Annotated in this window: 57 protein-coding genes; 32 read left to right on the top strand and 25 right to left on the bottom strand. The window is 57.0% G+C overall.

Annotation, left to right across the window (positions count from 1 at the left end):
* Positions 1–940 (bottom strand): SulP family inorganic anion transporter (locus MSNKSG1_RS03165; RefSeq protein ID WP_008937794.1); only part of this gene is annotated, 940 nt, incomplete at its 3' end.
* A gap of 12 nt (positions 941–952) precedes the next feature.
* On the bottom strand, positions 953–2,521 hold the full coding sequence (gene pckA / locus MSNKSG1_RS03170; RefSeq protein WP_008937795.1) for a phosphoenolpyruvate carboxykinase (ATP): 1,569 nt from the start codon (positions 2,519–2,521) through the stop codon (positions 953–955).
* A 140-nt stretch (positions 2,522–2,661) separates the two neighbouring features.
* Here pckA and MSNKSG1_RS03175 point away from each other — a divergent pair, with 140 nt between their 5' ends.
* Positions 2,662–2,892 (top strand): hypothetical protein, encoded by a 231-nt coding sequence (locus MSNKSG1_RS03175; RefSeq protein ID WP_040886602.1) that lies wholly within the window; start codon positions 2,662–2,664, stop codon positions 2,890–2,892.
* Positions 2,893–2,955: 63 nt separating this feature from the next.
* Positions 2,956–3,744, top strand: a complete 789-nt coding sequence (locus tag MSNKSG1_RS03180; protein ID WP_227497941.1) for a spermidine synthase — start codon at positions 2,956–2,958, stop codon at positions 3,742–3,744.
* 22 nt (positions 3,745–3,766) lie between these two features.
* Here the strand turns inward: MSNKSG1_RS03180 and MSNKSG1_RS03185 are convergent, their stop codons facing one another.
* From MSNKSG1_RS03185 to MSNKSG1_RS03210, 6 genes are all read right to left on the bottom strand, one after another.
* A complete protein-coding gene (locus tag MSNKSG1_RS03185; protein ID WP_008937798.1) occupies positions 3,767–3,961 on the bottom strand; it encodes a CopG family transcriptional regulator in 195 nt (64 codons plus the stop codon).
* 128 nt (positions 3,962–4,089) lie between these two features.
* Positions 4,090–4,317 (bottom strand): DUF2970 domain-containing protein, encoded by a 228-nt coding sequence (locus tag MSNKSG1_RS03190; protein ID WP_008937799.1) that lies wholly within the window; start codon positions 4,315–4,317, stop codon positions 4,090–4,092.
* Positions 4,318–4,331: 14 nt separating this feature from the next.
* The gene (locus tag MSNKSG1_RS03195; RefSeq protein WP_008937800.1) at positions 4,332–5,576 is read right to left on the bottom strand and encodes a malic enzyme-like NAD(P)-binding protein; all 1,245 of its coding nucleotides are present in this window, start codon (positions 5,574–5,576) and stop codon (positions 4,332–4,334) included.
* A gap of 440 nt (positions 5,577–6,016) precedes the next feature.
* Positions 6,017–7,210 carry an organoarsenical effux MFS transporter ArsJ gene (gene arsJ, locus MSNKSG1_RS03200; protein WP_008937801.1) on the bottom strand — a complete coding sequence of 398 codons (1,194 nt, stop codon included), beginning with the start codon at positions 7,208–7,210 and terminating at the stop codon, positions 6,017–6,019.
* Position 7,211: 1 nt separating this feature from the next.
* Complete coding sequence (locus tag MSNKSG1_RS03205) at positions 7,212–8,216, bottom strand: ArsJ-associated glyceraldehyde-3-phosphate dehydrogenase (RefSeq protein WP_008937802.1); 1,005 nt, start codon at positions 8,214–8,216, stop codon at positions 7,212–7,214.
* A 45-nt stretch (positions 8,217–8,261) separates the two neighbouring features.
* The gene (locus tag MSNKSG1_RS03210; protein WP_008937803.1) at positions 8,262–9,026 is read right to left on the bottom strand and encodes a metalloregulator ArsR/SmtB family transcription factor; all 765 of its coding nucleotides are present in this window, start codon (positions 9,024–9,026) and stop codon (positions 8,262–8,264) included.
* A 202-nt stretch (positions 9,027–9,228) separates the two neighbouring features.
* On the opposite strand from MSNKSG1_RS03210, the gene arsH reads away from it, so the two are divergent.
* The 6 genes from arsH to MSNKSG1_RS03240 all read left to right on the top strand — a co-directional run bounded on the left by arsH (position 9,229) and on the right by MSNKSG1_RS03240 (position 15,823).
* Positions 9,229–9,945, top strand: coding sequence for an arsenical resistance protein ArsH (gene arsH / locus MSNKSG1_RS03215; protein WP_008937804.1), 717 nt, complete (start codon positions 9,229–9,231; stop codon positions 9,943–9,945).
* A 10-nt stretch (positions 9,946–9,955) separates the two neighbouring features.
* Positions 9,956–11,026 (top strand): ACR3 family arsenite efflux transporter, encoded by a 1,071-nt coding sequence (gene arsB, locus MSNKSG1_RS03220; RefSeq protein ID WP_008937805.1) that lies wholly within the window; start codon positions 9,956–9,958, stop codon positions 11,024–11,026.
* 33 nt (positions 11,027–11,059) lie between these two features.
* Entirely contained in the window at positions 11,060–11,905 is an 846-nt protein-coding gene (locus MSNKSG1_RS03225) for a universal stress protein (RefSeq protein ID WP_008937806.1), read from the top strand.
* A 33-nt stretch (positions 11,906–11,938) separates the two neighbouring features.
* Entirely contained in the window at positions 11,939–12,601 is a 663-nt protein-coding gene (locus tag MSNKSG1_RS03230) for an NADPH-dependent FMN reductase (RefSeq protein WP_008937807.1), read from the top strand.
* Positions 12,602–12,782: 181 nt separating this feature from the next.
* On the top strand, positions 12,783–13,316 hold the full coding sequence (locus tag MSNKSG1_RS03235; RefSeq protein WP_008937808.1) for an arsenate reductase (azurin) small subunit: 534 nt from the start codon (positions 12,783–12,785) through the stop codon (positions 13,314–13,316).
* Positions 13,317–13,330: 14 nt separating this feature from the next.
* Positions 13,331–15,823: an arsenate reductase (azurin) large subunit gene (locus MSNKSG1_RS03240; protein ID WP_008937809.1), complete on the top strand. Its 2,493-nt coding sequence runs from the start codon at positions 13,331–13,333 to the stop codon at positions 15,821–15,823.
* Positions 15,824–15,871: 48 nt separating this feature from the next.
* Here the strand turns inward: MSNKSG1_RS03240 and MSNKSG1_RS03245 are convergent, their stop codons facing one another.
* The 5 genes from MSNKSG1_RS03245 to MSNKSG1_RS03265 form a co-directional block, all read right to left on the bottom strand.
* Positions 15,872–16,777 (bottom strand): cation diffusion facilitator family transporter, encoded by a 906-nt coding sequence (locus tag MSNKSG1_RS03245; RefSeq protein WP_008937810.1) that lies wholly within the window; start codon positions 16,775–16,777, stop codon positions 15,872–15,874.
* Entirely contained in the window at positions 16,777–17,610 is an 834-nt protein-coding gene (locus MSNKSG1_RS03250) for a class II glutamine amidotransferase (RefSeq protein ID WP_008937811.1), read from the bottom strand. The genes MSNKSG1_RS03245 and MSNKSG1_RS03250 overlap by 1 nt, the downstream gene beginning before the upstream one ends.
* A 13-nt stretch (positions 17,611–17,623) precedes the next feature.
* A complete protein-coding gene (locus MSNKSG1_RS03255; RefSeq protein ID WP_008937812.1) occupies positions 17,624–18,169 on the bottom strand; it encodes a sigma-70 family RNA polymerase sigma factor in 546 nt (181 codons plus the stop codon).
* Positions 18,169–18,444, bottom strand: a complete 276-nt coding sequence (locus tag MSNKSG1_RS18865; RefSeq protein WP_227497942.1) for an OsmC family protein — start codon at positions 18,442–18,444, stop codon at positions 18,169–18,171. Before MSNKSG1_RS18865 ends, MSNKSG1_RS03255 begins: the two co-directional genes overlap by 1 nt.
* Before the next feature lie 810 nt (positions 18,445–19,254).
* Positions 19,255–19,860: a TetR/AcrR family transcriptional regulator gene (locus tag MSNKSG1_RS03265; RefSeq protein ID WP_008937814.1), complete on the bottom strand. Its 606-nt coding sequence runs from the start codon at positions 19,858–19,860 to the stop codon at positions 19,255–19,257.
* Between the two features lie 116 nt (positions 19,861–19,976).
* On the opposite strand from MSNKSG1_RS03265, the gene MSNKSG1_RS03270 reads away from it, so the two are divergent.
* Positions 19,977–20,531, top strand: coding sequence for a carboxymuconolactone decarboxylase family protein (locus MSNKSG1_RS03270; protein ID WP_008937815.1), 555 nt, complete (start codon positions 19,977–19,979; stop codon positions 20,529–20,531).
* 320 nt (positions 20,532–20,851) lie between these two features.
* Here the strand turns inward: MSNKSG1_RS03270 and MSNKSG1_RS19200 are convergent, their stop codons facing one another.
* Positions 20,852–20,989 carry a hypothetical protein gene (locus MSNKSG1_RS19200; protein ID WP_160164265.1) on the bottom strand — a complete coding sequence of 46 codons (138 nt, stop codon included), beginning with the start codon at positions 20,987–20,989 and terminating at the stop codon, positions 20,852–20,854.
* 324 nt (positions 20,990–21,313) lie between these two features.
* Here MSNKSG1_RS19200 and MSNKSG1_RS03275 point away from each other — a divergent pair, with 324 nt between their 5' ends.
* Positions 21,314–22,111 (top strand): DUF547 domain-containing protein, encoded by a 798-nt coding sequence (locus MSNKSG1_RS03275; protein ID WP_227497943.1) that lies wholly within the window; start codon positions 21,314–21,316, stop codon positions 22,109–22,111.
* Between the two features lie 56 nt (positions 22,112–22,167).
* Here the strand turns inward: MSNKSG1_RS03275 and MSNKSG1_RS03280 are convergent, their stop codons facing one another.
* Positions 22,168–22,368: a hypothetical protein gene (locus MSNKSG1_RS03280; protein ID WP_008937817.1), complete on the bottom strand. Its 201-nt coding sequence runs from the start codon at positions 22,366–22,368 to the stop codon at positions 22,168–22,170.
* A gap of 190 nt (positions 22,369–22,558) precedes the next feature.
* On the opposite strand from MSNKSG1_RS03280, the gene MSNKSG1_RS03285 reads away from it, so the two are divergent.
* From MSNKSG1_RS03285 to MSNKSG1_RS03315, 7 genes are all read left to right on the top strand, one after another.
* Positions 22,559–23,515 (top strand): sulfurtransferase, encoded by a 957-nt coding sequence (locus MSNKSG1_RS03285; RefSeq protein ID WP_008937818.1) that lies wholly within the window; start codon positions 22,559–22,561, stop codon positions 23,513–23,515.
* Positions 23,516–23,534: 19 nt separating this feature from the next.
* The gene (locus MSNKSG1_RS03290; protein ID WP_040886603.1) at positions 23,535–24,749 is read left to right on the top strand and encodes a YeeE/YedE family protein; all 1,215 of its coding nucleotides are present in this window, start codon (positions 23,535–23,537) and stop codon (positions 24,747–24,749) included.
* A 16-nt stretch (positions 24,750–24,765) separates the two neighbouring features.
* Positions 24,766–24,960 (top strand): hypothetical protein, encoded by a 195-nt coding sequence (locus tag MSNKSG1_RS03295; RefSeq protein ID WP_008937820.1) that lies wholly within the window; start codon positions 24,766–24,768, stop codon positions 24,958–24,960.
* Positions 24,961–25,027: 67 nt separating this feature from the next.
* Positions 25,028–25,726 (top strand): SDR family NAD(P)-dependent oxidoreductase, encoded by a 699-nt coding sequence (locus tag MSNKSG1_RS03300; RefSeq protein ID WP_008937821.1) that lies wholly within the window; start codon positions 25,028–25,030, stop codon positions 25,724–25,726.
* Between the two features lie 48 nt (positions 25,727–25,774).
* Positions 25,775–26,395, top strand: coding sequence for a hypothetical protein (locus MSNKSG1_RS03305; RefSeq protein WP_008937822.1), 621 nt, complete (start codon positions 25,775–25,777; stop codon positions 26,393–26,395).
* Positions 26,396–26,629: 234 nt separating this feature from the next.
* A complete protein-coding gene (locus MSNKSG1_RS03310) occupies positions 26,630–26,869 on the top strand; it encodes a hypothetical protein (RefSeq protein ID WP_008937823.1) in 240 nt (79 codons plus the stop codon).
* Positions 26,870–26,952: 83 nt separating this feature from the next.
* On the top strand, positions 26,953–27,648 hold the full coding sequence (locus MSNKSG1_RS03315) for a haloacid dehalogenase type II (protein ID WP_008937824.1): 696 nt from the start codon (positions 26,953–26,955) through the stop codon (positions 27,646–27,648).
* Between the two features lie 32 nt (positions 27,649–27,680).
* On the opposite strand, the gene MSNKSG1_RS03320 is transcribed toward MSNKSG1_RS03315, so the two are convergent.
* Positions 27,681–28,115 (bottom strand): MAPEG family protein, encoded by a 435-nt coding sequence (locus tag MSNKSG1_RS03320; RefSeq protein WP_008937825.1) that lies wholly within the window; start codon positions 28,113–28,115, stop codon positions 27,681–27,683.
* A 128-nt stretch (positions 28,116–28,243) separates the two neighbouring features.
* On the opposite strand from MSNKSG1_RS03320, the gene MSNKSG1_RS03325 reads away from it, so the two are divergent.
* Positions 28,244–28,810: a TetR/AcrR family transcriptional regulator gene (locus tag MSNKSG1_RS03325; protein WP_227497944.1), complete on the top strand. Its 567-nt coding sequence runs from the start codon at positions 28,244–28,246 to the stop codon at positions 28,808–28,810.
* 25 nt (positions 28,811–28,835) lie between these two features.
* Here MSNKSG1_RS03325 and MSNKSG1_RS03330 read toward each other — a convergent pair whose 3' ends face one another.
* Together MSNKSG1_RS03330 and merR are read right to left on the bottom strand one after the other, a co-directional pair.
* Positions 28,836–29,906 carry an ADP-ribosylglycohydrolase family protein gene (locus MSNKSG1_RS03330; protein ID WP_008937827.1) on the bottom strand — a complete coding sequence of 357 codons (1,071 nt, stop codon included), beginning with the start codon at positions 29,904–29,906 and terminating at the stop codon, positions 28,836–28,838.
* Positions 29,906–30,358, bottom strand: a complete 453-nt coding sequence (gene merR, locus MSNKSG1_RS03335; RefSeq protein WP_008937828.1) for an Hg(II)-responsive transcriptional regulator — start codon at positions 30,356–30,358, stop codon at positions 29,906–29,908. Before merR ends, MSNKSG1_RS03330 begins: the two co-directional genes overlap by 1 nt.
* 82 nt (positions 30,359–30,440) lie before the next feature.
* Here merR and merF point away from each other — a divergent pair, with 82 nt between their 5' ends.
* The 3 genes from merF (at position 30,441) to MSNKSG1_RS03350 (ending at position 33,081) form a co-directional block, all read left to right on the top strand.
* Positions 30,441–30,704: a mercury resistance system transport protein MerF gene (gene merF, locus MSNKSG1_RS03340; protein WP_008937829.1), complete on the top strand. Its 264-nt coding sequence runs from the start codon at positions 30,441–30,443 to the stop codon at positions 30,702–30,704.
* Complete coding sequence (merA, locus tag MSNKSG1_RS03345) at positions 30,697–32,100, top strand: mercury(II) reductase (protein WP_008937830.1); 1,404 nt, start codon at positions 30,697–30,699, stop codon at positions 32,098–32,100. Before merF ends, merA begins: the two co-directional genes overlap by 8 nt.
* Positions 32,101–32,166: 66 nt before the next feature.
* Complete coding sequence (locus MSNKSG1_RS03350; RefSeq protein ID WP_008937831.1) at positions 32,167–33,081, top strand: YeeE/YedE thiosulfate transporter family protein; 915 nt, start codon at positions 32,167–32,169, stop codon at positions 33,079–33,081.
* Positions 33,082–33,174: 93 nt separating this feature from the next.
* Here MSNKSG1_RS03350 and MSNKSG1_RS03355 read toward each other — a convergent pair whose 3' ends face one another.
* The 3 genes from MSNKSG1_RS03355 to MSNKSG1_RS03365 are packed head-to-tail and all read right to left on the bottom strand — an operon-like array spanning position 33,175 to position 36,838.
* On the bottom strand, positions 33,175–34,551 hold the full coding sequence (locus MSNKSG1_RS03355) for a DsbA family protein (RefSeq protein ID WP_008937832.1): 1,377 nt from the start codon (positions 34,549–34,551) through the stop codon (positions 33,175–33,177).
* Positions 34,552–34,566: 15 nt separating this feature from the next.
* Positions 34,567–35,238 (bottom strand): TVP38/TMEM64 family protein, encoded by a 672-nt coding sequence (locus tag MSNKSG1_RS03360; protein ID WP_040886605.1) that lies wholly within the window; start codon positions 35,236–35,238, stop codon positions 34,567–34,569.
* 13 nt (positions 35,239–35,251) lie between these two features.
* Positions 35,252–36,838, bottom strand: a complete 1,587-nt coding sequence (locus MSNKSG1_RS03365; protein WP_008937834.1) for an FMN-binding glutamate synthase family protein — start codon at positions 36,836–36,838, stop codon at positions 35,252–35,254.
* Positions 36,839–37,083: 245 nt separating this feature from the next.
* Here MSNKSG1_RS03365 and MSNKSG1_RS03370 point away from each other — a divergent pair, with 245 nt between their 5' ends.
* From MSNKSG1_RS03370 to MSNKSG1_RS18660, 6 genes are all read left to right on the top strand, one after another.
* A complete protein-coding gene (locus MSNKSG1_RS03370) occupies positions 37,084–39,462 on the top strand; it encodes a PqqD family peptide modification chaperone (protein WP_008937835.1) in 2,379 nt (792 codons plus the stop codon).
* Positions 39,463–39,545: 83 nt separating this feature from the next.
* On the top strand, positions 39,546–39,839 hold the full coding sequence (locus tag MSNKSG1_RS19205; RefSeq protein ID WP_008937836.1) for a hypothetical protein: 294 nt from the start codon (positions 39,546–39,548) through the stop codon (positions 39,837–39,839).
* A gap of 108 nt (positions 39,840–39,947) precedes the next feature.
* Entirely contained in the window at positions 39,948–40,511 is a 564-nt protein-coding gene (locus MSNKSG1_RS03380; RefSeq protein WP_008937837.1) for a DinB family protein, read from the top strand.
* Between the two features lie 4 nt (positions 40,512–40,515).
* Positions 40,516–41,439, top strand: a complete 924-nt coding sequence (locus MSNKSG1_RS19585) for an NRDE family protein (protein ID WP_264622953.1) — start codon at positions 40,516–40,518, stop codon at positions 41,437–41,439.
* On the top strand, positions 41,351–41,968 hold the full coding sequence (locus MSNKSG1_RS03390) for a hypothetical protein (RefSeq protein WP_264622954.1): 618 nt from the start codon (positions 41,351–41,353) through the stop codon (positions 41,966–41,968). Before MSNKSG1_RS19585 ends, MSNKSG1_RS03390 begins: the two co-directional genes overlap by 89 nt.
* Positions 41,969–42,100: 132 nt before the next feature.
* Entirely contained in the window at positions 42,101–44,236 is a 2,136-nt protein-coding gene (locus tag MSNKSG1_RS18660; protein ID WP_227497945.1) for a putative bifunctional diguanylate cyclase/phosphodiesterase, read from the top strand.
* Between the two features lie 9 nt (positions 44,237–44,245).
* On the opposite strand, the gene MSNKSG1_RS03400 is transcribed toward MSNKSG1_RS18660, so the two are convergent.
* Positions 44,246–44,995, bottom strand: coding sequence for a YiiX/YebB-like N1pC/P60 family cysteine hydrolase (locus tag MSNKSG1_RS03400; RefSeq protein ID WP_008937840.1), 750 nt, complete (start codon positions 44,993–44,995; stop codon positions 44,246–44,248).
* A gap of 82 nt (positions 44,996–45,077) precedes the next feature.
* A complete protein-coding gene (locus tag MSNKSG1_RS03405) occupies positions 45,078–45,488 on the bottom strand; it encodes a hypothetical protein (protein ID WP_008937841.1) in 411 nt (136 codons plus the stop codon).
* Between the two features lie 152 nt (positions 45,489–45,640).
* On the opposite strand from MSNKSG1_RS03405, the gene MSNKSG1_RS03410 reads away from it, so the two are divergent.
* The 4 genes from MSNKSG1_RS03410 to MSNKSG1_RS03425 all read left to right on the top strand — a co-directional run bounded on the left by MSNKSG1_RS03410 (position 45,641) and on the right by MSNKSG1_RS03425 (position 47,759).
* On the top strand, positions 45,641–46,036 hold the full coding sequence (locus MSNKSG1_RS03410; protein WP_008937842.1) for a hypothetical protein: 396 nt from the start codon (positions 45,641–45,643) through the stop codon (positions 46,034–46,036).
* 24 nt (positions 46,037–46,060) lie between these two features.
* Entirely contained in the window at positions 46,061–46,387 is a 327-nt protein-coding gene (gene nrtS, locus MSNKSG1_RS03415; protein WP_008937843.1) for a nitrate/nitrite transporter NrtS, read from the top strand.
* Between the two features lie 69 nt (positions 46,388–46,456).
* Positions 46,457–46,828, top strand: coding sequence for a glutaredoxin family protein (locus tag MSNKSG1_RS18665; protein WP_008937844.1), 372 nt, complete (start codon positions 46,457–46,459; stop codon positions 46,826–46,828).
* Positions 46,821–47,759, top strand: a complete 939-nt coding sequence (locus tag MSNKSG1_RS03425) for a DUF3179 domain-containing protein (protein WP_008937845.1) — start codon at positions 46,821–46,823, stop codon at positions 47,757–47,759. The genes MSNKSG1_RS18665 and MSNKSG1_RS03425 overlap by 8 nt, the downstream gene beginning before the upstream one ends.
* A 14-nt stretch (positions 47,760–47,773) precedes the next feature.
* On the opposite strand, the gene MSNKSG1_RS03430 is transcribed toward MSNKSG1_RS03425, so the two are convergent.
* Both MSNKSG1_RS03430 and MSNKSG1_RS03435 read right to left on the bottom strand, forming a co-directional pair.
* Complete coding sequence (locus MSNKSG1_RS03430; RefSeq protein WP_040886607.1) at positions 47,774–48,034, bottom strand: zf-HC2 domain-containing protein; 261 nt, start codon at positions 48,032–48,034, stop codon at positions 47,774–47,776.
* A complete protein-coding gene (locus tag MSNKSG1_RS03435; RefSeq protein ID WP_008937847.1) occupies positions 48,028–48,648 on the bottom strand; it encodes an RNA polymerase sigma factor in 621 nt (206 codons plus the stop codon). The genes MSNKSG1_RS03430 and MSNKSG1_RS03435 overlap by 7 nt, the downstream gene beginning before the upstream one ends.
* Positions 48,649–48,837: 189 nt before the next feature.
* On the opposite strand from MSNKSG1_RS03435, the gene MSNKSG1_RS03440 reads away from it, so the two are divergent.
* A partial coding sequence (locus MSNKSG1_RS03440; protein ID WP_008937848.1) for an FAD-dependent oxidoreductase occupies positions 48,838–50,782 on the top strand: 1,945 nt, incomplete at its 3' end.

The following is a 50,782-nucleotide window of genomic DNA, read 5'->3' on the forward strand; positions in this document are numbered from 1 at the left end:
CCAGACCATCTGCTACCACGGCGCAGAGCAGTGACTCTATGGCCCCAAGCATCGCGATCGCAAATGCCGGACCCAGGAGTTCACTGAACAGCACAAAGCTCAATGTCAGGGGTTCACCATCGGGACCTGGCAGCGACCACGGTGCCATGAACGTCGGCGGGATAGGTGGAATCCCGCTCCCTGTCTGACCGCCCACTTCCCAACTGAACCGCGAGGCTATCGTCTCCACAGCACCCGCAGATCCCGGATCGCCCGTCAGCGCATTTATGCCGTAGGCCGCAACGGCCCCCACAATAAGACCAACCAGAGGTGCCGGAATCGGTGACCGCAGCCTTGGCCAGAGCAGCATCACCACCAGGGCAAATGCACCAACCCCCAGCTCCAGCGGGTTAATGGTCGGCAACGAAGCCACAATCGTCGAGACATTTTCCACAAAGTGTTCGCCCAGCTTTCCGGTTTCCAGCCCAAGAAAGTCGGGAACCTGTAAGACAGCAATGACGACCGCAATCCCGGCCGTAAAGCCAAGCACCACGGGGTAAGGCACGAACTGGATCAGACGCCCCATCCGGGTGAGCCCCAAAGCCACAAGGATCATACCCGCCATCATTGATGCAATGAGCAATCCGCCCAGACCATACTGCTGGACGATGGGAAACAGGATAACCACAAAAGCGGCCGTCGGGCCTGACACATTGAAACGCGCACCGCCAGTCAATGCGATCAGCGCACCCGCCACGATGGCCGTGTAAAGACCGTGCTGCGGTGGCACACCTGTCGCTATGGCCAGTGCCATTGACAGGGGCACGGCCACGGTACCTATGGCCAGGCCGGCCATCACATCCTTGCGCAAGTCGGCGATCCCGTATCCGTCTTTCAGGGCGGAACGCAGCCCCGTTGCGATACCCGGCAAATTGCTCAGAAACTCTCGCATGGCGATCATTAATCCCTTTTCTTAGTCCAGTATCTGCTGACGAACCCTTGGCCCCGCCCATAAAATCTGCTCAGGAACACCATGGTGGCGGATGTTGTCATCAAATAACCGCGCCAGCCTGGTTGCCTCCTTCCAATAATTGTCGGGGTTGCGCCAGGTCTTTGCCGGGTTGAGGTACTTCGAGTCAACGCCCGGAACCTGCCTGGGAATCGTCAGATTCATGACCTCAAGTTGTTCGGTTTCAACCGAATCGAGCGAGCCATTTCGGCACGCCTCGACGATGGCCCGGGTGACCGGAATGGGGAAACGATGACCCTCTCCATTCGGCGTTCCAGAACCGCCCGTCCATCCAGTATTGACGAGGTATACTCGGGATCCAAATTCCGCAAGGCGTTTCATGAGCAATTCGGCGTAAATGCGGGGACGCAACGGCATGAACGGAGCACCGAAACAGGCGGAAAACGTCGGGGTTATGCCTTTCTCGCCACCCATCTCTGTTGATCCGACCCTTGCAGTGTAGCCGCTGAGAAAATGGTAAGCGGCGGCTTCCGGCGAAAGAATGGACACAGGAGGCAGCACCCCAAACACATCGCAGGTCAGGAAAATAACGGTTTTGGGCTCTCCGGCCCTGTTTTCCTGCGTTCTTTTCTCCACATGCTCCAGGGGGTAGCTGCACCGGCCATTTTCGGTCAGGGTTGTATCCGTGTAGTCAGGTTGACGGGTGACCGGATCCACGACGACATTCTCAATTAACGCACCGAAGCGAATGGCGTCCCATATGATCGGCTCGTGCTCCCGGGAAAGGTTGATGGTTTTCGCATAGCAGCCGCCCTCGATATTGAACACGGAACCCTTTGTCCAGCCGTGCTCGTCATCACCGATAAGGTGACACTGCGGATCCGCTGACAAGGTCGTTTTGCCCGTGCCGGACAGGCCAAAAAACAGGCAGGTATCCCCATCTTTTCCAACGTTCGCAGAGCAATGCATCGGCAGTACGTTCTTTTCAGGCAGCAGATAGTTCTGTACCGAGAACATCGCCTTTTTGATTTCGCCGGCGTAGTGCAAACCCGCAACCAGCACGCGGCGGTTGGTGAGGTCGATAATCAACGCCGCGTCTGAGTGGGTGCCATCACGCTTCGAATCACAGACAAAACGCGTGCAACTGACCAGGGTCCACTGCTGGTCTTTAGTTTCTTCTTCCTCGTCCGCATCGATAAACATGTTGTGAGCAAAGAGACTTTGCCAGGCGGTGTCGGTATAAACCTTGACCGGAACAGCGTGGTCGGGATGGGCCCCAACCGTGTGCCAAGAGCAGAAATGCTCGTCCTCTCTCAGGTAGTGATTAACCCGCTCCCACAATCTCTCGAATCTCTCGGGATCGAAAGGCTGGTTCACCTTTCCCCAATCCACTCGAAGCTCGCTGCGATCATCCTGGACAATGAAGCGATCCGCCGTTGATCTCCCCGTTCGGTTTCCAGTGGTGACAACCAACGCCCCGTTTCGATCAAGAAAACCCTCTTCCCGGCGAATGGCCGTTTCTATCAGCTCGACGGGGCCGAGCGACATGTTCAGGAACGATGAATTGTGCATTCAACCATACTCCTTTGCCGAAACCAGTATAATATGATTATAATACCATTATAATTAAATTCGAATACAGTACGTACAGACCCAGTGGCAGAACGTAATGCGTGCGGTATCGGTCAACGGCACTGAAATAACGGTAATCCATGCGAAAACACGAAATAGAAGCGCTCAGGAAGAAGGGACTGGTGGACTCAGTGAAGATCGTCAGATCACCCGCAGATGCGAACGAATGGGTTGTGCTGTTCAAAGAGAAAGACGGGAAGAGCTTTTTCCTGATCTCCGATAATGACCAGGTCTGCAGCTACGCAACTCTGGATGCAGCGGTCCATGCGCTGGATGCATTGGGCTTTGCACGCGCCGAAGTCCTGTTCTGATCAAGACTCCCCTTAATCAATCATACGTTCCGGTGAAGCCCCATGTGCAATACGTACGCTGAAATGCTGGGTGTTGGCAATAAAATTTTCGAGGCTAGAGATTCTTTAGGGCCGGTCAAAGTCTTCGACAACGACTATGAGCGGTATCTCACCTTTGGCTCCATCTATGAACTAAGCTGTCAGAAAAAATCCGATCCCGGGTTTCTGATGCATGAGCACACCCGAGCTATGATTCTGCCGCTGGTGTTCCAGGAGCCCGGAAATGCCGTCGTGCTGGGATTGGGCGGTGGCAGTCTGGTGAACTGCCTCTACCACCGGTTTCCTGAGATCACACTGGAGGCAGTGGAGCGTCGCCAGATCGTGATCGATATCGCACAGCACTATTTTGCCATTCCCAACGACCCGAGACTGACGATCCGCTGCCAGGATGCCGAAGATTTTATGACGGGGCCAACCAGGGGAACCGTGGATCTTTTATTCTGCGATCTGTTCAATGCCAACGGCATGGACGAGGTTCAGCGTCATCCTGCATTTCTGTCCAATTGCCACGCCATGCTGAGCGAAAAGGGCTGGGCTGCGTTCAACTATTTCAACGGCCACGCTGAGACGGCGGAGGCGATTCAGAGCCTGGAGGAGCAGTTTGACGCCGTGTATACCTGCTATTTGTTCACAGGGAATCTAATCGTACTGGCTGCCAAACAATCACCCGATAAGGATCATGCAGGGCTGGTGGAGCGAGCCAAACGCCTGGAGAGACATTTGGGATTCCCGCTCGTCAATCATTTTCTGCGGCTTAATTCTGTGGCACAAGAAAACCGGGCGTGGCTGAATTCGCCAGGCCCGGTTTTCTGATATCGACCACCAGAAAGCTGCGTCAGCGCTGCTTCTCAGCAGCCGTGGGCACCCGCGGTCGAGAGGTATAGTCGACACCATGCTGCTCCAGATAGTCCCGAATTAACTGCCGGACAACCTGTGACGGCGTTAAATCCTGGGCGGCACACAAATCTTCAAGGGCTTTCTTTTTGACCGGATCGATCAGAACCGTCAGTCGCGCGGTTTTTGATTCCATGGTAATACCTGAACCTAACCTGTTTGATTGATTATAATGCAATTATAATTGTTTAGAGATCCGGCATCCATGCTTATAGCCAGGCAAGGGCCTACACAGATCCTGCCCGGCCAGTGCCGTGAATGCTGTCATCCCGTGAAGTGCACAACCAGGAGCACAATGCAAACCAGCGTTGCGATAAAGGTCGAAATCAAAATAATGCCTGCGGCCACATAATGCCGAAAGCTTGCTTGTTGGCTATCCTGCTCCAGGTTTTTACGACTTTGCACGCCAATGGCTGCGGCGAGAACGGTTTTTAGAACCCTCAGAAACGAGGTTCGATTGGACCGCTCGCCGTCACTCTTTTCCTTCTTCAAGGCAACCGATCCTCCTAAAGCGGATAGTGCGCGGGGTAAGGCAGACGCGCGACTCCGGAATCGATGGCCGCCTGGGCGACGGCAGCCGAAACCACGGTCAGCAAACGTTTGTCCAGCGCTTTGGGAATGATGTAATCCCGGCCAAAAGACAGCTCAGTCAATTGGTGAGCTTCAAGTACCTCACGCGGAACCGGCTCTTTCGTCAACTGGCGAATAGCGTCTACCGCAGCAACTTTCATTGCTTCATTAATGCGGCGTGCACGAACATCCAGGGCGCCTCGAAAAATAAACGGGAAGCCCAGAACGTTGTTGACCTGGTTCGGATAATCGGAGCGTCCGGTCGCCATGATCAGATCGTCCCGGATAGACATGGCCAGCTCCCGGGATATTTCGGGGTCTGGATTGGAGCAGGCGAAAATGACCGGTGCGGGTGCCATTCGCTCCAGCTGCTCGGAACTCAGAAGATTGGCCCCTGACAACCCAACGAAGACATCGGCACCCTCAATGGCATCATCCAGGGTTCTTGCGCCACCATCGTTGACAAATTCCTGCTTGAAACTGTTTACACCTTCCCGCCCGGAATAAATCACGCCCCGGCGATCAAGCATGTAAAGATTCTCTTTTCTCGCTCCGAGCGATATCAGAAGCCGCATGCATGCAATAGCGGCGGCACCAGCTCCAAGACACACAATTCTGGCGTCTTCCAGGCGCTTGCCCTGAATTTCCAGTGCATTGAGCATACCGGCGGCCGTGACAATCGCCGTACCATGTTGATCATCGTGAAACACCGGGATATCGCAGGATTCGACCAACTGACGCTCTATCTCAAAGCACTCTGGCGCTTTTATATCCTCAAGGTTGATACCACCAAAGGTGTCAGCAATGCATCTGACCACATCAATAAACTGCTGCGGGTCCTTGGTATCCACCTCGATGTCCATCGCATCGATGTCAGCAAAGCGCTTGAACAATAAAGCCTTCCCTTCCATCACCGGCTTGCTTGCCAAAGGCCCAAGATCCCCCAAGCCGAGAATTGCAGAGCCATTGGTAATGACCGCAACCAAATTGCCTTTGCCCGTATATTCGTAGGCTTTGTCCCGATCTTTGGCAATCTCGCGGACCGGCTCGGCAACACCGGGGCTATAGGCCAGAGAGAGATCCCTGGCAGTTTCAGCGGGTTTGGTCAGCCCGGTGCAAATCTTTCCCGGCCTGGGTTTTGCGTGGTATTGCAATGCTACCTGTCTGAAATCTGTGCTCATCGAGACTTACTCTTTCCGGAGGTATTATAACACCATTATAACAATATTATAACACCATTATAATTTTATTACATCAAAGCACGATAATGCTGCAGAGTATCAGCTTGAGTCCCGGTTAATTTTCATCCCGGGGGAGCTGGCAGGGCTCAGCCTACAGTGTAGGACTCTAAACCGGAGACATTTTGGCCATGGTGTTCTGACTCCCCCGCGTAATGGGCTTGCATTTCATTACAATCAAACTGTAATCGATTCAGGCATTCGTCCTGCGCCGTTATGACGATATTCCGAAGGAGATGACTCTTAGTGACTGTTTATCCGCAGAAGGAAGGAGCTTGTTGCCTTCGCTGCCCTTACCAGGCTGGCGCCGACAACCTTCAGAACACAGCACACAACAAGAAGAAATAACGATCGCCAGCCCTGCCCGGACAGGCAACCATCCATCAGGCGGTAACCGGCGTTTTCTCCGGCAACATCATTGAAAGCAGCGACGCGGTAGCCACCAGTCCGGCGGATATCCACAGGCAGGCTTCCAGCCCGTAAGCCTGGTAGACCCAGCCGGACAGGATGGTGCCCAGCAACCGGCCGGCTGCATTGGACATGTAGTAGAAACCCACATCCAGCGATACACCATCACCCCGGGCATAGCTGACGATCAGGTAGCTGTGCAGTGAGGAGTTGATGGCGAACAGCACCCCGAACAGCAGCAAGCCACCCACAACCACTGTCTGTGCTGGCCAGCCCGCCATCAGGGCGCCGGCTATGCCGGCCGGAATCAGTGCCAGCGCCGCCGCCCAGAACACCGCACCGGATTTGCCATTGGAATGGCCGGTAATCTTCGGGGCGATGGTCTGGATAAATCCGTAGCCAATCACCCAGATAGCCAAGAAACCGCCCACCTTCCAGAAGTCCCAGCCAAACGCTGTGTAAAGGTAGACGGGCAAGGCCACCACAAACCACACATCCCGGGCACCAAACAGAAACAGGCGGGCGGCCGAGAGCACATTGATGGCCCGGCTTTTGGAAAGAATCTCGCTGAACTTTGGCTTTGCCTTGCTCTTGCCCAGATCCTGGCCCAGCAGGAACAGGCTGGCCAGCCAGACCAGTGCCAAAGCCGCGGCCATGATCACCACAGCGCCCTGAAAACCGGATGCCATCAGCAACACACCGCCGAGGAAAAAGCCCACACCCTTGAGCGTATTCTTCGAGCCGGTGAGAATCGCCACCCATTTGTAAAGGGTGCCCTGCTGCTCGTCCGGCACCAGCAACTTGATACCGCTCTTGGCGGACATCTTGTTGAGATCCTTGGCAATACCGGACAGCGCCTGGGCCGCCATTACCCAGGGCACCGTGAGCATGGCAGCCGGTACCGCGAGCATTCCCAGCGCGACAATCTGCAGGAACAGCCCGATGTTCATGGTGCGGTTCAGGCCCATGCGGGCCCCCAGGTAGCCGCCCACCAAATTGGTCACCACTCCGAAGAACTCGTAGAAGATGAACAACAGGGCGATTTCCAGGGGCGAATAGCCCAGCTCGTGGAAGTGCAACACCACCAGCATCCGCAGGGCCCCATCCGTCAGGGTGAAGGCCCAGTAGTTGCCGGTGATGACCAGGTACTGTCGGATAGCGGCAGTCATATCAGGCAGAGCCTACCTTACGTGCCAGCTCGACGGTACGGTTGGCGTAACCCCACTCGTTGTCATACCATGCGTAGATTTTCACCTGGGTACCGTTGACTACTAGGGTGGACAGGGCATCGACGATGGAGGAACGCGGATCTGTCTTGTAGTCGATGGACACCAGTGGGCGGTCTTCGTAGCCCAGGATGTCTTTCAGTTCCCCCTCGGCCGCCTCTTTGAGCAGTTTGTTGACCGTCTCACGATCCGTTGCCTTCTCCACTTCAAAGACACAGTCGGTCAGTGACGCATTGGTCAGAGGAATACGCACGGCATGGCCGTCGAGCCGCCCCTTGAGCTCAGGGAAGATCTCGATGATCGCAGTCGCCGAGCCAGTGCTGGTGGGGATCAGCGAGCTGCCGCAGGCCCGGGCCCGGCGCAGATCCTTGTGGGGGGCGTCCAGAATGGTCTGAGTATTGGTCAGGCTGTGGATGGTGGTGATGGAGCCGTGCTTGATGCCCAGCTTCTCGTGGATCACCTTCACTACCGGCGCCAGACAGTTGGTGGTGCAGGAGGCAGCGGTCACAATACGGTCGTTGGCCGGATCGAAAATACCATCGTTCACCCCGACCACAATGTTCTTGGCTCCGGCTTCCTTGACCGGGGCAGTAACCACCACGTGCTTCACGCCCTGGTCCAGATAACCTTGCAGAACTTCCACGGTCTTCATCTTGCCACTGGCTTCGATCACCAGATCGCAACCGTACCAATCGGTTTCCGCAATGGTCTTGTTTCGGGTGACACGAAGCCGCTGGCCCCCGATCACCATATCCTTGCCGTCCGCATCGGCCTCATGGGCCCAGCATCCGTGCACGCTGTCAAAGTTCAGCAGGTGTGCCAGGGTTGCCGCATCGGCACCCGGATCGTTGATGGCAACAAACTCCAACTCCGGCCACTCCCAGGCCGCACGCAGGGCGAGGCGACCGATCCGGCCGAATCCGTTAATACCTACCTTGATCTTGCTCATGATGAACTCCTTGAAAAACCTTCAATCCGGTGAAGAACCTTGCATTCAGACTAGCCGCACGCCGGGGCGGTCCGGCATGGCCTGCAGTCGCGATTTTTCCTGTTGTATCAGCTTTGCATTACTGTCCGAGGTCTCATCCAGTACCCTGATCAGCCACTGCGGCAGCTGGGAATGCAGGGAATAGTAGACCCATTGGCCCTGGCGCTCCGTTTCCAGCAGGCCAGCCTCCTTAAGAGTCGAAAGGTGCCGGCTGACCTTGGGCTGCGAGCTATCCAGCGCGGTGGTCAACTCATAGACACAGAGTTTTTTCTGGTCACGGATCAGCATCAGGATAGCCAGCCGCAGTTCATCGCCCAGCGCCCGGAACACCGTCACCGGGTTGTAGTCCGGCGTCTTCAGACCCGTCTCTTTCTGGTGCACGAGGGTAAACAGGCCAATGCGTTCCTTCAGTTCCTTGAGGATCAGGGAAAAGGTGGCGTGGCGGTTGCTCGGCACCGGGTCCGGGAAGTCCCAGGCAATCTGCTGGGCCGGCTGACAGACGGTGCCGCATTCGTTGGCGGCCTTCTCACACAGGGTGATCACGTAATCCCAGTGCTCATCTTTAAGATCCGCCAACTGCTTACTATGGAGTCCGTCCACGTTTATTCCGGACTCCTGCAACACCTGCAACGCCATGGGATGCGGCTGGGTTGGCTCGGTGCCGGCACTGGCCACCTCAAAACGGTCACCAGCCATATGTTTCAACAAGCCCTCCGCCATCAGGGAGCGGGCGCTGTTGGCGGTACAGACAAACAAGACTCTGCGCTTCATATTCGATTATCCATATACATTATTTAACGCATATACTGTTTGTCGGATACTAGATTCCCAAGTCGGGAAAGTAAACCGGTTTTGACCCGAAATTTCCGATGTCAGCAAATTTTCCTCCCGGCTGTATCTTTCTGACATGTCAATCGTCTCCTCTGGAGCTACTATCTGAACCTCAATCCAGTTTCACGATTTGCGGAGTACCATGCGTTATCCAGATCTTCCCAACATCAACCAGGAATTGTTTGTAGCCCCGACCGCCGATCGGGTATTCGCGGACAAGCCTTCCACCCATGCCCCCCGGATTCTGCTGCTGTACGGCTCTCTGCGGGAGCGGTCGTTCAGCCGCCTGGCGGTGGAGGAAGCGGCTCGCCTGCTGGAGGCCATGGGCGCCGAAACCCGCATCTTCAATCCCCGCGGCCTCCCCCTGGCCGATGCCGAGGATGCCTCGCACCCGAAGGTTCAGGAACTGCGGGACCTGGCGGAATGGTCCGAGGGGATGGTGTGGTGTTCACCGGAGCGTCACGGTGCCATGACCGGTATCATGAAGACCCAGATTGACTGGATTCCCCTCTCCATTGGCGGAATGCGCCCCACCCAGGGCAAGACCCTGGCCGTAATGCAGGTCTGTGGCGGCTCCCAGTCCTTCAATGCAGTGAACCAGTTGCGCGTGTTGGGGCGCTGGATGCGAATGGTCACGATCCCCAACCAGTCCTCGGTGCCCAAGGCGTTTATGGAATTCGATGATAACGACCGTATGCTGCCTTCCTCCTACTACAATCGCATCGTGGATGTGATGGAGGAGCTGGTGAAATTCACTCTGCTGATCCGGGATCGCAGTGACTTTCTGACCGACCGGTATTCCGAGCGGGTGGAAAGTGCCGAGGAAGTGTCTAAACGCGTCAACCAGCGCAGCATGTGAGGGGACATTGATGAGCAGCAATACTGAAACCACAGCGACAGTGGATACCAAAGAAGGCATGGACCTGTTCGGCCGCTACCTGTCGGTCTGGGTGGCCCTGGCGATCATTGCCGGTGTTGCCCTGGGGCAACTGGCTCCGGTTGTGCCGGAAACCCTGTCCCGCTTCGAGTACGCCCAGGTGTCCATCCCCATCGCCATACTGATCTGGGCGATGATTTTCCCGATGATGGCTCAGATCGACTTCAGCGCAGTGATAGGGGTGAGAAAGGAGCCCAAAGGGCTGGCCATCACCACCATTGTGAACTGGCTGATCAAGCCCTTCACCATGTTCGCCATTGCCTGGTTTTTTCTGATGGTGGTGTTCGAGCCCTGGATAGCGCCGGGACTGGCCAGCGAGTACCTGGCCGGTGCCATTCTGCTGGGTGCCGCGCCGTGCACCGCCATGGTGTTTGTGTGGAGTTATCTGACCAAGGGTGATGCCGCCTACACTCTGGTGCAGGTCTCGCTGAACGACATAATCATGCTGTTCGCCTTTGCCCCCATCGTGGTGTTCCTGCTGGGCATTTCCGACATTCAGGTGCCCTGGGATACGGTGATTCTCTCAGTGGTCCTGTACATCGTGATTCCCCTGGTTGCCGGTTATCTGACCCGTCGCACCCTGATCGCCAAACGGGGCCTGCGCTGGTACGACGAGGTGTTCATGAAGCGCCTTGGGCCGGTCACGCCCGCGGCACTGATTGTTACTCTGGTACTTCTTTTTGCCTTCCAGGGAGAGGTGATTCTGGAGAACCCGCTGCACATTGCGCTGATCGCCGTGCCGCTGATCATCCAGACCTTTCTGATTTTCTTCATTGCCTACGGCTGGGCAAAAGTCTGGAAAGTGCGCCATTGCATCGCCGCCCCCGGTGCCATGATCGGTGCCAGTAACTTCTTCGAGCTAGCCGTGGCCGCGGCCATCGCCCTGTTCGGCCTGCAGTCCGGTGCGGCCCTGGCCACGGTGGTCGGTGTACTTGTGGAAGTACCGCTTATGCTGATGCTGGTGAAAATTGCCAACAACACCCGCGATAAATTTCCGGCCTGATGACCACTAGAAAGAACCAGGGAGCACACTGACATGTCCGAAATTCGATTCAACAAAGTGCTGGTAGGTGTGGATTTCTCACCGGCAGAAAGTGCACTTTTGTCCTGCTTGCCAGAGCTCAAACGCTGGGGCACCGACACTTTAGTGATGGCGCACATGGTGCCGGTGGGCTACACCAGTATTTCCGGTTATGGCCATGAGGCGGATTACCTGAAGGACCTGGAGAAAACCGCCGAACCATTGCGCCAGGCGGGCCTAACCGTGGAAACACTGGTGCGGGACAGCACTCATCCCGCCAAAGCATTTGCCGCGTTGGCCGGCGAAATGGATGCGAACATGATTCTTGTGGGGTCACGCAGCCACAACTTCCTACACAAGTTGTTCCTCGGCAGTTTCGCGACCGAAGTTCTTCAGCATTCCAGGGTGCCGGTACTCATTGAACGTATCGAGAAATCCGCCCAGCAAACGGCAGAGGCGTGTGAAGCAGTGTGCCGGCAAAATCTCGACAAAGTACTGCTGGCCACAGATCTGTCCAGGGAAGTGATTGAAGCAGAGCAAACCGCCATTGCCCTGTCGGAGCACGCCGGGCAGTTAAATCTGTTGACGGTCCTCAACAAGGAGTTCTCGGCAGAGGCCGCAAAGGATCATCTGGAAGCCCTGAAAAATCGCCTGGTTCAGCGCGGAAACACAACCGAGATTCTAATGGCTGCGGGCACCCCGTCGGAGGTGATTATCAGCGAAGCCCGGAACGACTACACATTGATCATCCTGGGCAAGCACGGCAATGGTCGTCGCACCGAAACGCTGATCGGCAGCACGGCTGAAACGGTCTGTCGGGATGCGCAACGACCGGTGTTGGTGGTGCCATCAACAACCTGAGTGCCCTGCACTTATCAAGCTGGATCAAATACCATGAAGTTTCTGATTTTTCTGGGATCAGCCCGCGACAGCACACCACCCAGACCGGCCCGGCTGGGAATGCGGGTGGTGAACGCCCTTGAACAGCATTTCGGGGAGAGCTGCCCCGACCACGAGGTTGAGATCATCGATCCACTGGAGTGGACCTTTGACCCGGTTTTCAAGCCACACTTTGCCTACGCTCGGAGTCAGGTTCCCAAACAGCTCGACGAGCTGGCCGGGAAAATTCAGGCGGCTGACGGCTACGTCATGGTCAGCCCGGAGTATAACCACTCCATGAGTCCGGCTCTGGCGCACATACTCAACCATTTTGGCAGTTCCCTGTTTGCCTACAAACCCAGCCTGATTGTTACCTATTCGGCGGGACAATGGGGCGGTGCCAGGGCGGCGGTGACCATGCGGGGATTCCTGTCCGAACTTGGCTGCCTGCCGGTCTCCGCCATGATCCAGATCCCCGGGGCGGCCGATGTACTCACCGAATCGGGCGATTTCCAGGCCGGGGAGGGCGCCAACCGCTGGCAAGGCTATTTCCATCGCGGCACCGCCCAGCTCCTGTGGTGGGCCGAGGCCACCCGCCGCCATCGCGAGCATACCGACCCTCACCGTACCATCGGTGATTTCAAGCGAGACCCGAAACAGCGCAATGCGCCGAATTGACCAACATCAATAAAAACCCAGACGACCTGCTCCATCGCTAGCGGCCGCCACAAAGCTGGTCTAATTTTAACCAGAGGTTGCCGGGTTCGTGCATTTACATCACAGCAGCCGAACCCAGGATTTTCTGATTGGCCGCATGGGGATAATGGCCGGCCAAAAACAACAATGAGGGAGAGCACCGATGAAACTTTCGAGAAGGCGATTCCTCGCCTTTACAGGCACAACCGCAGCTGGCTCTGCCGCACTTGGCGGCAGCCTGCTACTGAACCCCGCCCACGCCGCCGAAGGCAGCCAGCAGCCCGGCAAAGTCATGCTGGACTATCCAAAAATCAACATCAGCAAGGCGAGTAACCTCAAAGTCGGCCAGCCGGTTTCCTTTACCTATCCGGACTCGTCCTCACCCTGCACTCTGATCAAAATCGGAAGGAAAACCCAGGGAGGCGTTGGTCCGGATGGCGACATCGTCGCCTACAGCAACCTGTGCACCCACATGGGTTGCCCTGTGTCCTACTCCAGCGAAGAGCGCACCTTCAAGTGCCCCTGCCATTTCAGCGTGTTTGATTCCGAGCTGAACGGCCAGATGGTATCCGGTCAGGCCACGGAAAATCTGCCCCGAATTCTCCTGACGTACCGGGATTCGGACGATTCCATTGAGGCAACCGGAGTGGACGGCTTGATTTATGGCCGTCAATCCAATCTGCTACCCGGCGCCTGAAGGAGAAACAGCTCATGTTTGAACACAGGAAGGACCGGATCGCATTGCCGCCGGCCAATGCCCAGAAAACCCAGACCTGCTGCCATTTCTGTATTGTTGGCTGCGGTTACCATGTCTACAAGTGGCCGGCTGACCAGGAAGGCGGGCTGGCACCCGATCAGAACGCGCTGGGCCTGGATTTCCGCCAGCAGCTTCCGCCACTGCAAGTGACCATGACCCAGGCTATGACCAATGTTATCCAGGACGACGACGGCAGTTATCAGCGGATCATGATCGTGCCCGATAAGGACTGCAAAGTGAACGGCGGCCTGTCCTCGACCCGAGGAGGTCAGATGGCCTCCATCATGTATTCGCCCCAGACCCCGGTGGGCAGTCAGAGAGTAAAATATCCGCGGGTCTTTGCCGGTGACGAATGGCGGGATACCAGTTGGGATCAGGCCATCGCTCTATACAGTCAACTGACCAAGCGGATCCTGGATGACGACGGATCTGACCAGTTGATGTTCAACCTGTTCGACCACGGTGGTGCCGGCGGTGGCTTCGAGAACACTTGGGGCACCGGCAAGCTGATCTTCACCGGTCTGGGCAGCAAGATGGTGCGGATTCACAACCGTCCTGCCTACAACTCCGAGTGCCACGCCACCCGGGATATGGGCATCGGTGAGTTGAACAACAGCTACGAAGACGCCCAGATGGCGGACTGCATTTTCTCCATCGGCGCCAATGCCTATGAAACCCAGACCAACTACTTTCTCAACCACTGGCTCCCGAGCCTGCAGGGCCAGACTGCCAACAAGAAGCAGGCGGTCTACGAGGATGGGGAAACCATCCAGCAAACGAAGATCATCCTGGTCGATCCTCGCCGGGCACTCACCGTCGCCCTGCTCGAACAGGCGGTGGGCAAGGACAACATCCTGTTCCTGGACATCGAGCCGGGCACCGATACCGCCCTGTTCAACGGCCTGCTGACCTACGTTGTCGATCAGGGCTGGCACGACAAGGCGTTCATCGAAGCGCACACCACCGGCTTCGAGGACGCCCTGAAAGCGAATCGCCAGAGCCTGGACGAAACCAGCCGGATTACCGGCATCAGCAAGGACAAGCTGATCAAGGCGGCGGAATGGGCCTACAAGCCCAAGGCCTCCGGCCACGCGCCCAGGACCATGCACGGCTACGAGAAGGGCATCATCTGGGGTAACGACAATTACCGCATCCAGTCGGCCCTGGTGGACCTGGTGCTGGCTACCCATAACGTGGGCCGTCGGGGCACGGGCGTGGTCCGGATGGGCGGCCACCAGGAGGGCTACTGTCGCCCGCCGTACCCTGGTGGTCGTCCGGCGCCGTACGTGGACCAGGAAATCATTCAGGGCAACGGCCAGATGCTCACAGTCTGGGCCTGCAACGCCTTCCAGACCACGCTCAATGCCGAGCAGTACCGTAACGAAGTCCTGCGCCGCAGCGACATCGTGAAACAGGCGCTGCGCAAGGTCCGGGGCGCCGGGCCGGAGAAGATGGCGGATGTCATCCACAAGGCCGTCAAGGAAGACGGTGGGCTGTTTGTCACCGTGATCGACCTGTATGCCACCAAATTTGCCGAAGCCGCCCATATGGTGCTTCCGGCGGCGCATACCGGCGAGATGAACCTGACCTCGATGAACGGCGAACGGCGCCTGCGCCTATCGGAAAGATTCATGGATCCTCCCGGAACCGCCAAGCCGGATTGCCTGATCGCCGCCGACATGGCCAACGCCCTGCGCAAGCTGTATGAGACCGAGGGTAACGCCGAGATGGCCAAGCGTTTTGAAGGCTTTGACTGGAAGACCGAAGAGGATGCCTATAACGACGGCTTCCGGCGTGCGGGCCAGGACGGCGCGCCGGAAATACACAGCCAGGGTGGCCCCACCGGGCACCTGGCCACCTACAAGCGCCTCAGAGCTGCAGGCAACAACGGTGTGCAACTGCCGGTCAAGGAGTACAAGGACGGTCAGTTGATCGGTACCGAAATGCTCTACACCGACAACAAGTTTGATACCGATGATGGCAAGGCCCATTTCCTGGAAGCCCCCTGGAATGGCTTTCCCGAGGTGGTGGAAGAACAGCGCAAGAAGTACCGTTTCTGGATTAACAATGGCCGGACCAACCAAATCTGGCAAAGCGCCTACCATGACCAGCACGTGGAGTTCCGCCGGGGCCGTTACCCCATGGCGCCACTGGAGATCAATCCGGAGGATGCCAAGGATCTTGGTATCGAATCCGGTGATGTCGTAGAGATGTTCAACGACTACGGCGCCACAACGGCCATGGCCTACGTGGAGCCTGATATCAAGCCCGGGCACGTGTTCATGGAGGCAATGTACTTCAACTCCGTCATGGGTGATCTGGTGACCCCCTGGACCGACCGGAACGTCATTCCCTACTACAAGGGAACCTGGGCGGATGTCCGCCGCGTTGGACGAATTGAAGACTATGCCGACAAGGTGAGCTTCAAGCGTAGGCGATACGTCTAAGGCGAAAGTGGGTGTCAGAGCGGATGGCTGAGTTCTCGGTGAGACGCTCTAACACCCACAAGCTGTGGGGCAAGTCGCCGCATAGGACTCGCTTTCCGGCTGCAGCACCGTGTGACGGATCTCGAAACGGTCATGAAGCATCTCCGTTGCCAGCGCCAATAACCGGTCACGATCAATTTCCTCTGCGGCCAATACAAGGTGAGCGGTGATGGCATTTTCCCGGGTGCTCATGGCCCAGACGTGGAGATCGTGAACGGATGTCACTCCCGGCAGCTCCAGCAGGGCCTCCTGCACGTCGGCCAGGTCAATGTCGTCCGGCACGCCATCAAACAGCAGGTGCAGCGAACGACGGAACAATGACCAGGTGCCCACCACAACCACCAGCGCGATCAACAAGCTCATGGCCGGATCAATCCAGCTCCAGCCCTGCCAGATGTAGAGGGCACCCGCGAGCACTACGCCCAGGGACACCAGCGCATCGGCGGCCATATGCAGGAAGGCTCCACGGATATTGAGATCACCCTTGCTGCCAGCCAGAAACAGCCATGCCGTGATCGAGTTGATCACCACACCAATGCCGGCTACGACCATCACGGTAACCGCCGACACTGGCGAGGGGATCTGTAGTCGTTCAATCGCCTCCCAGGCCAGATAGCCCATCGCCACCAGCAGCACCACAGCATTCACAAAGCTGGCCAGGATGGAGCCTTTACGCCAGCCATAGCTGTGCCGCAAATTCGGATGCAATTGCGCGGCACCAAAAGCCGCCCAGGCCAACAGCAAACCACCCACATCACTGAGGTTGTGGGCGGCATCGGCCAGCAACGCCAGCGACCCGGTTTTCCAGCCGTACAGGGCTTCGACCACCACGAATCCAAGGTTCAGCGTGACGCCAATAGCAAAGGCCCGGCCAAAGTTCTGGGGGGTGTGGTCATAACCGTGATCGTGGGCCATCAGTGTTTGCTCCTTGCCGGTAAACAGATCCGCCCAATAATTTCACCCGCTTCAATGGCGAGTATTTCGCCCTCGGCCAATGGCTGCCAGGGCTTGTCATTCAGTGGCACGGTGGATATCACCGTCACCTGCTGCCCGCTCGCCAGACTGCCCGGAACACTCTCATCCAGCAACTCCGGGAAGCGATCAAGTCCGCAGGATCGCAAATACAGGCCCGGCGGTTCAATCCTGTCAGTGGCGGGCTGGAATCTTCGATCCGCGTGGACAAACAGCGTGTGAGAGTCTGCGTAGAGAAAATTGGCCGGACCCAGTTCCCGCAGCTCACTGAAAAGCCCGGCCAATTTGGCCAGCCGCTGCTCGACGGGCGGCAGGGCCTCGCCAGCATTTTCTTCTGCCGCCAGGGAGTTTAACAACAGACAGAACGCGTATTCCGAGTCGGTCTCGCCCACCGGGTGATATCCCCGGCGATCGCTGCGATAGCGATCCCGGATACCTGCCAGGTTGCCATTGTGCGCAAACACACGCATCCGACCATTCAGCTCACGAACATAAGGCCCGGTATTCGCCAGGTTGATACCGCCCTGGGTAGCGTGACGGATATAGGCCATAGACAGGGTAGTTTCAGGGCCGTGCGCCTCTAGCCAGGGCACCTGAGGGCTCCGGTCCGCTGCGGACGTGTCCCGGTATAAGGCAACATCCGCTCCCTGATAAAAGGCCACACCCCAGCCGTCACGATTCCGGCTGACGGCTTCCTGGGCCCGGGCGGCCAGGCCTGTCAACGAGGTGGTCAACCGGGCCGGATAGCGGCATGACAGGGCCAGCAGTTCACACATCAGAGTGCCTGAATCAGCATTTGAGGCCCTTCGTTTGACTGTGACAACAGACGTTGCCTGCGCTATCCAAAATAACATTGCAGCGCTGCGCCAAGGCTTCCCGCAAACGCTCCCGCGCGCGCCGGATTCTGGCCTTGGTGGCCGGTAATGACAGCCCCTGGGCTCGGGCGTAGGCATCCTGGGACATGGGCGCGAGATCGCAGGCCAGAAGGATGTCGCGGTCGCTTTCGGCCAGATCCGGCAGGGTTGCGTGGATGCAGGCATCCAGCTCATCCACCGGTGCCCGCTCCGGAGCACGTTCATCGGGCAGATGGTCGGGCACCGGCACCCAGTGCTTACGCAGGCGATGACTGTCGGTGAGGGCGTTGCGCGCCACTCGGAACAGCCAGGCCCGGGGGTTCTGCAACTCACAGAAATCCTGCCCTTCGCGCATGGCCTTGAAAAACACATCCTGGAGCAGGTCATCCGCCATGGCCGGCTCTTTCATCTGGCCGATCAGGAAGTTTCGAATTTCAGCCTGGTGCAGATGCCAGGCCCTCAGTACACAGTCAAATGCCATTAATCTGTCACTCCTTCGGCGCGCCGCAAAACGCCGTCCAATTGGGTCCCCGGAGACACGGTGTTGAATACAGTGCCATATTTCCTGACATTTTCATGGAGCAACTCCAGACGACGATCACTTTCATCGGTATCCACAATGATTTTGTAGTCAATCGACTCCATACACGGGGGAGCGTTCTGGTGCACCCCATGAAACCTCACTTCCACCCCCCGAAGCTCGAATTTCAGGATTGGCGTTACCCTCTTGATACCCTTTGATGAACAAGCGAACAATGCCGCAATAGCAACTCCGCAGGATTAAAGGCATCGCGACGTCCTGCCATAATTGTGTCGAGCACGATCTCGGTCTCTTTGCACCGAGCCTTGTTACAGCCGAATCATTCTAGTATCGCAATAACATCATTGTATTCGGATCTGAAGATAGCAACCTATTGAGCATCTTAGTTGTCGAGGTCAGGACTGAGTTACCGAGACTAGGGCACTAGACCTCAGATCGCACATGATAGAGCGGCATACACGCCGAGCACCCGTAACGGGCATGTGAGGGCTTTTTGCCTCTGCGATCGCTTTCCCACAGCTATAAAAGCGACCTAGTCTAATGACCTTGTCCATGTGAGGGAATTGACTGCAATCGAGACGGTGAACCAAGTAATGGCCATGATCCAAAGCGAGCAATTGGAGCTTGGATCTGAACGTTCGCTTTGCGACCAGGGCATCCTCTGAAATCAGCTAAACAAAAGCGAACATTCGCACAGGATCCAATTCGTGCCCATTTTCCCTCCTCGGATTAGAGAAATTCTTTTCCTCTGAGAGTCTTGAAATGCGTTTCAAATCCGGATCTCTAAAGTGAAACTGGTCGTAAGAATCCTTGTTCGATTATTAGGCATATAATTGCAAATACGCTAAAACAGCATGACTTGTGCGTTTTATTTTGCACAGCGCCGCACACTTTTCACAGAGCACCATCTTTAGTGGTCAACTAATTCCGCACAGTATTGGATGCCAGTGTTAACGGCTAGGGCTGTGGGCACAATTCTACGGAAATGCTTCTACCTTCAGCCCAGGCGCCCGGGAAGGGGTGAGTCAGTGCTGGGTGCGGTATCCATCCAAAATAGCGGCCATGTCATCACCCAGGTCGCGCATGATTTGCGGGTCGAGATTACGTTCACCCATGGATCTCAGGCCCATGATCTGCGCCTGGAGAAGACGGGTAAGTCGCCGGCTGTCTATGGACTGTACGAGCTCGCCTTTTACCCTTGCCTGTTCCAGCAATTCCGCGATGGATTGTTCAATGGCAGCAAGAATGCTGTTGGCCTGGTCCGCCAGGGCCGGGTGGGTATTGCTCGATTCCAGCAGCGTTTTCACAATCATACAGGCCCGGGAGGGCGCTGCGTTTTCGTCCCCGCAACTGCAGGCGATGCCGCGCAGATAGTCCTGGAGACCTTCGACAATAGAGTCAAAACCCTTGAGGTGTACGGCCAGCTCCCGGCCTCCCTGCTCAGCGTAGGCGGCCAGTGCTTCAGAAAACAGACCATCCTTGCTGCCGAAGGTGGCGTAGATACTGCCGGGCCGCATGTCCAGGGCCTGCTCGATCTGTTTCATGGAGCTGCCGTGATAGCCCTTCTCCCAGAACAGACCTACGGCCTTTTCCAGAGCGGTTTTGCGGTCATAGCGTGCGTGTCTGGCCATAACAACGATTCACCATTGTCCTGATTTGAGTGACTGCTCAATTATAGCTTGAATGGTCACTTAATAACAGTTAGCCTGAAGTTGTAATTGAGCATTCGTTCAAAAAGGAGATCGTGATGACTGACTTTCCAATGCATGATGTCGAATCTGCCCCGGAAAAATCCAAACCGCTTCTTGAGAATTCCCTTAAGGGCTTTGGCATGATTCCTGGCCTTCACGCCGTGATGGCCGAAGCGCCGGGAGCACTTGAGGCGTATCAGAAGCTGCACCAGCTGGTGCTCGACAGCAGCTTTGATAATGACGAAAAAACCGTGGTCTGGCAGACCATCAACGTTGAAAACGCCTGCCACTACTGTGTTCCGGCACACACCGGCATCGCCAAGATGATGGAAGTCTCCGATGACATCATCGATGCGCTGCGGGATGAAACACCGTTGCCGAGTGACAAGCTGGAGGCGCTACGGACCTTTACGCTCGCCGTGATGCGCAAGGACGGCAATGTCAGCAAAGAGGACCTGGACGCCTTTTATAAGGCAGGCTACAAGCACCGCCAGGTTCTGGAAGTAATTCTGGTGCTGTCCCAGAAAACCTTGAGCAACTACATCAACCACATCGCCGAAACGCCGGTTGATGAGCCGTTCAAAAAGTTTGAGTGGCAGAAAAAGCAGTAATCTCAGATCCTGCTGGCAACGGATGCGGCTCAGCCCGCATCCGTTGCCAGTATGTTTGCCTGCCTTGACAGTTTTGTCCTTGAGCCTTTTGCCCACGCACCGGGCCTTTAGGGTGTAAAACCTGAAAGTGTAGTTTGCTTTTTATTCGGAAGCCTAGAAGCACGATAAAGTGCTTCTAAAGCCGACGAAAATAGGGCCCTTTCCGGTGTGCGGGGGGAGTTAAGCACCCGCGCGCACTCATCCACGAAGTGCTTCTGGGTCTGTGCAGGACTCGTCCGGCCGGTTTTGTTGAGCAGGTCAACCGGTTAGCCAGTTGACTCTCAGGTTCCATCCACCGGACTGTGGACACAGGTTGGATTGTTGCCACATTCGATGTCTTCGGCGCTTACGCCCTCGGCGTGTGCAGTTGAGCCCATCGCGAAAGCAAACAGTACGCCTAACAAAGCCAGAATTTTCATGATGTATCCTCCTTATTGCTGATGTCCGTCCACTGATCTTGCCGCTGGGACAGGTATCAGTGAATGGCGCTCGCAACATAGACACCGGGTACCTGGAAGCGTTACAGACGTGCTGATCGAAATTCTCCGGCGTGGAGTTTCCCTGCCGGCGCCACTCCGTCCTCGTGTTTTTGAATTTATCTCTCTGTGTAACAGAACCGCTCCGAGTGAGTCTGAAGCACCGATCACCAACCCTTTATCAAACCCACCGACTGGAGAGGAATGATGCGTGGTTATCCACTTTTATCCTTAATTGTTTTGCTGGCCTTGCTCCCGGGCAGAGCCATGTCTGATGTCAATCGCGACAGTTTCCAGCACTATCAGAAGCTGCTTGATCGGCACCTGATTGAACACACTCTGCCCGGAAACGGACTGGTTTCCGCCTTTGATTATCGTTCCGCCCTGGCCAGCGACAGCCTGGAAAAGACACTGACTGAGCAGCGCGAAACCCTGAAGGGGTTTAACCCCGGTGCCCTTGAAGGGAAAGCAGAATCTGTTGCCTTCTGGATTAACGCCTACAATTTTTTCATGCTTGATCAGATTCTTACCGAACGGCCAGACGGCGAGCTTGTATCTTCCGTGTGGGACTATGGCGGCCGGGTTAACCCGTTTGTCGACAGCGTATTTGAGCGGAAGAACTTTGTTATTGGCGGGCGTAATTACAGCCTCAACGATATGGAGAAGGGAATTCTGCTGGGCGAGGAATACGCCAGCAAGGGCTGGAAAGATGCCCGGGTTCATTTTGCCGTGAACTGTGCATCGGTCGGCTGCCCGCCGCTGCGGGACACCATTTACACCGCCGATAATCTGGAGCGTCTGCTAGCGGAGAATACCCGGCGGGCATTGAATACGGCGCGTCATCTGCAGGTAAAAGGCGATACCTTGTATGTGACCGAGCTGTTCAAATGGTATGAAGAAGATTTCGCAGAAGCGTCGGGTTCTTCGAAGGCATTTATAGAAGCGTGGGCTGCTCCCGAGAGAGCTAATCAGGTGGCTGCCACATCGTCCCTGGAATTCATCGATTACGACTGGGCGCTTAACACGCCGGATAACTTTCCGACCCTGGATCAGCCAGTTGACTGAAAATAGCCACAAAAAAGGCCGCTATTCCGAAGAGTAGCGGCCTTTCTCGTCGCGGGTTATCTCGCGGATACTTTCACGTCAGCAACCTGCTCGACGGTCTTGGTCGGGTAGCTCTGCGCCTCATGGTACCTGTCGGCCTGACCATTCATAGCCAGGACAGTAGTCGCAGAGAAGGACAATGCGATAGCGGCGAAAATCAGTGTCAGTTTCTTCGTGGTCTGTACCTCGTTCGGTTCGATGACATGCGGGGTCTGCACCGGATGGGAACAGGCCTCGCTTACGGGGTATAGACACCGCAGTGTTGGGTTGCGTTACAGATTAGCAGTCGCGGTGAGCGGAAAATTCCGGGATTTCGATATAACAAAATACGATCAGTGCGGGCCTATGCATTCCTCTCCCTTGGATTCATAATGATCGTTCAAAAATTCGCAACGAAGGAGAAGCACCATGAGTCGACTTCTGGCCCTTGTATTGATCGTTGCAAGCTCTTTGGCAATGGCGGATGGAGATAAAACGCCTCCGCTCGTGGATGCCGACTGGCTTGATGCAAACCTGAATCGCAACGACCTCGTGATACTGGATGTTCGCTCCGGTATTGATAATGGCGGGGATCGCAGCAGTTTTCAGAAAGCGCACATTCCCGGGTCCGTCTACAGCAGTTACACGGGCGACGGTTGGCGAGAGAGCCGTGATGGTGTTGCCGGCCTTTTGCCACCGGTGGCGAGCCTTGAGCGCTTGATAGGAGGCCTGGGTATCGGTAACGACGATACGGTTGTCATTGTGCCCGCTGGGACCGGCGTTACGGATTTTGGCAGCGCAGCCAGGGTCTACTGGACCTTCCGTGTGTTGGGTCATGACGATGTCACCATTCTGAATGGTGGTTTTGCCGGCTGGCAGGCAGCCGGGATGAACGTCGCCACCGGGCAGAGTGAGCAGCGAGAGATGGTTGGGTTTGAGGGCACCCTCCAGCAGGATTTGATTGCTTCGCTCGAAGAAGTAGAGGAGGCCCGCAACAGCCAGGCCCAACTGGTTGATGCCCGGCCGAGTGACTACTTTACCGGTGAAACCCAGTCCCCGGCGGCAAAGGCTCCAGGCACGATTCCCGGTTCCCGGAGTCTTCCCCACTCGGACTTTCTGGGCCAGCGAAACCAGGCCTGGTATCTCAATGAAGGTGAGATCACGGCGAGAGTGAACCAGGCAGAGCTGGACCCGGGCGCTCGTACTATCGCCTTCTGCAACACCGGCCACTGGGCCGCCACAGATTGGTTTGTTCTCAGCGAGCTGGCCGGATTTGAGGAAGTAGCCCTGTATGACGGTTCCATGGCCGAGTGGTCCCAGGACAGCGATCGGCCACTGCAGGTCGCGAAGAAAGGTCTTGGCAAGATCCTGGATTTTTTCAACTGATCTGAAAAAGTGATTATTCATGTCTGATTCAGCAGTCCTCCAGCCCGGGTTGCAACAGCCCGGCTGGCAGGTGGACCGATTCATCGTATCGACGGCCCTGTTTGGCCTTGCCCTGTTGGGTGGGCTGATCTGGCTGGAAACCGCCCCGTTCATGGTGGCGTTGTTTGTGATTGGCACCGTGCTGGGCATGGCCCTTTACCACGGAGCCTTCGGCTTCACCGCTGGCTGGCGCAATCTGGTGGTGAAAAAACGCGGCGCCGGCATGCGGGCTCAGCTGCTGCTGTTCGGGCTCAGCTCCCTGATCATGGTCCCCATGCTCCACAGCGGCCAGGCAGGCCTGGTGGGTGCGGTGGCGCCGGTGGGCACCTCTCTTGTCGTCGGCTCCTTCATTTTTGGTCTTGGCATGCAGCTGGGCGGTGGTTGCGGCTCCGGTACGCTGTTTACCGTGGGTGCTGGCAACATTCGTATGGTGGTGACACTGGTGTTTTTTATCGCCGGTGCCGTGCTTGGATCCATTCACCTGCCCTGGTGGCTGGACCAACCGGGTTTTGATCCGGTGCCACTGGTCAGCAGTTTTGGCATCAGCGGTGCCATTTTGGTGCAGTTCGTGGGTCTCGGGTTGATCGCCTGGTGGGTCAACCGCATTGAGCGCAAGGCCCATGGAACCGTCGAGCGCGATGAACTTCTGTGGAAAGGCCAGAGCCACGGTGTACTCAGAACATTGCTCAGTGGTCGTTGGCCCTTCACTTGGGCCATCCTGATCCTTGCGGCCGGCAATGCTCTGACCCTGGCCATCGGCGGTGCTCCGTGGAGCATCACCTTTGCCTTTAACGTCTGGGGCGCCAAAGCTTTGGAAGTGGTGGGCGTTAACATGTCCCAGTTCGAGTTCTGGACCTGGGACTACCCAGCCATGGCCCTGAAGGATTCGGTGCTCACCAACATTCCCTCGGTGATGAATTTCGGGCTTTTGCTCGGCGCCATGCTTGCCGCAGGCCTGGCCAATCGGTTTAACGAAGCCAGCCGAAACCGCCCCGAAGGCCGCCAGTTCCTGGCTGCCGTGGTCGGTGGCTTGCTGCTTGGCTATGGCGCCCGTCTGGGATTTGGCTGCAACATCGGGGCGCTGTTTTCCGGCATTGCCTCCGCCAGCCTGCACGCCTGGGTCTGGTTTGCCTGTGCCTTCGCCGGTTCACTGATCGGAATCCGGCTGCGGCCGTGGTTCCGGTTGCCAAACTGAGGGGGAGGTCGACAGCATGGAAAGAGCCTACAGCCGAACCCGTATCCTGGTGGCGCTTGGGATCATTCTCGGTTTGATTCTGGTGGACCACCTCAATAGCCCGACTTTTGCCTTCAATTCGGGCCAGGGCAATGTGCAGACCGCGCTTTCCCAGAGGGATGAGACCGCATGCGCGCCCTGCGGGGCGCCGTGTCCGTCGACCAGAAACTGACCTGATCCCGGCCATTGACTACGCTTATGGCAGATCCATGCCAAATTTTCGTAGACAGGAGCTCTGTATGAACAAGGTATGCGCAGTGCTTGGAGTGGGGCCGGGCAATGGCGAGGCTTTTGTTCGCCGTTTCAGTGATGAAGGCTTCCAGGTGGCGATGCTGGCCCGCAGCAAAGACTACCTCCTCGATCTGGAGGCATCGGTTGCAGGTGCCTATGCCTTTCCTTGTGACCTGATGGAGCCGGCACAGATTTCCTCGGTGCTGGCGGCCATTGAGAGCAAGTTGGGGCCGGTCTCTATGATGCTCTATAACGCCGGTGGCGGTACCTTTAAAAATATCGAGGAGGCCAGCCTGGAGGATTTCGAGGCCAACTGGCGTATCAATGTGCAGGGGCTTGTGGCTGCTACCAAGGCGGCATTGCCCCAGCTTCGTCAGCACGAGTCAGCAAGTATCGTTGTTACCAGTGCCTCGGCGGCAACCCGGGGCCGCGTCAACACCGCGCCCTTTGCCTCTGCCAAGGCGGCACAGCGCAGCCTGGCCCAGTCTCTGGCGCGCCAGTTGGGGCCGGAGAAGATTCACGTGGCCAACGTGGTCATTGATGGTGTGGTGGATTTGCCCCGAACCCGCGAGATGCTGTCAGATAAGCCAGACGACTTTTTCGTGCAGCCGTCGGCGGTGGCTGATGCGGTCTGGGGCCTCACCCAACAGGACCCATCCGCCTGGACCTTTGAGCTGGATATCCGGCCATTCGGAGAAAGCTGGTAACGCTTAACCGGACTAATGTTACTAATCAGGAACAATGGGAGAAAAGCCATGCAGAGAACTCTAGCCACGACTATCGTGTTGAGCTGTGCTGTCAGCGCCCCCGCCTTTGCCGACGTGATTAACGGCGTTGATCTTGGTGAGCTGAATGTAGGCGCCAAAATAATAGGTCCGGTGGGGCCTGATGTCGAGGTTTCGCTGATTAATGCGGATGGACACAGCGTAGGGGATCTACGCAGCAGTGTGAGTTGCCCATCGGGTTTTACCGAGTGCATGCCAACAGATAATCCCTCCGGCACAGTCTATACCTATTCGCACACCGTCACTCCTGGCCAGGATCAACCCAATGATCCGCCATTTCCGCAGCCCTCGACAGTAGTGAATTTCAATGATGTGAACAGGTTTGAGCTGGGTTTTGAGGCGGCTGGTTTTAATGGCGTCGCTGGATACGACTTTGGCGAAGCGGATACGGCAGGCGTGAGCTTTTCCATTGAGCAGACCGAATCAGGAGAGCTGGTATGGATGACTGATTCAGACGGCTGGGACACCGGCGAGCCAATCACTTTCGTCTGGCAGACAACACAACCACCAGTGAGGCCGGGAGGGGTTTATTCAATCTCGAATTCGACCGGTCATGGTGCTGGCAAAGGCCCCGTGCCAGCGCTGAAGTGAGTGCCGGAGCCGAGCGGTCGAGTTGGCGAAACCTCTCCTGATGATTCTATTAGTTCGGTGACACTTTCGCTTACCCGGCGAAAACAGCAGAAAATGCAGTGGATTGAAGTCATTGAACACTGATCCATGCCGATGGGCGCTGCTTCAAACGTCGTTCTGCTTCCTCGAATGCAACAATCAAGGCTCCTGATTGGCTGTAAACAATAGACCAATTCGAAAGCCAGGAAAAACCTAATGCCACGATCCAAAGTCGAGTTCACCAACAACCAGAATCACAAACTTGCCGGTTTGCTGGAGTTGCCGAGCCAGGGCAAGCCCCGGGCGATGGCACTTTTTGCCGAAGAGTACTACCAGGCGGCCAAGCGCCCCAAGAGCTTTATTTCCCTGGATAATGCCGACCACCTGCTTTCAAGTGCTGTGGGCGCAGAGTATGTTGTGGATATGCTGGTTGCCTGGTCGAGCCGATTTCTATAGGCCTGCAACGTCAGTTCAGATCACCGCATTGCGAGAGACCCTTGCAGATGTTTCACAGTCGAGATGGATAAAGGTGTGTCGAAATGTCCAAACAAACCCTGAATACCGGACCCCGCATAGTGTTCTTCGATGTTGTGGAAACCGTTTTCTCTCTGACTCCGCTGGAAGATAAAATCGCAGAGCTCAATCTGCCTGCCGGTGCGGACCGGCTATTCTTCGCGCAGTTGCTGAGGGATGCCTTCGCGCTCTCGGCAAGCGGTGTTTTCTACCCCTTCCCGGACATCGCCAAAGGCACCCTGAAGGTATTACTGCACAGCCTTGGTCACGAGCACGATGAAACCACGCTGAAGGATATTCTTGGGGTTTTCTCCCGCCTGCCCGCGCACAAGGATGTCAAACCCGCGCTGGAAAAGCTGAGGGATTCAGACTGCAAGGCCGTCATGCTCACTAACGGCTCCCGGGCCAACACCGAAAAACTGGTCCACGATAACGGTATCGAAAACCTGGTTGATGACATTATATCGGTGGACGATTTCAACACCTGGAAACCGCAAACCGACCTTTACCGCCAGGCAGCGCTGAAGCACTCCTGCGCTCCGGAGAATGCACTGCTGGTCGCGGCCCATGCCTGGGATATCCACGGCGCGAAGCGGGCCGGGTTTCATGGCATCTGGGTTCAACGCCATGAGTCGCTTTATAACCCCCTGATGGGTAGCCCTGACCAACAGGTTACCGACCTAGTCGATGCTGTGGATCTGGCCGTTCAGCAGCTCAGGTGAGCATGCAATCGGTGAGCCCTGCGCGGCCATCCTCAGTGCGGGCTAACGACGCCCGTAGCCAGAATCCAGGCCACCAAAATGAGCATGGCCAACAATACCACGCACCCAAACAGAAACAGCCGCAATCTCAGAGGCACATAATTGGAGCCCATATGCACGTAGGCATGAGCGTAGCGGCTCAGAGCGAACGACCATGCCAGGGCGATAGCAACTGTGCCTGCCGCGTTGATGCTGTAGATAACCAGACAGAGTACGTAGAACAACACCGGAGCTTCAAACTGATTCGCAATGTTGTTAGAGACCTTGACCACATCCTCGGGCCATACCCGATTATCCAATGCCGCCTGCTGACGATTTACCCTACCGGTCTTTACTGCTTTGGCCTTCCTGACCCCAAGCACAATGAACATAGTCAGAGTCAGAAAAATCTGGGCCAGAACAGGCCAAAAAACATCGCTTGAGTTCATGGGGTTCCTCGCTACAAATGCGCGCCGCTGCTAAAATGGACAGTGTCAATTTATGCTGATATATGGACGGTGTCAATTTGAAAATGCAACAGAAACGTACTGTGGGGCAAAAGCATGGTGATCTACGAATGGAACTGCTTCGTGAAGGAGTAATTCTGTTAGACAGTGAGGGGGTTGGAGGTGTCACAATTCGTGCGGTAGCGCGTAATGCAGGCGTGGCTCATTCAGCGCCAGCCAATCATTTCCCCTCCAGGCGCGCTATGCTGACTGCCATAGCCGCAATGATTTTTGCCGATCTGGCTGATTTAATAGCAGAGGCGGTAGCTGATGCGGTCGATGAACCTGAACAGTCCATACAGGCATTCGCTGAAACCTGCTTCCAATTTGCTCTTCATTCCCCAAATCGCTATCAACTAATCTGGCAACGTCAGTTGGTCGATCATGACGATCCCGCATTAGCCCGGGAAATGGAGCGTGTGTATTCAACCCTGCTCTCACTACTGCGGCAAGGGCAGTTAAACCGCCATGTGGACATTGAAACCCATGCAATTGCAATCTGGTCAATGATTCACGGCTACATCAGTATGCGGCTGGATGGAAACCTGGTGGCTTCTGAAGACACTGTGACCAACCTTGCTCGAAGTAAGGCAATTCTGCTGTCGCTCATCGATGGCATCTACTGCCGTGAAACTTGAACCTAACGTTCGACTTTCACCAATGTCAGTCAGACATCTGCGAAGCCAAGGAATGGGTCAGTTTCCGGATTTCCGCTGAGCGATCCAGGCCGTCCAGGAATCGCTCAGGAATACCGGCAAGGCCCACTTGCGCGCCTACCAGTGCTCCGGCCAACATGGCCCGGGACTGATTCTGGCCGCCGCCATTGATGGCATGAAGCACCGCACTTTCAAAATCGTCACTGAATCGTGCCGCCAGGTAATAAGCCGCAGGTAACTGGTGGTAAAAAGCGCAGGGCATGCCGTACAGGTGGGAAACCTTCCAGGCGGGCTTGATGCGAATGGCCGGGTCCGTGGCCGATGCAGCAATGTCAGAGGCGGCATGCAAGGTGTCACGAACAATGTGTCGCTGGGCCCGCAGTGGCAACTCCGGGTGATCCGGCGCCGGCTGGCGGGTGGTGACTGGCTCGAAAGCCAAGGTGTTCTCCGCCAGCCACTTCAAGGGTTGCTGGTAGATTTGAGCGTCCATAGTGTCGCCCTGAATAAGACAGGCCAGAATACAGCCGTAACCAACGCCCATAGACAGCATGGTTTCGCTGCTCTGGGTCAGTGCCGTGTTATTGGCAATGGCCTGGGACAACCGGGCGGGCTCGGCGGCATAACGCACGGCAATGGCAAGGGTGCGTTCCATGGCCTCGGTAGTGTCTGCGGCCCCACCAATATCGTGCCAGGGGCGTTTCTCTGCCACCCGTCGTTTCCAGGCGTGGCGGATGGACTCGCTGGTGTAGTGGCCAGGCCCGCTTCGGGGTTTGCCATCCAGCAGCGGGAACAGGTCGTTATCCACGCGCTGGCAAAAATCGGCTTCGTCATAGCCGTTGCACTCAACCAGCGAACGCAGCATAAGTTCCAGAATAAAACCGGCCTGGCTGTTCTGCCCGGCCGTCAGGCCATGGTGAAAGCGCCCGGGTTCCGGTGTGGTGTAGTCATCAATCCAGTCGCCGTAGGTGCGGTGCAGTTCCTTCAGGTCGTAATACCAGTGAGGGCCCACACCCAGGGCTTCGCCTATGAAAGCACCCATGATGGCGCCCATTGCGCGCTCCTGCTGTGCTCCGGCCATCACTGGGATTCCTCCTGTACTCCATGCTCAACCCTCCTTGCCGGCAAACCAAGTTTTCCGTGTAGTGAGTGAATAATCGGGCACTGCTGTGGATCCTCGCTACACCGGCAACGTTTCACCAGGTTGTCCAGAGTGAATTCCATTTGTTTCAGGCTGGCGATCTTCTGGCGTACATCCTTCAGTTTTTGCTCCGCCAGCGCCCGTGCCTCATCGCAATGGGTGCCGTCTTCCAGCTCCAGCAATTCGGAAATTTCATCCAGACTGAAACCGAGCCACTGGGCCGAACGGATGAAATGCAGCCGCGCCAGCGCAGTCTCATCGTAGCGTCGGATGCCGCCATAGGGCTTCGCCGGAACAGCTACCAACCCTCGCCTTTGGTAATAACGGATGGTTTCCACGTGCATGTCGGCGATTTTTGCCAGGGTGCCGATGGTCATCATGTTGTTGGTCATAGTGGTTGAGTCTGTAGTCAGGTACGGAAGTAAGCTTAGCTTATCGATCTGGTTTTGATAACGCCCTGATGGTGACTGCCCTATGAAGAGCCCGACTACCCTGCTGCGCGTCAGCCTCATTGGCACCGTGATTGTTGCCCTGTGCTGCTTCACGCCCATTCTTGTCATCATGCTGGGCGTCCTGGGTCTGAGTGCCATAACCGGCTACCTGGACTTTGTACTGCTGCCGGCCCTGGCGATTTTTCTGGGCCTGACTGCCTATGCACTCTGGCGAAAAAAGCAATACGACGCCCTCTCTGACGACAGTAACAAGTCCCCTCGTTCAAGGAGCCCCTTTCATGAATGACAAAATCCCACATATCGCCGTGATCGGAAGCGGTGGCGCCGCCATGGCGGCGGCCCTGAAAGCCGCTGAGCATGGTGCGAGGGTCACCCTGATTGAGCGGGGAACCATCGGTGGCACCTGTGTGAACATTGGCTGCGTTCCCTCAAAGATCCTGATTCGTGCGGCCCAGATCGCGCGTCTGCGCAGCGAAAGTCCCTTTGATGCCGGTCTGAGTGCCCGGGCGCCCGGGGTAAACCGCCCGGCCCTGCTCGCGCAACAGCAGGGCCGTGTTGAGGAGCTGCGCGATGCCAAGTACGAGAGTATTCTTCGGGAGCATCCAGGAATTACGGTTTTGCAGGGTGAAGCCCGGTTTATCGATGCCCACAGTCTGTTGGTCAGATTGAATGATGGTGGTGAGCAAAGCGTTCACTTTGACCGGGCCCTGATCGGCACCGGCGCGCGCCCTGCCATACCGCCGGTGCCCGGCCTGGCGGATACGCCCTACCTGACGTCGACCAGTGCCTTGGGTCTGGACAAGATTCCCCGGAGGATGATCGTGATCGGCGCCTCGGTTGTGGCGATGGAATTGGCCCAGGCCTTTGCCCGGCTGGGCAGCCAAGTCACTGTGCTGGCCCGTAGCCGCCTGCTATCGGGGGAAGATCCGGCGGTCGGGGAAGCTTTGGAAGCGGCTTTCCGCCGCGAGGGCATTAAGGTGATAAAACAGACCGAAGCAAGCCGCGTAGACCACCTCGACAATGAATTTGTAGTGGCCACCGATGCGGGCACTTTGCGGGCGGATCAACTGCTGGTCGCCACAGGTCGCACCCCGAATACGGACAGCCTGAGCCTGGAAACTATCGGAGTGGAAACCCGGGGCGGCTGCATTATTGTGGATGATCACCAGCAAACGGCGGTGCTGGGCATCTATGCCGCAGGCGACTGTACCAACCAGCCCCGGTTTGTCTACGTCGCCGCAGCAGGAGGCAACCGGGCTGCCGTGAATATGACCGGAGGCGACGCCACCCTCGACCTCAGCGCCATGCCGGCTGTGGTTTTTACGGATCCGCAGGTGGCTACGGTTGGCCTGACCGAAGCCGAGGCTACCAATCAGGGCTTTCAAGTCGACACTCGTTCACTGGATCTGGAGAACGTTCCCCGCGCCCTGGTGAACTTCGAAACCAACGGCTTTATCAAGATGGTGGCCGAACAGGGCTCGGGACGATTGCTGGGCGTGCAAGCCGTAACCGGCGAGGCGGGTGAGCTGATCCAGACAGCAGTGATGGCGATAAGGGCCGGAATGACCGTGCAGGAAATCGGTGACGAACTGTTTCCTTACCTTACGATGGTGGAAGGGCTGAAGCTATGCGCCCAGACGTTTACCAAAGACGTCAACCAGCTGTCCTGTTGTGCCAGCTAAGCAGAGCGCCGTAACGAAATAAAGAGTCAGGTGTCTTTGTTGTCACAATAACAAAACAGGGCTCCCATGTTTTCCGTTGTCATCGCACTGACCATTGCTGCAGTGATTGGCTACACCGCTCAGGTAACCGGCCTGTGTATGGTCCGTGGCGTCAGTGACTGGATCAAGGGCAGGCGCCTGCGCCTGACGGCCATTCTCATGGCCGGATTCTGGATCTATCTGTTCACCCCTCTGATGGATTATCAAAACCACTCCTTTCTGGCGGTTTACCCATTTCACTGGTCAATCCCCCTTGGCGGTTTCGTGTTCGGTCTTGGCGCGGCGATTAACGGAGCCTGCTCTATCTCTACCGCAACGCGTCTTTCCAGTGGAGATCTTCGTATGGTGTTGACCATGCAGGGGTGGCTGGCCGGATGGGTCGTGTTGATCATGGCAGACGTGGAACCGGACCTGCGCAGAACGACCTACCAGCTCGGGTTTTTGCCCTGGTTTGCCGTGGCAACTCTGGTGCTGGCGTCGATACTGGTTTACTGGAAGTTTCGTTACCGCTGGCGTATGTGGAGCGGCATCATGCTGGCGGGCATTTCTGCAGGCTGTCTGTTCCTGTATGAGCCGGCCTGGTCACCCAGTGATTTTGTGCGGGACGCGGGGCTGAACCTGATGACGGGCACCTCGCCATCGCCATCGTTCCTGCGGGCACTGATTCTGCTCTCCATGTTGCTGGGCATGACAGCGGGCGCCTGGCATTTCGGGCGCTTCCGATGGGTGTTGCCCGCCGGTGGTGAAATCGGCAAACACCTCGGTAGCGGGCTTCTGATGGGGATTGGATCGGCACTCGCGCTGGGGGGAAATGATTTCCAGTTATTGCTGGCCCTGCCCGCGTTATCGCCAGCCAGCCTCTCTGCGCTGGCGGCTATGTTGGCTGGGATCTGGCTGGGGGCCCGATTGAGCGGACATCGGGCGCTTGGGCAAGAGCAGTGATACTCAGAAAAAATTGCCTGGCCATGTAACATTTGGCTGGCAGGAACGTCAGTATTCAGTAAGACACAAAACGGCAAGCGCCGCTGAACCGACTTACCTTACATTTCTGCATTGACTCTGCGTGACCTTTGCATCGTTGGTCGGGTCACAGACCCCTTGGGTGGAGCTGGTCTCCACCCTTTTTTTGATCTCTTCCTCGATAACCCAAAGCCGGTCCTGGCCCCAACAGCTGACAGCGCCATATCGGAAACTGGGAACGCCCCAGAGACCACATTCATACATGGCCTGGCGGTTTTCTTCTGCCCAGTCCCGCCAGCTTTCGTCGTTCAGAAGGGTTTTGGCTTTTTGCCAGTCCAGACCGGCGCGTTCAACAATCCGTTTAAGCCCTTCATCGGTTTCCGAGCGAATGCCCTCGGCATTGACGGCCCGGGCGTAGGTGCGCATGTAGTCGATTTCACGGCCCTCGGAGCGAGCGAACTCGAACAACGCGTAGCATCGCTCAACCCCCGGGCCGAGCGGGTCGGCCACAAAGCCGTAAGGAATGCCCAGCTTGTCGGCTTCTCTTTTGGTGTCGTGAAAGATGTACCATTTTTTGGCATCGGGCACGGATTGTCCGCGCATCAGCATGGGCAGAACCGGCCGGAGCTGGAGCGGGATGTTCCAGGCATTGGCCAGCCGGGTTGCCCGTTCCAGGCCAAGATACGAGTAGGGACTTCGTATCGAGAAAAACACCTCCAGAGGGGTCTTGGTGGCCGGGTGGTTGCCGGGAAGCGCGGTGGCGTTAGCGGTCAGGTCTGCCCAGGTGCGGGTGAAGGTGGTGGCCTCGGCAGCATTTCGTTTCAGCCCCTGCCTTGTGAGGCTTCGCTCCAGATGGTCCAGTCGATCCACGCCCCAGAACCAGTCGCCCAGGTACCAGACCATACTGCCCTGATAGTGCCCGAGCCGGCGGAGCATCGCCTCATTTTCGGATAATGTGGCTTCATCAGGCGGACCACCAGCTGCTTCAAAGGTTGTTGAACGCCAGAGCTGCTCGAACACTTTAAGGGCGGTCGACAGCGCTTCCGAAGCTTTTTCCGCAGCCAGTAGACGCGCGGTCGCTGAAGTCAGTTCGGTTTCAGAGGGCGGGGTTGGCCGGTCGGGGGGCGTGAAGTCATAGAGGTTTGCCAGCCTTGTGGCGTCCTGCTGGGCCCAGGCACGCCAGAGTGCCGGTTCCGGAAACATGTCATCATCCAGCCGCCATACCGTGTGAAGTCGGAAACGCACCCGGTAGTTTTCCTGAAGCTGCGTGAGGGCCTGCAACAGCGGAAGGCCGTAGGGATCACGCGGGTTTATGAAAACCCGTGCCAGGTCCTGCTCGCCCCTGATCTTTGCCCGTGTGTTCTGGATGGCATTTTTAATGGAATGCCTGGGGGCACTGGACAGGGCGCGGGCGAACCATGGCATGAGGTCCGCTTTCTCGGGACGGCGCATGGAAAATCCTTGTTGTTATTGGTGAAGGTGGAGCCAGCGGGCCAGCCGTGAATCCGGATGACGGCTGAGCGACCAGGGTAACCATACCATCACGGCCAGGATAGCCAGTGCAGCCACGACCGTCAGCACCGGACTGAGTTTGAACGTATTTCCCAGTCCTGCAAACACCAGGGTCATTGGCAGCATGCCAATGGTCGTTGCAACGATAAAACGCCAGGTGTGAATTGCAGTCACCCCCGCGGCATAATTGATCAGGGCAAATGAGAAAACAGGAATCAGCCGCGTCAGCAGGATGGCAATGGTCAGGAAGCGCTGCGAGCCGTCCCTGGCCAGAACCGGGTTGTCCGGGAAGCGTCTACAGATTGCTTCGCGACCCAGGAATCGGGCAATCCAGAAGGCCAGGAGGGCGCCGACAACGGCCCCCGTGGCTGCAATAGCGGTTCCCGGCAGAACGCCAAAGGCAAGTCCGGCCGTGGCGCTGACAGGGAGTGTGGGGATCGGGCCTACAACCACCGCGATCAACATCAGCAGCATTAACAACACCGGGCCGACAGCACCCTGGCTCTGCAGCCAGGTCGCGAGCACATCCAGCGACAGGTTTGGCGGCATTCCCAATATCTGCAGCAGCAACCAGGCACCCGCCAGTGCGCCGATTACCACGAGGACAACTGCAATTCTTGATGTCATCAAACAGCCTTGTCTATTGCCAGCGATCGGCCCTTGCCAGCCGCCAGTCTTCAGCCCAGTCCGCCGGTGCGCAGTCTTTTTGCAACAAACAACCGGGTTCGATACCGGGGTAGAGCTGTGCATAGTTCATCACCAGGCTCGGATTAACACGCCGGTTCAGGTGGCGTGGTTGCAGGTCTTCCAGGCGGTCAATGCCGAGAATGCCGAGCAGCTCTGCCAGGGCCTCGACCGAGGAGTGCTGATAGTTTGCCACGCGAACGCCTTTGTCGGTTACGTCCAGCTGTTTATAACGGGCCGGATTGGTGGTTGCGACGCCAGTCGGGCACTTATCCGTGTTACAGCTGCGGGACTGTATGCAACCCAGAGCCATCATCATACCTCTCGCCGAGTTTACGGTATCGGCGCCCAGAACCATCAGGCGCAGCATATGGAATGCCGAAAAAGACTTGCCCGAGGCGATCAGGCGCACCTGATCACGAACGCCAATGCCTTTGAGGGCATTATGCACAAACTGCAGTCCATCCCGCAGCGGCATGCCGACCGAATTGGTCAGCTCCACCGGGGCCGCGCCGGTGCCCCCCTCACCGCCATCCACGGTTATGAAGTCTGGTAGCCGGCCGGTCTCCAGCATGGCCTTACAGATGCCGAGGAATTCCTGTCGGTTACCGGGGCAGAGCTTGAAACCTACCGGTTTGCCACCGGACAGCGCCCTCAGTTTGGCCGCGAACGTCACCAGCTCGATCGGGCTTGAGAAGGCCGAATGACCGGGCGGCGACAGAACATCCTGGCCCATGGGGACCTTCCGGATGTCAGCGATTTCCCGGGTCAGTTTGGAAGCCGGTAGTACGCCGCCATGTCCGGGTTTGGCGCCCTGGGAGAGCTTGATTTCGATCATCTTCACGGAATCCCGGGCCGCTTCCCGGGCAAACAGCTCCGGATCGAAGTTGCCTTCCGAATCGCGGCAGCCGAAGTACCCGGTGCCGATCTGCCAGACCAGATCGCCGCCGTATTTCAGGTGCCACTCACTGATACCGCCCTCACCGGTGTTATGGAAAAAGTTACCGAGTCTGGCGCCCCGGTTCAGGGCCATGATGGCATTGCGGCTGAGTGCGCCATAGCTCATGGCTGAAATGTTCAGTGGCGCTGCATCGTAGGGTTGGGCGCAACGACCTTCGCCAAAACGGATCCGGAGGTTGGCCGGAAGACAGTGTTTCGGCGCCAGGGAATGATTGAGCCACTCGTAGCCGTCCCGGTAGACATCAAAAATGGTTCCAAAGGCCCGGGTATCGTTGTCTTTCTTGGCCCGCTGATAGATCAGGCTGCGGAACTCCCGGTTCACCGGTGCGCCATCCAGATCGGACTCCACAAAATACTGCTGCAACTCTCTGCGCACCGATTCAAACAGATACCGGAAGTGCCCGATTATTGGATAGATGCGCAGAAGGGTGTGGCGGCTTTGCAGGAGGTCATAGGTGCCCAGTGCCAGCAGGGGCCCGGCAATCAGCCAGAGCCATTGAGCCGATGGCCACTGAGTGGTCGCCAGAGAGAGTGCAATGACGACCATCAGGCCCGAGAGGATGAAGGCATGTCGAAAAACCATGGTTTTATTCCTGACTTGTTTGGAGCTTGTTCGTTGTTTGATCCGGTGAATCAAGGACACCTTCGAGGCAGCGTTGTTACAGAAACAACAATCCCCACTGCCCAAAAGCGAAACAGGTCGGGCGAAAGAATTTCGAGCCGTGTTGTAACAGTTGCAAATCTCATGTGTCGGTATCCGTGAAACGCGAGAAATCAGTGCCCTGACGACGACGGGCAACGGATAACCGGAACGGAGAGCGCGACAAGATGACTCGGCATGATCGTCAGTACTGGATGGGTGGCAACAGGTCCTACGAGCAGGATCGCTTCTTCGAGGAGTCCCTCGATAAATCCCTGTGGCAAAAGGCTGAAGGCCCTGAAAGCTGGGATGCCTGCTGGTACACGGGCATGCCGGATCCGGAATTCTTCAGTCAGGTGGGGCCGGAGCGAAAAATTAACCACATTCCCGGCAACAATGCCCTCACGGTGAAAAGCCGCCTTTACCGCAGCCTGATGGACTTGCGGGATCGGGTCGAGCGGCAGGAAAAGGGCGGCAAACATCTGACCGTCCGCCTGGCGTTCGTGCCGAAGGTGTTCTCGATGCCTGAGGACTACCATGCGTTCCAGCAGGCGGCGCTGGATAATCCGGACAAGCGCTGGTTGCTAAAGCCCAAGAACGCCGCCCGGGGTAAGGGGATTCAGCTGGTGGGGGACCCGGCCGACGTGCCGATGGAATCCTCCTGGATGGTTCAGGAATACCTGGAAAATCCCCACACCATGCATGGCCGGAAATACGTTTTGCGGCTGTATGTGCTGGTTTCTTCCGTCTCGCCGTTTCGTGTTTACCTGTATCACCAGGGCTTCGCCAAGCTGGCCTCTATGCCTTACGACGAGGAAAACGCGAACAATCCTTACAGCTATCTCACCAATCCGGATGTGAACGCGCTGAATCTGGATGCCGACGTGCCCGTGGAATTCGTGGATTTCGAACGTTACCGGGCCTGGCTCCGGGAGCAGGGACACGACGATGAAGCCCTGTTTGCCAAAATCGAGGACATGGTCGCCCTGACCTGCCTGGCTGCCCTGGAGCCCATGCGAGAGCGTTCCCGGGTGATCGGTGCCGATACCCGTGGCTGTTATGAGCTTATGGGCATTGATTGTCTGATCGATGCTGACATCAAGCCCTGGATCCTGGAGTGCAATCTCAGCCCCTCCCTGGAAGTGTGTGCCGGCCCGGAGAGTGGCGGTGACATCGAGGAACGCATCAAGGGTTCCATTGTTGCTGACATGGTCGAAATGCTCGGCCTCAATCGCCCCGCGCATGAAGAATCCAGCGGTTCGATGGTGGAGCAACTGGTCCGTGAAACCCAGGCCGAGATGGGCCGAAGCGGCGGCTTCAGAAATCTGATACCGGGGTCGAACCCCTCGGCGTACCTGCCGTTCATGGCCTTGCCACGGTTATCCGATTGGGTAGTCGCCCAGGCCCTCTCGGACCGCCCCCTGAAACAACCCCGGCTGGAACGCTGGGTGGCGGAGGAAACCTTCAGTGAAGACCAGGTTTACCTCTACGACACCCGCCTGGGCCACCTGAGCAGCCTGAACGAGACCGCGTCCCTGATCTGGTTGATGGCCACAGAGGGTGCCGGGCCGGATGATATTGCCTCGGCGCTGGTGGAGTCCGCCCTGAAAAGCATGCCCACTGCCCCGAATGCCTGGGCAATAAGGAACGATGTCTGGAATACCCTGGCGGACTGGGTCAATAACCGCTTCCTGGTTCAGTCCGAGGGGCAGCCTGCCAATCGGGATGCGCCAGAGTCTGGCCAGCCTCCGTTCCCGGAAACGTCCACCATGATGTCGATGGCCCTGTCCTGCGGGCGTTTCCGGGCCCGCTTCTTTACCGACAGCGCGCCGCTGGTCAACCGGATTGAAAGCCTGCTTGAACCCATGGCCACTTCAGATGAGGCGGGGAAGGACTCATTGCCAAGGCTTGAAATTGTCCGGGATACGCCGGGTTTCACACTGATTCTTGATGGCCGGGTGATCCGCTCGCGACTGTCACTTGCAGCGGTCGTTCCGGCGCTTGCCAGTTGTCTGGCCACCCATGCAGCCAGACACGATGACATTGCCATAGACGCCGGTCTTGTTGCCGGCTCCGATGGTGAAATGTTCCTGGTCAGCCATTCTGAGTTGTCTGTGCGCGACGCGCTGACGTTGGCACTGTCCACTCAATGGCGTATGGATTCTGGTCGCGGCGCACTGCTCAAAAGCACCGATGGCTCATGCGTTACGTGGCTGGGGCTGCCCCTGCACGACAACGACAAGGGTGGTGTGTTCATGCCCGCGCAAAAAGACATCGCCGGCTTTGCCGGTCGGGTAGTAGCCGTGCTCGTTCCGAGTGAGAAGCCACTCGAAGACAAAAGCGGTGTACAGGCCCTGACCTTGAACGAAAGCCTCAGATACCTGATCTCCAGCTGTTGTGCCGAAGGTGGGCGGCCGCTGGATACCGATGGCTTCGCCAGGCTGGCGGGTTGGCTGGAAGGTCGTGAGCGCTATCTGGTGGACATGAACAATCTGGAGGCCGCTGCGGCGGCACTGTCCGGGCGGTGTTTTGAGAAGGCACCGCAAAAGGCATCCGGGGGCCGTTGAGCGCAAAAGCTTTTCGGCTCCGGGTATGGAGAAGCCGGGCGTGACGCCTGGCAGTTGTTACGTTAAATCAAGGGGGACACATCATGTCCAGAGAAACACAGAAACAGAGATTGCTAGGCAAGCTTGCCCGGGGCATGGCCTATACCGGCCCCGTGTTTGCGGTTGTTATGGGTGCCTCGGCGTTCAACGTATCGGCCGCCGACGCCACGGCTGAACCGGGCTACCTGATGCTCGCCGCCGGAGAGGCGGAAGCCGAAGGCGAAGCGAAAGGCAAGGCTGAAGGCGAAGCAGAGGGCAAAGCTGAAGCTGAAGGCGAAGGTGAAGCCGAGGGAGAAGGCGAAGCAGAAGGTGAAGCCGAGGGAAAATCCGAGGGCTAAGCCGTTGATCGGGTGGGCACGAGTAACCCTTGTGTCCACGCGGTTGCTTTCATTGCCTCAGTTTCAAAGGTAATAGAACCCGGGACCAACAAGAAGCGGACGAATACCATGACTCAATCAGGCTCTGAGCGAGACGAAACCGTTAATGACATTGTTGAAGAGAACGCCCACGCAATCGGGCAACTCATAGATCTGTTGGAAAACTTACCCGGCAATCTGTACCGGCAAAGTTTCGGCCAGCGCAAGCAGCATGTGATTGGCAAGCATGTTCGGCACATTATTGACCATTACAGTGCCCTGCTGTCGGCAACGGCATCACCCGGAGCACTGCTCGACTATGAAAACCGTGACCGTGAGCTGTCACTGGAAACCGATCGGCGGGCCGGGGCCAACCGATTGTCAGAGATTCTGCAGACGTTGCGCAGCCGATTCAGCGGGAATCACGCCAACGAACTTGCCATGTTGCATACCAGCGACGAACAGGGGCAGGTAGTCACAACCAGCGTGGATCGCGAACTGGTTTTCCTGGCCAGCCATACCATCCATCACATGGCGATTATCGGCATGCTGGCCGAGCAGGCGGGGTTGGAAGTCAGTGCCGGGTTCGGGGTTCATCCCTCCACCTTGCGGTACCTGCAAAGGCAGGCCCGGGGTATGTCCGAAAGCGCCTGATCCCATGTGTACCCTGAGCTGGCATTACTCACCGGAAGGACTTGACCTGTTTTTTAACAGGGACGAGTCGTTGCAGCGCCCTGAAGCAGAGCCGCCCGTTATTGAGTGCCGCGATGGAATAAATACAGTGATGCCGAAAGATCCGTCCGGTGGCGGGACCTGGATCGCAGCAAACAGTCAGGGCGTCATTCTCGCTCTTTTGAACAACTACCGTTACCCATCCCGGGTGCCTGCCGGGCAGGCGATAAGTCGGGGTCTCCTGGTCAGACGTTTAAGCTCAGCGCACACGATTGCCGAAGTCCGGGCATTCCTCTGGAGCGAGACCTTATTCCAGTATCCACCGTTTATTCTCCTGGCATTCAACGGGGAGCCCTCTGGTCCGTTCAAGTGGGAGTGGACCGGCGAAATGCTCAAGGAAACCCGGGATGAGTCGGAGACGACCATCAGTTCTTCGTCTCTCATGCCACGATTTGTTCCCGCACTTCGCCGTTATCTGGTTCGCCAGGCACTGAAACGCTGTGAGCCAGGCCAGGCCGCTGGGCGCCTCATGGACCTGCACCGGAACAAGCGTGGCTGGCCTGAGAGCGTGGCCATTGCCATGAAGCGCAAAGGTCGCGCCACGGTAAGCCTGAGTCATATCCGGGTAACTGAGGCCGATCTCACGTTCAGATACTGGCCGGGCTTTCCGGGCAGTAACAAATGCGCGGCCGGGGTGTCCGTGCTTCAAAGGCCTGGATCGCAGGCCCGCACCCTGAACAAGGAAAATACGACCGGAGGTTGCAGAAATGTCCACAGACAAAAATCGAAAGGAACTTTTACGAAAACTGTCCCGGAATCTCATGGTGTCGGTTCCCATGATGACGGTAGTGGCCGTGGCCGGCTTCAACGCGAGCAGCGGCCCCGGGCTAGGACTGATCCCTTCGGCTGAAGCCGCACAGGGTGAGGCTGAAGGCGAAGCCAAAGGCGAGGCGGAAGGTGCCGCCAAGGGTGAAGGAGAAGCTGAAGGTCGCGCCGAAGGTGAAGCCGAGGGCCGCGCAGAAGGTGAAGGCGAAGCTGAAGGAAAAGCCGAGGGCGAAGCTGAAGGTGTGTCTGCCAAGCTCAAAAAGGCGGTTCGCCGTCCCGAAGGCTATACCCCCTATCAGGGCAATGTTGCTGATCTGAGAGCCAAGGGTGAGAAGCTGTTCAACGACACCAGCTTGTCTTCCAACGGGCTTGCCTGTGCCACGTGCCACGCAAACGGGGCGGGCTACAACGCGACCTTCAAGAACGAATACCCGCATGCTGTCGCTATGGGCAAACGGGACTTTGGCATGGATATGGTCTACCTGGATGAAATGGTTCAGATCTGCATGGTGGCCCCCATGGCTGCTGAGCCCCTTGAGTGGGGTTCCGAAGAGCTGGCTGCGCTGACCGAGTACTCCCGGGTGCAGCAAAAGGAATTTATCGACAAGCAATAACGTCGCTTTGCATCGGTGAGTCTGCTGTCGATCTTGGGTGGGGATGAAACCCCACCTTTTTTTGTAATTTAGAGGTCTCTCGGGTGTCTCTCTGGAAAGACCAGAGAAACGCGAGGACGTATGAAACCGGTCGTGGGACTAGAACCAGAAATAACCAATCGGGGAATGGCCGGAGAGGACCACGCGCTTGCCAGGCGATCCTTCAATGAGTGGGCCAGACAGCTTGCGGGCTGCCGCTTGTGCCGTAATCTCACACTGGCGGCCTTTGCGGCCATTCTGGCCATTGAGGTCGCCATCCTTATTCCGTCGTACCGCAATTACGAAGAAGACCTGTTGAATGAACGGGTTGATGTTGCCAGTCAGGCGGTCATCACTTTCCTGAAACATTCCCGAAGCCGCGAAATAACAATCGATGCCCTGGAATTGCTGATCGCCAGCAGTCCGTTGACCGGCGTTTCCTTGCGCAGAGACGGTATCGAATATGAGGCAGGAGAGGCTATCCGAATGCCCCATCCTGCCGATGGTTTGCTACGCTCAGCGCCCAGAACACCGCAGGGGACGATTGACCTCTCCTGGGGCGCCGATCCGTTACTCTCGGACTACGAGGTGCTGGCGCGGGTGGATGTCAGTGACGTGTCATCGGAGCTGATTGCCTTTGTGTTCCGGATACTGGGGCTGTCGCTGCTGATCGCCGTTTTTGTGACCGCCGTGACCATGTTTGTGGTGGACAGGATGATGCTGTCTCCGCTGCTTAAACTCAGGGATCGCATTTCCCGGGCCGGAGAGGACGCTGAACACCCTCTGAAATACCTGACGCCCACCGGCCGCTGCGATGAGTTCGGTGAAGTGGAGGGGGTGTTCAACAGCATGCTGAAGCAGAATGCAGCTTACCTGTCACGCCTGAAATTGCTGAACCGGGAGCTCGACCAATTGCTCGAAGAGCGAACCCGCACGCTGCGCAGAACCGAGCAGGAGCTGAAAATCCGGACGCTCTATGACCAACTCACCGGCCTTGCCAACCGGAGCCTGTTCGAGGAGCAGTTGGACCACCATTTCAGCGATCCAGACCATGGCGGAGGGGAAGAAGCCGTTCTTGTGCTCGGTCTCAACGATTTCCAGGCGCTCAATGGCCTGGCAGGCCACGAGACTGGCGACAGGGTGTTGCAGGAAATTGCCCGCCGTATCGCAGGCTTCAGTGCCAATCATGGCTGGGTTGCCCGTCTTGGAGGCGATGTGTTCGGGTTGCTGGTCGGTGAGCGGGGACGAGCTTCAACGGACATTGAGGTCGGGATTTCTGCCGTTATCGAAGCCTGTCAGCGGCCGGTCCAGGTTGGCCGGAAAACATTTGAGTGCGAAGTGAGCGCCGGCGTAGCAGTCTCTGGCCTGGACGGACTGGATGCCAGGACTCTGCTCAGTCACGCTGAAATTGCCATGCATCGGGCGAAGAAGTCCCCGAGCCAGAGGGTGCAGTTCTTTGCTTCGGAATTCGGGGATCAGGTCCTTCACAGGCAGGAATTGATCCACAGTCTCAAGGCGGCCATCGAGAACCGGCAGTTGCAGCTGTATTTCCAGCCGCAGTGCGATCGTCTCAGGCGGAACACTGGTTATGAAGCGCTTCTTCGCTGGCATCATCCCACCCTGGGCCCAGTTTCGCCGGCCGAGTTCATTCCGTTGGCGGAGGAAACCGGGCTTATCGTGAAAATCGGTGACTGGGTCCTGGAGCAGGCAGTTGCCACGTTAAAAGGTTGGTCGGAACAGGGGTTTACAGGGCGCATGGCGGTGAATGTCTCTGCCCTGCAACTTCACGATCCGGGTTTTGCCGACCGCATTGCGGTTTCACTTCGGAATAAAGGCGTTTCGGCTCGTCAGCTGGAACTGGAAATTACTGAAACCGCTTTGATGCAGGATATCGAACTGGCCATGGCAACCCTCAATCGCTTTCGGGAATTGGACCTGACCCTTGCTGTGGACGATTTTGGTACTGGCTATTCGTCATTGGCGTATCTCAAGGCGCTGCCGGTCTCCCGTATCAAGATTGACCGGACCTTCGTGACAGGGCTTCCCGATAACGAGCAGGACGAGGCCCTGTGTCGAACCATCATCAACATGGCCCACACCATGGGCTGTGAGGTTATTGCCGAGGGTGTTGAAACCGAAGCCCAGGCAAGTTGGCTGGCGTTGGCAGGTTGCGATGAGCTGCAGGGGTATCTGCTGGGTAAGCCCGGGCTGCAGGGATTCCAAGGCACGGCGGATGCGGATGATAGCTGAGCTGCCGGATCATTCCGCCCATTGGAATTGTCGGTAATCGAATCCCTGCTCCAGGGTGGGTTTGATCACGTCGAAATAGGGTGATGCATCAAAGTCCCGAGGGGCAAACAGGGAGTGATGCCGAATCCGGAAGTACTCCCGCCGTTGGGCATCCGAATCCGCGTCATCGTCAGAGTCAGCCAGGCGCTCCGGAAGTATCGGATACCGGATCGACTGGAAGCCTTGGGCAATAAATGTGGAACAGATGGCCCGGGTAGGGTCGCTGCTGCCAAGGGCCAGCATGGAACGACGGTAACGTGTGGGTACCGGGGGTGTGGGGCAAAGATAGCGTGCCAGGTCCCAGACGTTTTTCAGGTCGTACTGGTGCCCGAGCCGGCTTTTTGAGTAGTTGATCAGCTTGCGGATATCCAGCTCATTGAGCCCGACGGGCCGGCAGATCCGGGTGTGGAAGTTGCGGTAAAAAGACAGTGGCAGTGAACGAATACCTTCCTCAAGATCCGCCTCGACCAGAACATGTTCTTCGCCGTCTTCAGCAACACCCAGACTCTCCGGTCCCAGATACAGGGCCGCATGGTACCAGGTGGACTGGGTCAGATACTTGATGGCGGTACTTATTCTCGTATTTCCCTCCACCAGAAGCACGTCCCCGGGTTTGATCGACGCCTGTATAGCTGCCCAGGTGGAGGTTCGGACTGAGTGGCATTTGATCTGTTTGGAAAGGTAGGCGGCCAGTCGCCTCGACAGCCAGTTCAGCAGCATGGTTGACCCCGGTTGCGCTTCTGTTTTTGTTAATAACAGTGACAGGCAACCGGGGAGAATGTTACAGCCTGCCGTCAATGGATCAGGCGGTCGCGGGAACCGGTTGGCGGGAAAGTGTCAGGGTATCGTAGTCCCGCAAAAGGAACAGGGCAGCGCAGGCCGCAAGCATTGGCCAGGCCGCAAAGAAAAGGAGGTTATCAAAAGGCTGGAGGTATTTGCCGAATGCCGACAGGGTAGAAGCGCCGTGGAATACAAGAATGGCGCCATAGGTCCAGGTTTTCATTACCCCTGCCACAAACGCCAGGATAAGAGCTAGTTGGGCTGCTCCCATGATGTAAAAGGCGGTCTCACTGAGACCTCCGAGGCCATAGAACGCACCGAAAACTTTGGCAGCATGATCCGGCTGTACCAGCTTGTCCAGGGTCCAGAACAGGAAAACGGTAAAGACACCGAGACGGAGCAGCAACAGGGCGAGGGGTAACTGTTTGGGCATTCTTTTCTCCTTCTGTGGTTTTTGAATGATCGCTCCACGGACAGTATGCCTCGGAGGAAGTTCCGGAAATATCAGTGGTGCTGTGTAACAAAGGGCAGAGGGAGGTGTCTTGACGTTGTAACTCGTTTGAAACAGCAAGTCAGGAGTCTGCTATGTCCAGAGAAGTTGTTCTCGCCCGTCCTCATCCTTTCATTCGTAAACCGATGACCGAGCTGCTTACCAACCTCGGCTTTACGCCCGTCACCGGCAGCAGCTCCGCGAAGCCTGCGGGTGTGATTGTTTCCAGCAGTGTGACCTCGGAGTCAGGCAGTTTCGCGGATGTTCTCCAAATGGTTAAGCAAACCTGGGCAGGCGTGCCGCTGGTGGTGGCTACATTGTTAAAGCCGGACATGGCCATCAAGTCTCTGGGTAAAGAACTCGAGGCGGTCTTTCCCGGTAAGAAAATCGGCTTTCCATCGGAAAGCCAGAAAGCTGATATTCTTATTGTCCGCCCTGATGACCTCAAAGTTCCGCAAATCGAACGCGTTATTCAGGGATTTTTCAGATAACGATATGCTGTTCCTGAGGTTTTGATGTCATTTCTCCAGATTCTGCGTACCCCGGCCCGCCGGTGCAGGGAGGCCTGCGAGCTTGCGGTAGGCCACGGCACGCCACGACGTGCCGCAAAGTTGGCGGCCGTTGTTGGTACGCTTTTGGTGTTCATCAATCAGTGGGAAGCGGTCACCGGGGCGGTTCCCCTGGACTCGCTGAAAGTTGTGCTGACCTACTGTGTGCCTTATCTGGTATCAACCTACACCAGTGTGAGTAAGGACCTGACTCTGCTCCGGGAGGCCGAAGACGCTGAGCAGACGGTTCACGAAGAGGCCCGGAAAATCCAGATGCAATCGGATTCGGTGTAACAAACCGGCTGGTGCAGTGTCTCCCTCGAAACAGCAGGCAGGGTCCTGTCTCCTGCCTGGGAGGTGAGCATGAAAATGCCAATCGCAAGGGCGTTTGCGGTAACCGCCGCAGTGGCCGTTTTATTGAGCTGGAACAGTGCGTTGTTGGCCGGTGAGGTCATTGAAAAGAGTATGGGGTCACCAGATTCCCGTGTCGTTCTCTTCTCTCAGCCATTCTGCCCGGGTTGTGAAGCGGCACAGTATTATTTCCACGATAACCAGATCTCCTACCTGGAATTCGATATAACGGCCTCCCGGGCTGCGCGGGACACTTTTGAACGACTCGGCGGCAGGGGGACACCGTTTTTCCTGATTGGTGGCGAGCGATTGCACGGGTTTTCCGTACCGAGAATCGAGCAGCGACTCAGGGAGCTGGGCATCTCCGGGAGGAGCCATGAATAGATTCAACAACCCTTTGATTCTGGCAATGGCTTTACTGCTGTTTGCCCAGCCGGCCTTAAGTCAAACAAAGAATGGGTTTGAGCTTGGTAACGCCCTGGTGCCGGTGGAAGAGATTCTTCGTGGAGGGCCGCCCCGGGACGGGATCCCATCTATAAATAACCCCGTTTTCCAGGACCCGGCGGACGCAGAACTCTGGCGTTCCGATGACCTGATGCTTACCTATGATCAAGGAGAGGTCAGTTTTGCCTACCCCATTGGTATCCTGAATTGGCATGAGATAGTGAATCATGATCTTGGAGGCACGCCGCTGCTGATCACCTTCTGCCCGTTGTGCGGCACCGGAATGGCCTTTGACCCGAGGGTAGACGGGCGTTCTCTCACCTTTGGCGTTTCGGGGCTGCTGTATAACAGTGATCTACTGATGTACGACCATCAGACCGAATCCCTCTGGTCGCAGATTGAGGGGCGGGCGGTTTCGGGGCCGTTGGCCGGAACGGAGCTGGAACCTGTCGCCATTCGCCATGAACTCTGGCACCGCTGGCGGGAGCGCGTTGAAGGAAGCGGAAAAGTGCTTTCCGCCGATACCGGCCACCGCCGCAATTATCGAATGTCGCCCTATGGCGATTACGACCACTCCGAGCGACTCTATTTCCCGGTCACCCACACCAGTCGGAAATATCATCCAAAAACCTGGGTGTTGGGCTGGTCACACAATGGCGAGAGCAAGGCTTGGCCGTTTCCGGAACTGGCTGACCACGGTGCCGTACTTGAAGACCGTATTGGTGGGAAGGCTGTGCAGCTGCATTATGACCCGGAAGTACCATCGGCGGAATTGCGCGACGAATCAGGCAACCTTCTTCCGGCGACCCGGGCGTTCTGGTTTGCCTGGTATACCTTTCATCCGAATACCAGCGTATTTGAGGCGGAATAGAAACCTCTGCAACGTTACTCTGAATCACTACATTTGTTTTTTCGGACGCTCAGCGCCTCGGCCACCCGCTCGTCAATCCGGCGCAGGAATTCCTCGTCGGCCTTCCCGGAGGAGTGTGCACTCAGCAGATTACTGCTTGCTCGCAGGTTGCCGATAAACGTTCGGCAATCCTTGCACATCATCAGGTGCATTTTTACGGACAGGTTCTGCCGGCCGTTGAGTTCACCATCGATGTAGTCACTGGCAATTTCGGCCAGGTCCCTGCACATTAACATTCGCCCGTCTCCTGGAAGGTCTCCACCATGAGAAAGATCTTTTGCCTCGCACGGTGTAAAAGTACACGAAGGTTAGAGGCACTGACATCCAGAATGTTACAGACGTCATCGGATTTATGCTGGTGAGCTTCGTAAAGCATCAGGGCAGAACGCTGGGTTTCCGGCAGCGTAGAGAGGTGTTTGTCCAGGCAATCGCTGAGAGCACCGTTCTCCATCAGAGTGTCGGCGGAATCATGAAATTGCAGCTTGGGTGGAAGATCCCAGCGTCCTGTAGAGTTGAAGCGGTTGGCCAGTTCCGGCTCCAGAGTCTCGGAGAAATCCGTTGCGACTTCACGTTTGGCTGTTCGAAGCCGGTTCTTGCAGCGATTTGCGACAATGCGATGCAACCATGTTTTCAGACCGGAGCGGCCCTCAAATTTCTGAACAGCATCAATAACCGTCACCCAGCAATCCTGGACTATTTCTTCCGCGCTTGAGTGGTCAAGGTAAAAACGGGCAACTGCAAGCATGCCGGGTGAGTACTCGCGTACTGCCCTCCGATAGGCGGTTGAATCACCCCGTTTGAGGTCTTCGATCAATGACGCTTCAGATTCCGGTTGCACCGCGGTGTTCATGGGGTTTCCGTCCCTTGTCAGTCTCGGTTGGCGGGTTGTCTATGTATAGTGTTTCGGAAGCGATAAAAGTTCCGGTATTCTGTAGCAATTGTTCAAGAATTTTAGTCCAGGAGCGGTGTAACATCCAGCCGGTGATCGTGTCTTGGCTAAAACAGCGTATAGATTTTTACATTGCTTACAGGCATGGATATGAATCGCAGCAAGCTTTTACTCATTCTGATCATCGCCGCCATCGTGGGGATTTTCCTCGGTTTCGACGGGCATAAACTTCTCACCCTGGAAAACCTGCAGTCCCATCAAGAGTCCCTCGGACAATGGATTGACCAGAATCTGGTCCTGGCGGTGGGCGGCTATGCGGCGATCTATATTGTCGTGACAGCGCTTTCACTGCCAGGCGCTACCATTATGACCCTGGCCGGTGGTGCCTTTTTCGGCAACCTTTATGGTCTGGCGGCGGTCTCCATGGCCTCAACCGTCGGCGCATCCCTGGCATTCCTCGTGGCCCGGTTTCTGATGCGGGACACCCTGCGCAGGCGCTACGCGGAAACCGTGGCGAAGATGGACCGCGGCATTGAAAAAGACGGCGCTTTCTATCTGGCAACCCTGCGCCTGTTGCCGGTGTTCCCCTTCTTCCTGATCAACCTGGCAATGGGCCTGACGGCCATGAAGCTGCGCACCTACGCTCTGGTGAGCTGGGTTGCCATGCTGCCTGGCACCTTTGTTTATGTGAACGCCGGTACCCAGCTGGGCCAGATTCAGTCCACCGGCGACATCGTCTCCGCCGATTTGCTGCTGTCCTTTGCCCTGCTGGGTCTGTTCCCGTTGATTGCCAAGTTTGTGGTGGGCTTTTTTCGCCGCCGCAAAGTGTATGCGGGCTGGCAGAAGCCCGAGCACTTTGATTACAACCTGCTGGTTATCGGCGGTGGCTCTGCCGGTCTGGTCTCCGCCTACATCGCCGCAGCCGTGAAAGCCAAGGTGGCTCTGATTGAAAAGCACAAGATGGGTGGCGACTGCCTGAATACCGGCTGCGTGCCCTCCAAGGCCCTGATCCGCAGCGCCAAGGCGGCGGATACCCTGCGCCATGCCAACCGTTACGGGCTGGAATCGGTGCCCGTTAAAGGCTCGTTCAAGACCATCATGAACCGGGTCAAGGATGTTATCGCGAAAGTGGAGCCCCACGATTCCCCGGAACGTTACCGCAAGCTGGGTGTTGACTGCATTGCCGGCGAAGCCAGCTTCGTTTCGCCCTGGGAACTTGAGGTCCGGCACAATGATGGCCGCACCGAACGCCTGACCGCCCGCAGTATCGTTGTTGCCACTGGCGGTAAACCGGCAGTACCCCCGATTCCTGGCCTGAAAGACATGCAGCCGCTGACTTCGGACAACCTGTGGGAATTGCAGGACCAGCCGGAACGTCTGCTGGTGCTGGGCGGTGGTCCGATCGGTTCGGAGCTGGCCCACGCATTCGCGCGGCTGGGTAGCAAAGTGACCCAGGTTGAAATGGGAGAGCGCCTGCTGGCCAAGGAAGATGAGGATGTCTCCGAACTGGTACTTAAGCAGTTCCAGGCGGACGGTGTGGATGTCCGACTGAAACATTCCGCCGCCGAGTTCCGTATAGAGGAAGGAGAGAAGGTTGCCTACTGCGAGCACGAGGGTGAGCGGGTACGTATTGCTTTCGACCAGGTGCTCGTCGCTGTTGGTCGCGCCGCCAACACCGCCGGCCTGAACCTGGACCGGATTGGTGTCGACACCCTCCCGAACGGAACCGTGCCGGTGGAAGAGGATATGAGCCTGCGTTATCCGAACGTTTTTGCCTGCGGCGATGTGGCTGGCCCCTACCAGTTTACCCACGCGGCGGCGCACCAGGCCTGGTACGCAGCGGTGAACGGTCTGTTTGGTCAGTTCAAGCGTTTCAAGGTGGACTACCGAGTGATGCCCTGGGTGACCTTTACCTCGCCGGAAGTGGCGCGGGTGGGGCTCAGTGAAGCCGAAGCCAAGGCGCAGGGCGTGGCCTATGAGGTCACCCGCTATGGTCTGGATGACCTGGACCGGGCGATTGCCGAGAGCGAGGATCATGGTTTCATCAAGGTGCTGACTCCGCCGGGCAAGGACAAGATTCTGGGGGCGGTTGTGG

Source organism: Marinobacter santoriniensis NKSG1 (assembly GCF_000347775.1).
In the GTDB taxonomy this organism is placed as follows: domain Bacteria; phylum Pseudomonadota; class Gammaproteobacteria; order Pseudomonadales; family Oleiphilaceae; genus Marinobacter; species Marinobacter santoriniensis.

Excerpts from the sequence above, each read along its gene's own strand:
- MSNKSG1_RS19205 (WP_008937836.1), top strand. The coding sequence starts at position 39,546 with ATGTCCAGAGAAACACAGAAACAGAGATTGCTAGGCAAGCTTGCCCGG.
- MSNKSG1_RS03290 (WP_040886603.1), top strand. The coding sequence starts at position 23,535 with ATGTCTGATTCAGCAGTCCTCCAGCCCGGGTTGCAACAGCCCGGCTGG.
- MSNKSG1_RS03240 (WP_008937809.1), top strand. The coding sequence starts at position 13,331 with ATGTTTGAACACAGGAAGGACCGGATCGCATTGCCGCCGGCCAATGCC.
- MSNKSG1_RS03350 (WP_008937831.1), top strand. The coding sequence starts at position 32,167 with ATGTTTTCCGTTGTCATCGCACTGACCATTGCTGCAGTGATTGGCTAC.
- arsJ (WP_008937801.1), bottom strand. The coding sequence starts at position 7,210 with ATGACTGCCGCTATCCGACAGTACCTGGTCATCACCGGCAACTACTGG.
- MSNKSG1_RS03300 (WP_008937821.1), top strand. The coding sequence starts at position 25,028 with ATGAACAAGGTATGCGCAGTGCTTGGAGTGGGGCCGGGCAATGGCGAG.
- MSNKSG1_RS03175 (WP_040886602.1), top strand. The coding sequence starts at position 2,662 with ATGCGAAAACACGAAATAGAAGCGCTCAGGAAGAAGGGACTGGTGGAC.
- MSNKSG1_RS03405 (WP_008937841.1), bottom strand. The coding sequence starts at position 45,488 with ATGCCCAAACAGTTACCCCTCGCCCTGTTGCTGCTCCGTCTCGGTGTC.
- arsH (WP_008937804.1), top strand. The coding sequence starts at position 9,229 with ATGCGTTATCCAGATCTTCCCAACATCAACCAGGAATTGTTTGTAGCC.
- MSNKSG1_RS03325 (WP_227497944.1), top strand. The coding sequence starts at position 28,244 with ATGGAACTGCTTCGTGAAGGAGTAATTCTGTTAGACAGTGAGGGGGTT.
- MSNKSG1_RS03265 (WP_008937814.1), bottom strand. The coding sequence starts at position 19,860 with ATGGCCAGACACGCACGCTATGACCGCAAAACCGCTCTGGAAAAGGCC.
- merF (WP_008937829.1), top strand. The coding sequence starts at position 30,441 with ATGAAGAGCCCGACTACCCTGCTGCGCGTCAGCCTCATTGGCACCGTG.
- MSNKSG1_RS03285 (WP_008937818.1), top strand. The coding sequence starts at position 22,559 with ATGAGTCGACTTCTGGCCCTTGTATTGATCGTTGCAAGCTCTTTGGCA.
- merA (WP_008937830.1), top strand. The coding sequence starts at position 30,697 with ATGAATGACAAAATCCCACATATCGCCGTGATCGGAAGCGGTGGCGCC.
- MSNKSG1_RS03235 (WP_008937808.1), top strand. The coding sequence starts at position 12,783 with ATGAAACTTTCGAGAAGGCGATTCCTCGCCTTTACAGGCACAACCGCA.
- MSNKSG1_RS03270 (WP_008937815.1), top strand. The coding sequence starts at position 19,977 with ATGACTGACTTTCCAATGCATGATGTCGAATCTGCCCCGGAAAAATCC.
- MSNKSG1_RS03180 (WP_227497941.1), top strand. The coding sequence starts at position 2,956 with ATGCTGGGTGTTGGCAATAAAATTTTCGAGGCTAGAGATTCTTTAGGG.
- MSNKSG1_RS03410 (WP_008937842.1), top strand. The coding sequence starts at position 45,641 with ATGTCCAGAGAAGTTGTTCTCGCCCGTCCTCATCCTTTCATTCGTAAA.
- MSNKSG1_RS03330 (WP_008937827.1), bottom strand. The coding sequence starts at position 29,906 with ATGGCCGGAGCACAGCAGGAGCGCGCAATGGGCGCCATCATGGGTGCT.
- MSNKSG1_RS03185 (WP_008937798.1), bottom strand. The coding sequence starts at position 3,961 with ATGGAATCAAAAACCGCGCGACTGACGGTTCTGATCGATCCGGTCAAA.
- merR (WP_008937828.1), bottom strand. The coding sequence starts at position 30,358 with ATGACCAACAACATGATGACCATCGGCACCCTGGCAAAAATCGCCGAC.
- MSNKSG1_RS03310 (WP_008937823.1), top strand. The coding sequence starts at position 26,630 with ATGCCACGATCCAAAGTCGAGTTCACCAACAACCAGAATCACAAACTT.
- MSNKSG1_RS03295 (WP_008937820.1), top strand. The coding sequence starts at position 24,766 with ATGGAAAGAGCCTACAGCCGAACCCGTATCCTGGTGGCGCTTGGGATC.
- MSNKSG1_RS03360 (WP_040886605.1), bottom strand. The coding sequence starts at position 35,238 with ATGACATCAAGAATTGCAGTTGTCCTCGTGGTAATCGGCGCACTGGCG.
- MSNKSG1_RS03355 (WP_008937832.1), bottom strand. The coding sequence starts at position 34,551 with ATGCGCCGTCCCGAGAAAGCGGACCTCATGCCATGGTTCGCCCGCGCC.
- MSNKSG1_RS03380 (WP_008937837.1), top strand. The coding sequence starts at position 39,948 with ATGACTCAATCAGGCTCTGAGCGAGACGAAACCGTTAATGACATTGTT.
- MSNKSG1_RS03195 (WP_008937800.1), bottom strand. The coding sequence starts at position 5,576 with ATGAGCACAGATTTCAGACAGGTAGCATTGCAATACCACGCAAAACCC.
- MSNKSG1_RS03320 (WP_008937825.1), bottom strand. The coding sequence starts at position 28,115 with ATGAACTCAAGCGATGTTTTTTGGCCTGTTCTGGCCCAGATTTTTCTG.
- MSNKSG1_RS03210 (WP_008937803.1), bottom strand. The coding sequence starts at position 9,026 with ATGAAGCGCAGAGTCTTGTTTGTCTGTACCGCCAACAGCGCCCGCTCC.
- MSNKSG1_RS03245 (WP_008937810.1), bottom strand. The coding sequence starts at position 16,777 with ATGGCCCACGATCACGGTTATGACCACACCCCCCAGAACTTTGGCCGG.
- MSNKSG1_RS03205 (WP_008937802.1), bottom strand. The coding sequence starts at position 8,216 with ATGAGCAAGATCAAGGTAGGTATTAACGGATTCGGCCGGATCGGTCGC.
- MSNKSG1_RS03230 (WP_008937807.1), top strand. The coding sequence starts at position 11,939 with ATGAAGTTTCTGATTTTTCTGGGATCAGCCCGCGACAGCACACCACCC.
- MSNKSG1_RS03250 (WP_008937811.1), bottom strand. The coding sequence starts at position 17,610 with ATGTGTGAACTGCTGGCCCTGTCATGCCGCTATCCGGCCCGGTTGACC.
- MSNKSG1_RS03305 (WP_008937822.1), top strand. The coding sequence starts at position 25,775 with ATGCAGAGAACTCTAGCCACGACTATCGTGTTGAGCTGTGCTGTCAGC.
- MSNKSG1_RS03390 (WP_264622954.1), top strand. The coding sequence starts at position 41,351 with ATGGTGTCGGTTCCCATGATGACGGTAGTGGCCGTGGCCGGCTTCAAC.
- MSNKSG1_RS03315 (WP_008937824.1), top strand. The coding sequence starts at position 26,953 with ATGTCCAAACAAACCCTGAATACCGGACCCCGCATAGTGTTCTTCGAT.
- MSNKSG1_RS03400 (WP_008937840.1), bottom strand. The coding sequence starts at position 44,995 with ATGCTGCTGAACTGGCTGTCGAGGCGACTGGCCGCCTACCTTTCCAAA.
- MSNKSG1_RS19200 (WP_160164265.1), bottom strand. The coding sequence starts at position 20,989 with ATGAAAATTCTGGCTTTGTTAGGCGTACTGTTTGCTTTCGCGATGGGC.
- MSNKSG1_RS03255 (WP_008937812.1), bottom strand. The coding sequence starts at position 18,169 with ATGGCATTTGACTGTGTACTGAGGGCCTGGCATCTGCACCAGGCTGAA.
- MSNKSG1_RS03425 (WP_008937845.1), top strand. The coding sequence starts at position 46,821 with ATGAATAGATTCAACAACCCTTTGATTCTGGCAATGGCTTTACTGCTG.
- MSNKSG1_RS03430 (WP_040886607.1), bottom strand. The coding sequence starts at position 48,034 with ATGTTAATGTGCAGGGACCTGGCCGAAATTGCCAGTGACTACATCGAT.
- MSNKSG1_RS03275 (WP_227497943.1), top strand. The coding sequence starts at position 21,314 with ATGTCTGATGTCAATCGCGACAGTTTCCAGCACTATCAGAAGCTGCTT.
- MSNKSG1_RS03370 (WP_008937835.1), top strand. The coding sequence starts at position 37,084 with ATGACTCGGCATGATCGTCAGTACTGGATGGGTGGCAACAGGTCCTAC.
- MSNKSG1_RS19585 (WP_264622953.1), top strand. The coding sequence starts at position 40,516 with ATGTGTACCCTGAGCTGGCATTACTCACCGGAAGGACTTGACCTGTTT.
- arsB (WP_008937805.1), top strand. The coding sequence starts at position 9,956 with ATGAGCAGCAATACTGAAACCACAGCGACAGTGGATACCAAAGAAGGC.
- MSNKSG1_RS03225 (WP_008937806.1), top strand. The coding sequence starts at position 11,060 with ATGTCCGAAATTCGATTCAACAAAGTGCTGGTAGGTGTGGATTTCTCA.
- MSNKSG1_RS03365 (WP_008937834.1), bottom strand. The coding sequence starts at position 36,838 with ATGGTTTTTCGACATGCCTTCATCCTCTCGGGCCTGATGGTCGTCATT.
- nrtS (WP_008937843.1), top strand. The coding sequence starts at position 46,061 with ATGTCATTTCTCCAGATTCTGCGTACCCCGGCCCGCCGGTGCAGGGAG.
- pckA (WP_008937795.1), bottom strand. The coding sequence starts at position 2,521 with ATGCACAATTCATCGTTCCTGAACATGTCGCTCGGCCCCGTCGAGCTG.
- MSNKSG1_RS18665 (WP_008937844.1), top strand. The coding sequence starts at position 46,457 with ATGAAAATGCCAATCGCAAGGGCGTTTGCGGTAACCGCCGCAGTGGCC.
- MSNKSG1_RS03435 (WP_008937847.1), bottom strand. The coding sequence starts at position 48,648 with ATGAACACCGCGGTGCAACCGGAATCTGAAGCGTCATTGATCGAAGAC.